At 59.0% G+C, this 57671-nt stretch carries 58 protein-coding genes (1 of these 58 running past the window's edge); 37 read left to right on the top strand and 21 right to left on the bottom strand.

Annotation, left to right across the window (positions count from 1 at the left end):
- The 32 genes from NFR19_RS05800 to hflX all read left to right on the top strand — a co-directional run.
- Positions 1 to 10, top strand: the end of a protein-coding gene (locus NFR19_RS05800; protein ID WP_251212845.1) for a hypothetical protein. It extends 173 nt beyond the left edge of the window; 10 of the gene's 183 nt are visible here — the last part of the coding sequence; its start codon lies beyond the left edge, outside the window; the stop codon is at positions 8 to 10.
- Positions 11 to 18: 8 nt separating this feature from the next.
- Positions 19 to 996: a tRNA dihydrouridine synthase DusB gene (dusB, locus tag NFR19_RS05795; protein WP_251212844.1), complete on the top strand. Its 978-nt coding sequence runs from the start codon at positions 19 to 21 to the stop codon at positions 994 to 996.
- Positions 986 to 2101, top strand: a complete 1116-nt coding sequence (gene hemW / locus NFR19_RS05790; RefSeq protein ID WP_251212843.1) for a radical SAM family heme chaperone HemW — start codon at positions 986 to 988, stop codon at positions 2099 to 2101. Before dusB ends, hemW begins: the two co-directional genes overlap by 11 nt.
- 66 nt (positions 2102 to 2167) lie before the next feature.
- On the top strand, positions 2168 to 2905 hold the full coding sequence (locus tag NFR19_RS05785) for an HrcA family transcriptional regulator (protein ID WP_251212842.1): 738 nt from the start codon (positions 2168 to 2170) through the stop codon (positions 2903 to 2905).
- A 3-nt stretch (positions 2906 to 2908) separates the two neighbouring features.
- Positions 2909 to 4030, top strand: a complete 1122-nt coding sequence (dnaJ, locus tag NFR19_RS05780; protein ID WP_251212841.1) for a molecular chaperone DnaJ — start codon at positions 2909 to 2911, stop codon at positions 4028 to 4030.
- A 4-nt stretch (positions 4031 to 4034) separates the two neighbouring features.
- Entirely contained in the window at positions 4035 to 4832 is a 798-nt protein-coding gene (locus tag NFR19_RS05775) for an RsmE family RNA methyltransferase (protein WP_251212840.1), read from the top strand.
- Positions 4829 to 6028, top strand: a complete 1200-nt coding sequence (gene mtaB / locus NFR19_RS05770; RefSeq protein WP_251212839.1) for a tRNA (N(6)-L-threonylcarbamoyladenosine(37)-C(2))-methylthiotransferase MtaB — start codon at positions 4829 to 4831, stop codon at positions 6026 to 6028. The genes NFR19_RS05775 and mtaB overlap by 4 nt, the downstream gene beginning before the upstream one ends.
- A gap of 4 nt (positions 6029 to 6032) precedes the next feature.
- A complete protein-coding gene (locus NFR19_RS05765; RefSeq protein WP_251212838.1) occupies positions 6033 to 6989 on the top strand; it encodes a PhoH family protein in 957 nt (318 codons plus the stop codon).
- Positions 6986 to 7462, top strand: coding sequence for an rRNA maturation RNase YbeY (gene ybeY, locus NFR19_RS05760; protein WP_251212837.1), 477 nt, complete (start codon positions 6986 to 6988; stop codon positions 7460 to 7462). Before NFR19_RS05765 ends, ybeY begins: the two co-directional genes overlap by 4 nt.
- A complete protein-coding gene (locus tag NFR19_RS05755) occupies positions 7459 to 7899 on the top strand; it encodes a diacylglycerol kinase (RefSeq protein ID WP_251212836.1) in 441 nt (146 codons plus the stop codon). Before ybeY ends, NFR19_RS05755 begins: the two co-directional genes overlap by 4 nt.
- A gap of 41 nt (positions 7900 to 7940) precedes the next feature.
- Positions 7941 to 8858, top strand: coding sequence for a GTPase Era (gene era / locus NFR19_RS05750; protein ID WP_251212853.1), 918 nt, complete (start codon positions 7941 to 7943; stop codon positions 8856 to 8858).
- 86 nt (positions 8859 to 8944) lie between these two features.
- Positions 8945 to 10387 (top strand): PASTA domain-containing protein, encoded by a 1443-nt coding sequence (locus NFR19_RS05745; protein ID WP_251212835.1) that lies wholly within the window; start codon positions 8945 to 8947, stop codon positions 10385 to 10387.
- Positions 10388 to 10391: 4 nt separating this feature from the next.
- Positions 10392 to 11165: a DNA repair protein RecO gene (gene recO / locus NFR19_RS05740; RefSeq protein ID WP_251212834.1), complete on the top strand. Its 774-nt coding sequence runs from the start codon at positions 10392 to 10394 to the stop codon at positions 11163 to 11165.
- 150 nt (positions 11166 to 11315) lie between these two features.
- On the top strand, positions 11316 to 11603 hold the full coding sequence (gene rpsO / locus NFR19_RS05735) for a 30S ribosomal protein S15 (protein ID WP_251212833.1): 288 nt from the start codon (positions 11316 to 11318) through the stop codon (positions 11601 to 11603).
- Between the two features lie 108 nt (positions 11604 to 11711).
- The gene (locus tag NFR19_RS05730; protein WP_251212832.1) at positions 11712 to 13910 is read left to right on the top strand and encodes a polyribonucleotide nucleotidyltransferase; all 2199 of its coding nucleotides are present in this window, start codon (positions 11712 to 11714) and stop codon (positions 13908 to 13910) included.
- Positions 13903 to 14676, top strand: a complete 774-nt coding sequence (dapB, locus tag NFR19_RS05725) for a 4-hydroxy-tetrahydrodipicolinate reductase (RefSeq protein ID WP_251212831.1) — start codon at positions 13903 to 13905, stop codon at positions 14674 to 14676. The genes NFR19_RS05730 and dapB overlap by 8 nt, the downstream gene beginning before the upstream one ends.
- 89 nt (positions 14677 to 14765) lie before the next feature.
- Positions 14766 to 15665 (top strand): 4-hydroxy-tetrahydrodipicolinate synthase, encoded by a 900-nt coding sequence (gene dapA / locus NFR19_RS05720; protein WP_251212830.1) that lies wholly within the window; start codon positions 14766 to 14768, stop codon positions 15663 to 15665.
- 44 nt (positions 15666 to 15709) lie between these two features.
- Positions 15710 to 17656, top strand: coding sequence for a ribonuclease J (locus NFR19_RS05715; RefSeq protein WP_251212829.1), 1947 nt, complete (start codon positions 15710 to 15712; stop codon positions 17654 to 17656).
- Position 17657: 1 nt separating this feature from the next.
- Positions 17658 to 20156, top strand: coding sequence for an FtsK/SpoIIIE family DNA translocase (locus NFR19_RS05710; protein ID WP_251212828.1), 2499 nt, complete (start codon positions 17658 to 17660; stop codon positions 20154 to 20156).
- 23 nt (positions 20157 to 20179) lie between these two features.
- On the top strand, positions 20180 to 21253 hold the full coding sequence (locus NFR19_RS05705; RefSeq protein WP_251212827.1) for a helix-turn-helix domain-containing protein: 1074 nt from the start codon (positions 20180 to 20182) through the stop codon (positions 21251 to 21253).
- 65 nt (positions 21254 to 21318) lie between these two features.
- Positions 21319 to 21816: a YajQ family cyclic di-GMP-binding protein gene (locus tag NFR19_RS05700; protein WP_251212826.1), complete on the top strand. Its 498-nt coding sequence runs from the start codon at positions 21319 to 21321 to the stop codon at positions 21814 to 21816.
- Positions 21817 to 21827: 11 nt separating this feature from the next.
- Positions 21828 to 23144, top strand: coding sequence for a 30S ribosomal protein S12 methylthiotransferase RimO (rimO, locus tag NFR19_RS05695; RefSeq protein ID WP_251212825.1), 1317 nt, complete (start codon positions 21828 to 21830; stop codon positions 23142 to 23144).
- A complete protein-coding gene (gene pgsA, locus NFR19_RS05690; protein ID WP_251212824.1) occupies positions 23131 to 24297 on the top strand; it encodes a CDP-diacylglycerol--glycerol-3-phosphate 3-phosphatidyltransferase in 1167 nt (388 codons plus the stop codon). Before rimO ends, pgsA begins: the two co-directional genes overlap by 14 nt.
- A 304-nt stretch (positions 24298 to 24601) precedes the next feature.
- Complete coding sequence (gene recA / locus NFR19_RS05685) at positions 24602 to 25651, top strand: recombinase RecA (protein WP_251212823.1); 1050 nt, start codon at positions 24602 to 24604, stop codon at positions 25649 to 25651.
- A gap of 2 nt (positions 25652 to 25653) precedes the next feature.
- On the top strand, positions 25654 to 26148 hold the full coding sequence (locus NFR19_RS05680; protein ID WP_251212822.1) for a regulatory protein RecX: 495 nt from the start codon (positions 25654 to 25656) through the stop codon (positions 26146 to 26148).
- A gap of 167 nt (positions 26149 to 26315) precedes the next feature.
- Positions 26316 to 27878 carry a ribonuclease Y gene (gene rny, locus NFR19_RS05675; protein WP_251212821.1) on the top strand — a complete coding sequence of 521 codons (1563 nt, stop codon included), beginning with the start codon at positions 26316 to 26318 and terminating at the stop codon, positions 27876 to 27878.
- Positions 27862 to 28971 (top strand): ATP-binding protein, encoded by a 1110-nt coding sequence (locus NFR19_RS05670; protein WP_251212820.1) that lies wholly within the window; start codon positions 27862 to 27864, stop codon positions 28969 to 28971. Before rny ends, NFR19_RS05670 begins: the two co-directional genes overlap by 17 nt.
- Before the next feature lie 122 nt (positions 28972 to 29093).
- The gene (locus tag NFR19_RS05665; RefSeq protein WP_285813459.1) at positions 29094 to 29423 is read left to right on the top strand and encodes a stage V sporulation protein S; all 330 of its coding nucleotides are present in this window, start codon (positions 29094 to 29096) and stop codon (positions 29421 to 29423) included.
- Positions 29424 to 29439: 16 nt separating this feature from the next.
- Complete coding sequence (gene miaB, locus NFR19_RS05660; protein ID WP_285813458.1) at positions 29440 to 30798, top strand: tRNA (N6-isopentenyl adenosine(37)-C2)-methylthiotransferase MiaB; 1359 nt, start codon at positions 29440 to 29442, stop codon at positions 30796 to 30798.
- Between the two features lie 4 nt (positions 30799 to 30802).
- The gene (gene miaA / locus NFR19_RS05655; protein WP_251212818.1) at positions 30803 to 31732 is read left to right on the top strand and encodes a tRNA (adenosine(37)-N6)-dimethylallyltransferase MiaA; all 930 of its coding nucleotides are present in this window, start codon (positions 30803 to 30805) and stop codon (positions 31730 to 31732) included.
- A gap of 24 nt (positions 31733 to 31756) precedes the next feature.
- The gene (gene dapF / locus NFR19_RS05650; RefSeq protein WP_251212817.1) at positions 31757 to 32689 is read left to right on the top strand and encodes a diaminopimelate epimerase; all 933 of its coding nucleotides are present in this window, start codon (positions 31757 to 31759) and stop codon (positions 32687 to 32689) included.
- Positions 32690 to 32693: 4 nt separating this feature from the next.
- A complete protein-coding gene (gene hflX, locus NFR19_RS05645) occupies positions 32694 to 33974 on the top strand; it encodes a GTPase HflX (protein WP_251212816.1) in 1281 nt (426 codons plus the stop codon).
- A 3-nt stretch (positions 33975 to 33977) separates the two neighbouring features.
- Here the strand turns inward: hflX and lexA are convergent, their stop codons facing one another.
- Positions 33978 to 34610: a transcriptional repressor LexA gene (gene lexA / locus NFR19_RS05640; protein WP_251212815.1), complete on the bottom strand. Its 633-nt coding sequence runs from the start codon at positions 34608 to 34610 to the stop codon at positions 33978 to 33980.
- Between the two features lie 128 nt (positions 34611 to 34738).
- Here lexA and nrdR point away from each other — a divergent pair, with 128 nt between their 5' ends.
- The 3 genes from nrdR to NFR19_RS05625 are packed head-to-tail and all read left to right on the top strand — an operon-like array spanning position 34739 to position 36071.
- The gene (gene nrdR / locus NFR19_RS05635) at positions 34739 to 35185 is read left to right on the top strand and encodes a transcriptional regulator NrdR (RefSeq protein WP_251212814.1); all 447 of its coding nucleotides are present in this window, start codon (positions 34739 to 34741) and stop codon (positions 35183 to 35185) included.
- A 4-nt stretch (positions 35186 to 35189) separates the two neighbouring features.
- Complete coding sequence (gene dut, locus NFR19_RS05630) at positions 35190 to 35636, top strand: dUTP diphosphatase (protein WP_251212813.1); 447 nt, start codon at positions 35190 to 35192, stop codon at positions 35634 to 35636.
- A gap of 9 nt (positions 35637 to 35645) precedes the next feature.
- On the top strand, positions 35646 to 36071 hold the full coding sequence (locus NFR19_RS05625) for a hypothetical protein (protein ID WP_251212812.1): 426 nt from the start codon (positions 35646 to 35648) through the stop codon (positions 36069 to 36071).
- 51 nt (positions 36072 to 36122) lie between these two features.
- Here the strand turns inward: NFR19_RS05625 and NFR19_RS05620 are convergent, their stop codons facing one another.
- Positions 36123 to 36515 (bottom strand): hypothetical protein, encoded by a 393-nt coding sequence (locus NFR19_RS05620; RefSeq protein WP_251212811.1) that lies wholly within the window; start codon positions 36513 to 36515, stop codon positions 36123 to 36125.
- Between the two features lie 106 nt (positions 36516 to 36621).
- Between NFR19_RS05620 and NFR19_RS05615 the strand changes: the two genes are divergently transcribed.
- Both NFR19_RS05615 and NFR19_RS05610 read left to right on the top strand, forming a co-directional pair.
- Positions 36622 to 37185 carry a hypothetical protein gene (locus NFR19_RS05615; protein ID WP_251212810.1) on the top strand — a complete coding sequence of 188 codons (564 nt, stop codon included), beginning with the start codon at positions 36622 to 36624 and terminating at the stop codon, positions 37183 to 37185.
- Between the two features lie 10 nt (positions 37186 to 37195).
- Entirely contained in the window at positions 37196 to 38128 is a 933-nt protein-coding gene (locus tag NFR19_RS05610; protein WP_251212809.1) for a prenyltransferase, read from the top strand.
- Positions 38129 to 38148: 20 nt separating this feature from the next.
- Here the strand turns inward: NFR19_RS05610 and gluQRS are convergent, their stop codons facing one another.
- From gluQRS to NFR19_RS05515, 19 genes are all read right to left on the bottom strand, one after another.
- Positions 38149 to 39090 carry a tRNA glutamyl-Q(34) synthetase GluQRS gene (gene gluQRS / locus NFR19_RS05605; protein ID WP_285813460.1) on the bottom strand — a complete coding sequence of 314 codons (942 nt, stop codon included), beginning with the start codon at positions 39088 to 39090 and terminating at the stop codon, positions 38149 to 38151.
- Positions 39090 to 40436 carry a phenylacetate--CoA ligase family protein gene (locus NFR19_RS05600; protein WP_251212807.1) on the bottom strand — a complete coding sequence of 449 codons (1347 nt, stop codon included), beginning with the start codon at positions 40434 to 40436 and terminating at the stop codon, positions 39090 to 39092. The genes gluQRS and NFR19_RS05600 overlap by 1 nt, the downstream gene beginning before the upstream one ends.
- Positions 40437 to 40511: 75 nt before the next feature.
- Positions 40512 to 40949, bottom strand: a complete 438-nt coding sequence (locus NFR19_RS05595) for an amino acid-binding protein (protein WP_251212806.1) — start codon at positions 40947 to 40949, stop codon at positions 40512 to 40514.
- Complete coding sequence (locus tag NFR19_RS05590; protein WP_251212805.1) at positions 40946 to 41533, bottom strand: indolepyruvate oxidoreductase subunit beta; 588 nt, start codon at positions 41531 to 41533, stop codon at positions 40946 to 40948. Before NFR19_RS05590 ends, NFR19_RS05595 begins: the two co-directional genes overlap by 4 nt.
- A gap of 8 nt (positions 41534 to 41541) precedes the next feature.
- Positions 41542 to 43302 (bottom strand): thiamine pyrophosphate-dependent enzyme, encoded by a 1761-nt coding sequence (locus NFR19_RS05585; RefSeq protein ID WP_251212804.1) that lies wholly within the window; start codon positions 43300 to 43302, stop codon positions 41542 to 41544.
- A complete protein-coding gene (locus NFR19_RS05580; RefSeq protein WP_251212803.1) occupies positions 43299 to 43733 on the bottom strand; it encodes an FHA domain-containing protein in 435 nt (144 codons plus the stop codon). Before NFR19_RS05580 ends, NFR19_RS05585 begins: the two co-directional genes overlap by 4 nt.
- A 48-nt stretch (positions 43734 to 43781) precedes the next feature.
- Positions 43782 to 45152, bottom strand: coding sequence for a D-alanyl-D-alanine carboxypeptidase family protein (locus NFR19_RS05575; protein WP_251212802.1), 1371 nt, complete (start codon positions 45150 to 45152; stop codon positions 43782 to 43784).
- Positions 45142 to 45564 carry an amino acid-binding protein gene (locus NFR19_RS05570; RefSeq protein ID WP_251212801.1) on the bottom strand — a complete coding sequence of 141 codons (423 nt, stop codon included), beginning with the start codon at positions 45562 to 45564 and terminating at the stop codon, positions 45142 to 45144. Before NFR19_RS05570 ends, NFR19_RS05575 begins: the two co-directional genes overlap by 11 nt.
- A 2-nt stretch (positions 45565 to 45566) precedes the next feature.
- Positions 45567 to 46844, bottom strand: a complete 1278-nt coding sequence (locus NFR19_RS05565) for a phenylacetate--CoA ligase family protein (RefSeq protein ID WP_251212851.1) — start codon at positions 46842 to 46844, stop codon at positions 45567 to 45569.
- Between the two features lie 50 nt (positions 46845 to 46894).
- Positions 46895 to 48886, bottom strand: a complete 1992-nt coding sequence (locus NFR19_RS05560) for a VanW family protein (RefSeq protein ID WP_251212800.1) — start codon at positions 48884 to 48886, stop codon at positions 46895 to 46897.
- 320 nt (positions 48887 to 49206) lie between these two features.
- Positions 49207 to 49833, bottom strand: coding sequence for a CDP-alcohol phosphatidyltransferase family protein (locus NFR19_RS05555; protein ID WP_251212799.1), 627 nt, complete (start codon positions 49831 to 49833; stop codon positions 49207 to 49209).
- Between the two features lie 81 nt (positions 49834 to 49914).
- Positions 49915 to 50277, bottom strand: coding sequence for a 4Fe-4S dicluster domain-containing protein (locus NFR19_RS05550; RefSeq protein ID WP_251212798.1), 363 nt, complete (start codon positions 50275 to 50277; stop codon positions 49915 to 49917).
- Positions 50278 to 50281: 4 nt separating this feature from the next.
- Positions 50282 to 51370: a hydrogenase large subunit gene (locus NFR19_RS05545; RefSeq protein WP_251212797.1), complete on the bottom strand. Its 1089-nt coding sequence runs from the start codon at positions 51368 to 51370 to the stop codon at positions 50282 to 50284.
- The gene (locus NFR19_RS05540; protein ID WP_251212796.1) at positions 51370 to 52014 is read right to left on the bottom strand and encodes an NADH-quinone oxidoreductase subunit C; all 645 of its coding nucleotides are present in this window, start codon (positions 52012 to 52014) and stop codon (positions 51370 to 51372) included. Before NFR19_RS05540 ends, NFR19_RS05545 begins: the two co-directional genes overlap by 1 nt.
- A gap of 6 nt (positions 52015 to 52020) precedes the next feature.
- The gene (locus tag NFR19_RS05535) at positions 52021 to 52464 is read right to left on the bottom strand and encodes an NADH-quinone oxidoreductase subunit B family protein (protein WP_251212795.1); all 444 of its coding nucleotides are present in this window, start codon (positions 52462 to 52464) and stop codon (positions 52021 to 52023) included.
- 9 nt (positions 52465 to 52473) lie between these two features.
- On the bottom strand, positions 52474 to 53379 hold the full coding sequence (locus NFR19_RS05530) for an NADH-quinone oxidoreductase subunit H (protein ID WP_251212794.1): 906 nt from the start codon (positions 53377 to 53379) through the stop codon (positions 52474 to 52476).
- An 11-nt stretch (positions 53380 to 53390) separates the two neighbouring features.
- Positions 53391 to 55322, bottom strand: a complete 1932-nt coding sequence (locus NFR19_RS05525) for an NADH-quinone oxidoreductase subunit 5 family protein (RefSeq protein WP_251212793.1) — start codon at positions 55320 to 55322, stop codon at positions 53391 to 53393.
- Between the two features lie 625 nt (positions 55323 to 55947).
- On the bottom strand, positions 55948 to 56679 hold the full coding sequence (locus tag NFR19_RS05520; protein WP_251212792.1) for an FxLYD domain-containing protein: 732 nt from the start codon (positions 56677 to 56679) through the stop codon (positions 55948 to 55950).
- 556 nt (positions 56680 to 57235) lie between these two features.
- Positions 57236 to 57481, bottom strand: a complete 246-nt coding sequence (locus NFR19_RS05515; RefSeq protein ID WP_251212791.1) for a hypothetical protein — start codon at positions 57479 to 57481, stop codon at positions 57236 to 57238.
- Positions 57482 to 57671 lie beyond the last annotated feature (190 nt).

Here is a 57671-nt window from a genome sequence, read left to right as displayed (position 1 = left end):
TCTGCTCTAGCGGTTCTCATGGAAGGTCTCTTCGGCAGATTCCAGCTGCTGCTGGCTCCCATGGCGGGGGTGAGCGATGTGGCTTTGCGCGCGCTCTGTTTGGAGCAGGGGGCTGATCTTGCGTATACCGAAATGGTGTCAGCGAAAGGGCTCTCGTATGCCAACGAAAAGACGCGGCACCTGTTAGCGCTTGCACCTGGAGAGGAACGGGTAGGGGTGCAGATATTTGGCCACGATCCGGATACGATGGCGAGCCAGGCCGTCTGGATCGAAGCGTCCTTGGGGGACGCGCTGGCGTGCCTTGACATCAATATGGGTTGTCCGGCGCGCAAGATCGTGTCGAAAGGCGACGGCTCGGCGCTCATGAAGGACCCCGACCTTGCTGTGCGCATCGTATCGGCGGTCAAGGCTGCGGTCAGCTGTCCGGTCACGGTTAAGATGCGGCGCGGGTGGAGCGAAGAGACCGGCGAGAGCGCCCCGTCGTTCGCGCGGCGCATGGAGCAGGCGGGAGCCGATGCCGTCTGCGTTCACGGGCGCTTCGCCACGCAACTGTATCGTGGCGTTGCGTTATGGGAGACCATCGCGCGGGTGAAAGATGCGGTGAGCATTCCCGTTATCGGCAACGGTGATATCGCGAGTGGAGCAGCTGCGGTGCGCATGCGCGATGAGACGGGCTGCGATGCGGTGATGATCGCACGGGGCGCTCAAGGAAATCCATGGATATTCGCGCAGGCGAAAGCCGCGCTCGCTGGCATGCCGGTACCGGAGACTCCTTCGGCTGTCGAGCGCATCGAGATGGCGCGGCGGCATGCTCGGTTGCTGTGCACGCATGAATCTCGCGCGGCGGTGCGCATGCGCAAGCATGCTATGTGGTATGTGTCCGGTCTTCCCGGTGCTGCAACAGCGCGTGGAAAGCTGAACCAGTGCAGCGCGCTTGAAGATTTTGATCGCGTGTTCGACGCATTGTTAGATAAGGTGGACCGTCATGCCGCATGATCCGTACCGCGCGCTCTACATCCACGTGCCCTTTTGCACCAGCCGTTGCGCGTATTGCGATTTCACCACGCAAGCCATCCCGGCAGGCGCGCCCGTTATCGATGGATACATCGAACAGCTCATCGAGCGCATCAGGCAGCTTTCGCGCGAAGGCGAGCTCGCAGCGCTGGAGACGGTCTATGTCGGCGGCGGCACGCCAACTCACGTGGGGTCGAAGAACCTCACGGCGCTGTTGTATGCGTTGGGTTTGAGCATGCATCTGACGCCCGAGGTCGAATGCACGATCGAGGCGAATCCCGAATCGCTCACCGAGCGCATGGTGGCCGATATCTGGGCGCTGGGCGCCAATCGTCTCTCGCTGGGCGTGCAGAGCTTCGACGACGACATCTGCGCGGTGCTGGGACGCGCGCACAACGGAGAGGCGGCGCGTCGTGCTCTTGCTGCGGCGCAGACGCGCTTTGAGAATGTGAGCATCGACTTGATGTGCGGCGTGCCCGGGCAGGATCGCGCGCGCTTCGCATCCGATGTGCGCGAAGCAGTGTCGCGGGGCGTTGCGCATGTGAGCATATATCCGCTGACGATCGAAGAGCGCACGCCCTTCGCGCGCATGGTGCGCGCGGGCATGATCGACCAGCCCGACGAAGATGCGCAGGCCGACATGATGGAGGACGCTGCTCGCATTCTGCGGGCGGCGGGATATGAGCGCTACGAGGTGGCGAGCTATGCGCGCCTCGGCTTTGAGAGTCGTCATAATAGCGCGTACTGGGCGGGGGTGCCCTACCTCGGCATCGGCACGTCGGCCACCACGATGACGCAGAATGCTCACCGACGCATGCGCGTGCAGGACGGGCAGGTGGTCGATGATCTCGATGCGGTCCAGATGGCAGCCGAGGATATGATGCTCGGCATGCGCCGCTCGTGCGGCGTCTCTCTTGAAGAGGTCGAGCGTGTGGCGCAGCTTCTTCCTGCGCTTCGTCAGGTGCTCTCCGATCTGGAGGCGCGTGGGCTCGTGGTGCGCGACGCAGGCCGCTATAAGCCCACCGAGCGCGGATGGCTCTGCGGTAACGAGCTGTATGGAGCGCTTTTGGATTCAGCGAGCCTCTGATTAGCACTCGCGCGCTGTGGCTGCTAGAATAGGCGGCACCGACACCGAGATGAGGAAGCGAGGCCTATGCTCTCTGACAGGCGCCAACTGGTGCTGCGCGCATTGATCGAAGAGTACATCGCGCATGCTCTGCCCGTGGGGTCGCGGACGATCGTGGAGAACTACCGGCTGGGTGTGAGCTCTGCCACCGTGCGCAACGATCTCTCGGCGCTCGAGGATGAAGGTTTCATCCAGCAACCGCACACCTCTGCCGGGCGCATTCCTACCGATGCGGGCTATCGCGCCTATGTGGAAGAGATCATCGCCTCTGGTTCGCTCGATGATGAGCATCCTTACGATCAACTGGTGGCTCAGCTGCGCGCGCATGCTGACGCACTCGATGATTTGATGGAGCGCACCTCCGCAGAGCTCGCGCGTCTGACCGATTGTCTGTCGCTCGTGCTGCCGCCCGATCAGGGCGAGACGCATTTGCGGCAGGTCTCGCGCATGGGGCTTTCCGCTCTCATGCGCAAGCCGGAGTTTCGCGACACTTCAGCGCTTTTGCCCCTGATGGAGATACTCGAGGATGAATCGGTGCTGCTCAGCGTATTCGACGGCACCGACCCTGAAGGCGGTAATATAGTGGTGCGCATCGGAAGCGAGAATCCCGCGCAGGGGCTTTCGGGCGTTTCGGTGGTAACAGGGATGTACGGGCGTGGGAGCGCCCAAGGCGTCGTGGCCGTTATCGGTCCGACGCGCATGGATTATACGAGCGTGATTCGCGCCGTGCGGGCGGCGCAAGATGCCATGGGGGAGTGCGAGTAGGGTATGCCAACTGCGACAAAAGACCTGTACGAAGTGCTCGGCGTCGGCCGAGACGCGAGCGATTCCGAAATCAAGAAAGCGTATCGTCGACGCGCGCGCGAGCTTCATCCCGACGTGAACAAATCGCCCCATGCCGAAGACGAGTTCAAAGAACTCAACGAAGCCTATGATGTGCTCTCTGATGCGCAAAAGCGGGCGCAGTACGACCGTTTCGGCACCATACCGGGCGCGGCGAGCGGCGGGAGCGGCTATGTTGACTTCGAGGATATCTTCGGGGGCGGCTTCGGTGGCATGGGCGATATCTTCTCGTCGTTTTTCAGCGGCTTTGGCGCCACGGCTCAAAAGCAGGTACGCAAAGAGGGCCGCGATATGGGCATCGGGTTGCGCGTGACGCTTGAGGAAGCGGCGCGCGGCACGAAGAAGGAACTGGTCTATGACCGCCTTGCTGCCTGCACCGAGTGTTCTGCGACAGGCATCGGACCGGACGGCACGAAGGTCGTATGCTCCGAATGCGGCGGGTCGGGGCGTGTTGTTACCGTGCAGCGAACGTTTTTGGGCGATATGCAGTCCGCGCAAACATGCGCCGTGTGCAATGGTACGGGCGAGCGCGTTGAGGGGGCTTGCGAGGAATGCGGCGGTCAGGGGCGGGTGCCCGATCGTCAGCGCGTGTCGGTGGAGATACCGCCCGGCATCCATGACGGTCAGCAGCTGCGGGTGGCTGAGTTCGGCGAGGCGGGCTTGCAGGGCGCGCGCGCAGGGGATCTGATCGTGACGATCCGGTTGCAGCCGCATGATCACTTCGAGCGCGATGGGGATGACCTGCATGCGAGCGTTGATATTCCCATGACCACAGCAGCGCTGGGCGGCGAGATACGCATCGCAGGCATTCTGCCTGACGAGCAGGTGCGGGTGAAGATCCCGCGCGGAACCCAGTCAGGCGAGGTGCTTCGCGTGAAAGGCTTTGGCATGCCGCGCGTGCGCAGCGATAAACGGGGCGATATGCAGGTGCATGTGAATGTGAATATCCCGAAGAAGCTCTCCAAGAAAGAACGGGAGCTGGTGCAGAAGCTGGCAGATGAGATGGGCATCGACGATGCCGATATACCGCTGAACAAGCTGCGTTGATCCCATGTCGCTGCACAGATTCTTTCTTGAAGAGCAGGTGATCGCGAACGAGCGGGCGGATGCGTTCGCATTGCGGCTCGCATCTGATGATAGGCAGCATGTTCGAGCGCTGCGCCTTGCTCCGGGCGAGCATATTGCGGTCGTGGATGCCGCCGCGGATTATTTTGAATGCGAGGTGCTCAGCGTTGGCGCGGACGTGATGGTGCGCGTGTGCCGACGAGCCGAGATGCCCGATATCGCAGATGTCATGCTCGTCGCAGGGCTTGCGAAAGCTGACAAGATGGATACTGTGGTGCGCGCCGGTACAGAGTTGGGGGTGAGCACGTTCGTGCCGTTTGCCTCCGCGCGCTCGGTGGTGCGTTTGGATGCGGCTAAGGAAGCGAAGCGGCTTGCGCGCTGGCGCACTATCGCCAAGAGCGCAGCTATGCAGTCTGGTCAACCACGCATTCCGCGTGTTGAGCCGGTGGGTGATATATCTCGCATCTGCGCTTTGCTGCGCGAGGTCGCAGGCGTGCTCATCTGCTGGGAAGAAGCTGAGGACGAGATGGGTGTCGGGCGTGCGCTCGCGCGCATGCGCGCGCAAGCTGATACCGCCCCTTTTGAGGGCTCGCTCGCGGTCGTGGTTGGTCCCGAGGGCGGTTTTACGCATGATGAGGTGGATGCAATGCGCGCCTGCAATGATCGTGCTTGCGTGGTGAGCCTAGGGCATACCATCTTGCGTGCGGAGACAGCAGGGGTGGTCGCCTGTGCGCTCGCCCTGTACGAACTCGGTGCGCTTGGCGGCGTGGGCGGCACAGCGTGAGGGCGTGCGTCGTCAATCTGGGTTGCAAGGTCAACCGCGTTGAGTCAGATGGTTTCGAGGCTCTGCTGGCTGCGGCGGGGTGTGATCTGGGAAGTCCGCAGGAAAGCGATCTCATCATCGTCAACACATGCACGGTAACCGGAGAGGCTGAAAAGAAGACGCGCAAAGCGGTGCGCAAGGCGCTGCGTCAGAGCGCGGATGCGCCGGTGCTGGTGACCGGCTGCGCGGCGGTTATCGACCCAGATGAGTTTGCGGATATGGACGGGCGCGTGGTGGTGGTGCCGAAGCATCAAATGGTGAACGCGATTCAGGCGTACGTGGATTTCGATCTGGCGGATACCTCTCGAACTTTGGCGATTCCCAGTCGAGTTCGCGTTGGCCTGAAGGCGCAAGATGGATGCGATAACGCATGCACGTTCTGCATCGTACACATCGCACGCGGACCGGCCCGCAGCGTTGACGCCTCTTCCCTGATCAAGCGCGCATGCCAGCTTGCCGCAGAGGGGGTAAGCGAGATCGTGCTGACCGGCATCAATCTGGGCTCATATCGCGCATCTGATGGCGCCGATCTTGCGTTGTTGCTCGAACGGTTGCTTGCTGCGACAGCATCCTTTCAGGTGCGCTTTCGCATTTCGAGCATCGAGCCGCAGGATGTCAGCGATGATCTCATAGCGCTTCTCGCAGACGCACGGGGCCGTGTTTGTCGGCATCTGCATCTGCCCTTGCAAGCGGGAAGCGACCGCGTGTTGTGGGAAATGGCGCGCCACTACCGTGCGGCGGACTACGAGGCGCTGGTCGATCGTATTCGCACACGTGTTCCCGCGCTCAGTTTGACCACCGATGTCATCGCGGGTTTTCCCGGAGAGACCGAAGAGGACTTCCAGCAAACCCTTGCGCTGGCACAGCGCTGCGCATTCTCGAAGATGCACGTCTTTCCATATTCTGTCCGTACGGGCACCCCAGCTGCTACCCGACGCGATCAGGTTCCACCCGACATGCGCATCGCGCGCGCTCGTGCGCTCAGGCAGCTCTCTGATGAGTTGCGCCGTGCGGATCGCGCGCGGCGCGCCGGCACGCACGAGATGGTTGTGGTGGAAGAGCTGGGGCACGGTTGCACCGAGAGTTACCACGAGGTCGCGATCGACCCTCGCATACCGGTGGGTTCTATGGTCGAGTACTGTTTCGGGGTACAATAGGCCTATGCCGGAAACCACGCTGACAACCCTGCATATACCCGCCACGATCGATCCCGTGGCTATCACTGGTCCTTCCGATGAGTTCCTGCGCATCATCGAAGACTCCTTTGACGCGCGCATCACCGTGCGCGGCGATGCCATCAGCATCGAAGGCGATCCGGTGGAGGTCTCATCGCTCACCACGCTGTTTGACGACCTGATGGAACGTGCGCGCATGGGCGAGCCAGCTGATGCCCAGCAGCTCAGACGCGCTCTTGAGATGCTGCGCACCGATGAGTTCAGCCCGCGTCATCTGCGCGATGATGTGGTGCTCGCCTTCAAGGGGCGTGCGATCCGCCCGAAAACAGCAGGGCAGAAGCGGTACGTGGACGCCATTCGTGCTCATACCATCACCTTCGGTCTCGGACCGGCGGGAACGGGCAAAACCTATCTTGCCATGGCCATGGCGCTCTCGGCGCTCGAGCGGGGAGAGCAAAGTCGTCTCGTCCTTTCGCGTCCTATCGTGGAGGCTGGTGAGAACCTTGGCTTTCTACCGGGGACGCTGACCGAGAAGGTGGATCCCTACATCCGTCCGCTCTACGATGCTCTTTTTGACATGATGGAGCCTGAGCGGGCAACCAGTTTGCTCGAGGCTGGCGTCATCGAGATCGCGCCCCTTGCGTTCATGCGCGGACGCACGCTCAACGATAGCTTTGTCATCTTAGATGAAGCGCAAAACGCCACGCCCGAGCAGATGAAGATGTTTTTAACGCGCTTGGGCTTCGGCTCGAAGATGATCATCACCGGTGATGGTTCGCAAACCGACCTGCCGCGAGGCGCGACCGGTCTTGAACAGGCATGCGCGGTGCTTGACGGTATAGACGACATCGCTTTTTGCCGCTTTTCAGGTAAGGATGTGATACGTCATCGCCTCGTGGCTGCTATCGTGGCTGCCTATGATCGGGCAGGAGGCGTCTTGTGAATATCTTGATCTCCTACGACCATCGTAGAGAGGAACTTGAGCGTCTGCCGCTTGCCGTGCTCGCCGAGCGCGTGCTCGCCGCAGAGGGTGCGCCGTGCACCACAGAGGTTTCGCTGAGCTTCATCGATGATGCGGTCATGGCGCAGCTTAATGAGCGCTACCGCGGCAAGACGGGCCCGACCGATGTGCTGTCGTTTGAGTGCGATGCGATACCGCAGGATGTTCCCGCCGATCAGATAGGTGCGCAGGTGCCTGTGTGCGAGCTGGGCGATGTGATCATCGCCCCCGATGTGGCCGAGCGCCAAGCGGCGGAATATGGGCAGACCTTCGCTCAAGAGATCGAGCTGCTGTTGGTTCATGGTTTGCTGCATCTGTGCGGATACGATCATCTGGTCGAGGACGAAGCCCGCATCATGGAAGCGCGCGAGGAAGCGCTGCTTGCGGATTGGCGCGCGGGAGAGGGGCGGTCATGATGGGCGATCGCGAGGATCGCGGCTGCGATATCGGCTCGCTGGTCCGCCATGCGGGCGATCCGTCACCGTTTCCGCTGGTATGTGCGTTTCGTTGCGCAGGCAACGGTATCCGCTACGCCTTCGCTACTCAGCGCAATCTCAAGATACACGCGGCATGCGCGGTTGTGGCGGTGGTGCTGGGATTCGCTTTGCGCGTCTCGGAGGCAGCGTGGCTTGCTATCGTGGGATGCATCATGGTGGTCATGGCGTTAGAGGTGGTGAACACCGCTATCGAATCGGTGGTCGATATGGTCTCTCCCGAATGGAGCGCGCTCGCCATGCGCGCGAAGGATTGCGCTGCAGGAGCTGTCTATATCGCCGCGATCGGCTCGCTCGTCGTGGCGGCCATCATCTATCTTCCGCGCATCGTTGACCTTGTCGTCTCGTTGATAGGATAGTTTGGCTCATGGATCTGGATGCTTTTTTCGCTGAGAACCCCATGGGTGGTGTCGGCGCCGTATCGCCTCAGGGCTTCAAGTCTGGCTTCGTGGCTCTCGTTGGACGTCCAAATGCGGGCAAATCAACGCTGCTCAATGCCATGATGGGCAAGAAGATTGCCATCACCTCCAACACGGCGCAGACCACGCGTCATCGTTTTCGCGCCGCGCTCACCACGGAAGACTTCCAGTTGGTCATCGTTGATACGCCGGGCATTCATAAACCCCATGATGCGCTCGGCGAGGAATTGAATGTTTCAGCGGAAAACGCCATCGGGGACGTGGATGTCGTGGCCCTGCTCGTGGATACGACCAAGCCCATCGGGCGCGGTGATGAATGGGTAGCAGCGCGCGTGCGCGAGGCGCGTGGCGCGAAGGTGTGCGTGCTGACCAAGACCGACCGAGCAACTCCGGAACAGGTGCGCCATCAGCTGGAAGCGGCTCGCTCGCTCGCCGATTGGGATGCCATCACCTCGCTGTCCGCGCAAGAAGGAACGGGCGTCGCCGCCTTCATCGATCTGGTGGCAGGGCATCTTCCTGCTGGTCCGAAGTGGTTTCCCGATGATATGGATACCGACCTTTCCGAGGAAGTGATGGTGGCGGAGTTCATTCGCGAGAAGGTGCTTCTGAACTATCGTGATGAGGTGCCGCATGCCATCGGGGTGGGCGTGGAGCAGATGGAGTACGTGCGCAAGAAAGACCTCATGCGCATCTTCGCCGTTATCTACGTTGAGCGTGAGAGCCAGAAAGGCATCATCATCGGGCAGGGCGGCCGAGCTGTTCGTCAGGTGGGCATCGAGGCGCGCTGCGACCTCGAGCAGCTTTTAGGATGCCGGGTATTCCTCGATCTTTCCGTGAAATGCAAGAAAGATTGGCGACGCGATGCCAATCAGATTCGACGATTCGGTTATGGAGAGTGATCGCGCTGGTCGAGAGGTGCGCGCTCGTATAGAATGAACCCGGTTCAACCCATTGCGCGAATACACGATATATGGAGCATGCGTAGATGATCTGTCCGAATTGCCAAACCCCCAATCGGGAGAGCGCCCGTTTTTGCGACGGTTGTGGCTACGAATTGCCCACCGTCGATCCGGTGGTGGGCATGCGCGCGCCTGTTCGCGAGGTGTTGGCGCCTGAGCCGTTCGATCCGGTGCCCGATCCATTCGAGGAAGAGGATGACGAGATCGACCTGGGGCTTTTGCGCCCGGTCACGGTAAGTAGCGCACCTACGATCGAGCTGCCCGATGCAGACGATGACGAGGATGAAGCTGCGGCTTCTGCCGTCGTCAAAGAGCCGGTCTATCTTCCGGTCATTGATGAGGCGGGGCGCAATACCGCCGATGTGGTCACCGAGCCGCTCGAGGTGCTCGAGCAGAAGGATGAGGCTGCTGAGGCAGTGCCAGTCGAAGCAATGCCCGTCGAGCAGGAGCATGCGGGCGGTTACCGCGTAGCGGATGAGAGCGCCCTTGCAACCCATCATGCCAAACGTCGACGCTTCTCAAAGCGCAAAGCGATCATATTCGCGCTCATCGCATGCCTGATCGCCGCCATCATCATCGCTATCACGGCAGGAGCGCATGTTCTGGGTGGTCGATCCGTACCCAACGTCATCGGCATGTCGCAGATGGATGCTACCTACATGATCCAGGAGGCGGGGTTTCGCGTGAAGGTGGAAGAGGTGGTCTCCGATGAAGTGGAGGGCATCGTGCTCTCCACCGATCCCGCCGCAGGGTCGCGCATGGCAGAAGGCGCTACGGTGACGGTGCGCATCTCCATCGCGCGCGTGATCCCAGAGGTGGTGGGCAAGCCGCTCGAAGAGGCCCAAGGGCTTCTCGGGGAGAATGGATTCACCAACATTGAGGTGACGCGCGCCAAATCGAACGAACCGGCCGATACGGTGCTTACGGTGACCCCGGCGGCGCTCACACGCTCACGTGCCGATGCGCTCATAACGCTTGAGGTAGCAGAACCGTTTCGCGTGCCTGATGTAACCGGAAAGAGCCAAGAGGAAGCAGTCGATGCGCTCGAGGCTGAAGGGTATTCGGTCAATGTGCAGCGCTACAACACCGAAGACGCTCCTGAAGGCACGGCGGTCAAGACCGATCCAGCTGCGGGCACGGTGTTGGCTTCCGGGTCAACGGTAGCGCTCTCCATCGCGCACAACCGCTCCGTTGAACTGGTTGAGCTGACGCGCCAGTTCTTCGCCGACTCGCCCACGCTCACCATGGACGGTCAACTCTACGAGATGAGCAAGGTGGGAGAGGTCGCCTACGAGGGCGGCAATAGCTGCGCGTTCTCCATCACAGTGCGCCCCATTCAAACCGTCACGTGGTTCGGCACGCAGACCGAGACCCGTTACGGCAACTATCAAACCGTCAACGGAACCATGACCTGGACGGAGAGCAACCAGATCGCTTCGGTAGAGCCTCCGCTCAAGCAGGGCGGATAGCACCGTGGCACATCCCACCTACCGTGCGCGCGGCATCGTAGTGCGCAAGACCAAGCTTGGGGAGATGGACCTCATCGTGACCTTCCTGGCTTCCGATGGCAGTCAGATGCGCGCGGTGGCGAAGGGTGCTCGCAAGCCGGGGGGCGCTCTGGCTGGCAAGATCGAGATCGCCAATACGGTGGATGTGCTGTGCTCGGTCGGTCGCAATCTTGACACTGTGAAGGAAGCGCGTCTCTCTGCGTCGTATCCCTCGTTTCGCAGCGACGTGGAAAAAGCGGCATGCGCAGCATGCATCGCAGAGCTCTGTGAGCGTGTGACGCAGGTCGATCTGCCGCATGCGCGCCTCTTCGACATGATCGAGGCGGCCTTTCGGACGCTCGATCGAGCGCAGGGAGCCGTCGTGTTCTCGTGCACGGCAGCAGTGCTTTTGAAGCTCTTCGCCTTCACTGGTGTAGCACCACAGCTTTCGCACTGTGCGGTTTGCGGAGGCCCCCTCAACGCTGATGCGTCTCGAACGCCTTTTTCGGTTGAAGAGGGAGGCTCGGTTTGCGTGTCGTGCGCTGATACGGTAAGCGCATGGCCTGTTGATACGGCAACGGTGCAGGTAGCATCAGCGCTTTTACGAGCGACCTTCGATGCGATTGTCGCGGCGGGAGATCAGGGGATGCGTGCCCGGGCTGTGCTCGAGCTCTGCCGCGATTGGAGCCGATTCCATGTAGGGTCGCGCATTCGCTCGCTCGATTTTCTCTTGGATGGCAATGCGGGCATCGCATGGTGATCATTGTATCGGCAGGGTAGATGCGCTATCATTGACAGGCTGTGTATTCACAGTGCATTCGTCCCTTGGCTTTCATGCGACCACCGCTTGTCCGCCCAGAGACGAACGGGGAAGAGTTGCCGCTACGGCATGAGATGAAAGGTGGACAGGATGTCTAATAAGTTCAGCATCAGCAAGGACAAGACCGCAGAGTTGATCAAGGAGTTCGGAAAGGGCGAAGCTGATTCTGGCAGCGCCGAGGTGCAGGTCGCGATCCTGACGGAGCGCATTCGCAACCTCACCGAGCATCTGAAGGTGCACAAGAAGGACAATCATACGCGTCGCGGCCTCATGCAGCTGATCGGTAAACGGCGTGGCCTTCTGAAGTACATCAAGAGCCGCGATATCGACGAGTACCGCGCCTTGATCAAGAAGCTCGGCATCCGCGATAACATCTAGCAGGATCGGGACCCGCAGGTGCGGGTCCCGTTGCAATAGCGGCAGGTATGCCATATGAGGTGAAGGCGGCAATGGGGCCGCTGAGGTAACAGAAGGAACGAAGAGAAGATGACGAAGATCGTAGAAGAGTTTGAACTGTACGGAAAGCAGTACCGCTTGGAGACCGGGGAGTTGGCCAAGCAGGCAACCGGCGCGGTGCTGGCCACCTGCGGAGAGACCAGCGTGTTGGTGACCGCTGTGGTCTCCAAGCAGCAGAAAGACTATGATTTCTTTCCGCTGACGGTCGATTTCATGGAGAAGATGTATGCGGTCGGCCGCATTCCGGGTGGCTACCTCAAACGTGAGGCGAAACCCTCTGACAAGGGTACGCTGATCGCGCGCATGATCGATCGTCCGATCCGCCCGGGTTTCCCGGATGGTTATAAGAACGAGGTGCACATCGTTGCCACGACGTTCGTGGTGGACGGGGAAAACCCGCCCGACTGCATCTCGGTCGGTGGTGCGAGCGCGGCGCTGTTGGTGGGAGGCGCTCCCTTCGATGGTCCTGCCGCTGCCGTGCGCATCGGGCGCGATCGCGATACGGGCGAGTTCATCGTGAACCCAACGTACGCTGAAATGGAGAACAGCGACCTGGAGTTGACGGTGGCCGGTACCGCCGATTACATCTCCATGGTGGAGGCTGGCGCCGATGAGATATCCGAAGAGGACATGCTCAAGGCCATGACGTTTGCGCAGGAAGCCATCGGCAAGTTCTGCGAGCGGCAAGCCGCCTTCATCGCTCGGGCGAACCCCGTACCGATGGAATACACCATCCACGAGCCTGACCCGGTCATCGCTGAGCGCGTATCGGCATATGGCGCGGAGATGGAGGCGTGCCTGAAAGACGCTGATAAGCAGGCGCGCATGGCCAAAGTCGAGCTTTTGAAGGAAACGATCAAGGAAGAGAGCTTCTCCGAGGAAGAGCGTCTTGCGTGGGCAAGCGATATTGCCGCGGCTCTGAAATCGCTCGAAAAACATGCCATGCGTACGATGATCATCGAGACCGGGGAGCGCGCCGATGGTCGTGCGGCCGACGAGATCCGTCCGCTTCACATCGTGCCGGGGTATTTGCCTCGCGTGCATGGCTCGGGATTGTTCCAGCGCGGTCAGACCCAGGCTTTGTCGGTCTGTACGCTCGGCATGCTCAACGAATGGCAGCGGCTTGACACCATCGACCCGGCCGACCATAAGCGCTACATGCATCAGTACAATTTCCCGCCGTATTCCACCGGCGAGACGGGACGCATGGGCGCTCCGAAGCGCCGCGAGATCGGCCATGGTGCGCTTGCCGAGCGCGCGCTTTTGCCGGTGCTTCCCAACGAAGAAGAGTTCCCCTACGCCATTCGCGTCGTCTCGGAGATCCTGGAATCGAACGGATCGTCGTCCATGGCATCCACCTGTGGTTCTACGCTCGCGCTGATGGATGCGGGCGTGCCCATCAAAGCACCTGTTTCAGGCGTTGCCATGGGGCTCATCAAGGAGGGCGACCAAACGGTCATCCTGACCGATATCCAAGGGCTTGAGGACTTCTTGGGCGATATGGACTTCAAGGTGTGCGGAACCGAGCGCGGTATCACGGCGCTGCAAATGGACAACAAGGCCAAAGGTCTTTCCGTGGACATCCTCTCGCGCGCGCTCACGCAGGCTCGCGAGGGCCGCGCCTTCATCTTGGATGCCATGCTCCAGACGATCTCCGAGCCGCGCCAGGAAGTGCGCGACACGGTGCCGCGCATCGAGACCATCGTGATCCCCGTGGATAAGATCCGCGACGTTATCGGCAGCGGCGGCAAGGTCGTGCGCGGTATTCAGGATGAAACGGGCGCTTCCATCGATATCCAAGAGGACGGCACCATTCATATCGGTGCGGTCGATCGTGCGGCAGGGGATACCGCGAAGGCTATGATCCTCGATATCGTGAAAGAGCCTGAAGCAGGCGAGATCTACGATGGCGAGGTTGTGGGCATCAAAGATTTCGGCGCCTTCGTGAAGCTGACGGCGAGCAAGGATGGCTTGCTGCATATCTCGCGTGTGGCGAATGGGCGTGTGGCACATGTGGAAGATGTGCTCTCCTTGGGTGACACGGTGAAGGTGCAGGTGCTCGAGGTTGACCCGAAGACGGGCAAGATATCGCTCGATCGTCTGGATAAGCCGGATGCGCCAGCGGGTGCGGGCAAAAACGGCGGTGAGCGCACTCGTGCAAACGATGCCAAGCCTCGTCCTGGTCAAGGCAGCCGCACGCCGCGGCGGAGTCACCGCTCAAATGATTAGCGTAGCGATAGCCGGTTGCTGCGGCCGCATGGGTACCGCGGTCGTTGATGCGGTCACGGCCTCTGATGACATGATGGTGGCATGTGGGATCGACCCCCATGCCACCTCTTCGGGGGATTTCCCGATATATGCGAGGATCGAAGAAGCGCTTGCGGCTGCCGACTTTGACGTTCTGGTCGATTTCACGCAGCCTGCGGTGGTGGAGGGCAATGTTCGCGCAGCACTGCGAGCGGGCATTGATTGCGTGGTGGGCACAACGGGTCTTTCGCGTGAGACGCTCGAAGATGCAGCGGCGGAGGCCACGGATGGAGCATGTCTGTTCTTCGCTCCGAACTTCACCACCGGCGCAGTGCTCATGATGCAGTTCGCGAAGGCGGCAGCTCCGTTCTTTCCAGAGGCCGAGGTGGTGGAATACCATCACTGCAACAAGAAGGATGCGCCTTCGGGCACCGCGATGCTCACCGCGAAGCTGATCGCGCAAGGTCGTGGCGAGCACACCTCTCATGCGCCAGGACGCGAAACCGAGCTTGAGGGCGCGCACGGTGCACGCGGTGCGCTCGTTGAAGGGGTGCCGGTGCACGCGGTGCGCTCGAATGGGTTCGTTGCGAGCCAAGAGGTCATCTTCGGTTCGATGGGCCAAACGCTGACCATTCGCCACGATTCGTGGGATCGCACCTCGTATATGCCCGGCGTTCTGCTCGGCATCCGCTCGGTCGGGCGGCTTCATGGCCTTGTTATCGGGCTTGAGCGTTTGATGGATGCCTGAGGGGCGCCCGAAGGCGGTTACGCTACGGTGGGCTATAATTCGCTTATATCGGGCGATGGGATCGTCCGCATGCGCATAGGAGACAGAACATGACACAATCGCAACCCCGTTTCGGACGCATGATTCCGGCTATGGTGACACCGTTCGACCAGGCTGGAGAGCTTGATCTTGCTCGGGTCGAGCAGTTGGTCGACCGCCTGATCGTAGGTGGCAGCGATGCGCTGGTCATCAATGGCACTACCGGCGAGAGCCCTACGGTGTTCTATCCGCAAAAGATCGAGCTGTTTCGCACGGCGGTGGACGCAGCGGGCGGCCGTGTGCCCATCATCGCCAACGTTGGCGACAACTGCACTGCTGATACCGTCTCGTTCGCGCGCGACGCAGCTGCATGCGGCGTCGATGCCTTCATGTGCGTGGTGCCTTACTACAACAAGCCACCTCAAGAAGGGCTCTACGCTCATTTCAAGACGATCGCCGATGCGGTCGAGTTGCCCATCGTGCTCTATAACATTCCCGGCCGATGCGTCATCAACATGACCGCAGAGACCACGTTGCGGCTTGCTCACGACTGCGACAGCATCGTCGCCATCAAAGAAGCCTCGGGGAACATGGATCAGATCCAGGCCATCATCGATGGGATGCCTGCGGACTTCGACGTGTATTCAGGCGACGATGCGGCAACGTATGAGATCATGCGTCGGGGAGGCTCGGGCGTGATATCCACCCTGGGCAATGTGGCTCCTGAACGCATGCACGAGCTGTGCGAACTCTGCGCTGCGCACGACTGGGATGCGGCACGCGCGGCAAGCGAGGCGCTCATGCCGATCATGGAAGGCTTGTTCGCGACCGCAAACCCGATCCTCGTGAAAGAAGCGCTTGCGCTTGCAGGATTTCCCGTAGGCGGCGTGCGCCTGCCGCTCGTTGACGCAACGCCCGAGCAGTCTGCAACGCTGCAGGCGATCATGCGCGCGTGCGCCCTTATCGATTGAACCGCATGCCCTGATGCAAGGGCATGCTCATTTCAAGGAGAACCATGACAGAGATTCATCGGAAGGAACCGGCTGCGCACAACGCGGAGCAACGTCCGAAGACACGAAGCAATCGCACTCGCGCTCGGAATGCTTCCAAACAAAGCGAACGCAGCGGTACCACGAAAAAGCAAGGGGGCAGCAAAGCCTCAGCACCGAAAAAGGATACGAGCTCATATAAGCATGTCAGCATCGAGCATAAGCGTCCGCACTTGAGCCGTGACGGCAAACAGGCGAAACGGCGTCGCGATGATCGCGGAAAGCGCGAGTTCAAGCGCGGCCGCGGTGCGGCGGATGCGCAGCTCAAGATCATACCGTTGGGCGGCTTGGATGCCATCGGCAAGAACATGACCGTTTTTGAATGCGGCAACGATATGATCCTCGACGATGCGGGACTGATGTTTCCCGACGACGATCATCCCGGCATCGACCTGATCCTTCCCGATTACACCTATGTGCTCGAGAATGCGGATAAGCTACGAGGCATTGTGGTGACCCATGGGCACGAGGACCATACCGGTTCGCTGCCGTATTTGTTGAAGGATCTGGACCGCACGGTGCCCATCTATGCGACCAAACTGACCTTAGGGCTGATCGAAGGGAAGTTCGCCGAGCATAAGATCAAAAACGCGAAGCTCGTTGAGATCAAACCGGGTCAGCAGATCAAGTTGGGGTGCATGACCGTTGATTTCTTCGCGGTGAACCATTCCATCCCCGGTGCGGTGGGCCTGTTCATCCAAAGTCCCGCCGGAAACGTCCTGCATATGGGCGACTTCAAGCTGGATCAAACGCCCATCGACGGGGTCACCACCGATTTCGCAGCCCTTGCGCGCTTCGGCGAGCAGGGCGTGGATCTGATGCTTTCGGATTCCACCAACGCGCTGAACCCCAATTTCACGCCATCCGAGGCTGAGGTTGGCAAGACGTTGGCCCAGATCATCTCCCAAGCGACCGGACGTGTCATCATCGCGTCGTTCGCAAGCCACATTCATCGCATGCAACAGATCTGTGATGCGGCGGTGGCGAATGGCCGCAAGGTGGTCGTGACCGGCCGCTCGATGATCCAGAACACCGATATTGCGCGTCGATTGGGATATCTGCATATCGCTGATGAGGATCTCATCGATGCGTATGAGATCAGCGATATTCCTCCAGAGCGCGTGGTCATCATGTGCACGGGAAGCCAGGGCGAACCGCTCTCGGCGCTCGCGCGCATCGCGAACGGCGAGCACAAGACCATCGATATCGAACGTGGGGACACCGTGATCATCTCGGCTACGCCGGTTTCCGGCAACGAGAAGGCGGTCACGCGCGTGGTCAATTCTCTGGCGAAGATCGGCGCGGACGTCTATGACAAATCGCGCGCACGAGTGCATGTGTCGGGTCATGCTGGCGCCGAGGAACTCAAGATCGTACTGTCCATGGTGAAGCCGACCGCGTTTCTGCCGGTTCACGGCGAGGCATCGCATCTGCGCGCGCATGCGCGGCTCGCAGCAGCCACTGGTGTGCCAGAAGAGAACATTTACATACTAGAGAACGGCGATGCGCTCACGTTGACACCGGCAGGGGTCGAGCGTGGCGAGGGTGTGCAATCTGGCATCGTGTACGTTGACGGTCTTTCGGTCGGTGATACTTCGCAAGATGTGCTCGATGAGCGCAATGAGCTTGGCAACCAAGGGTTTGCGAGCGTGGCTTGCGCCCTCGACATGAAAGCGCGCAAGCTCGTGGGCGCGCCGCTTCTGGAGATGCACGGCATCACCGGTGGGGATGACGATTATCTTGTCGAAGAAGTGACCGATTCGGTGGTAAGCGCCATCAAGCGCGTTCTCGGCAAGAAGGATGCTTCGCTCAAAGAGGTGCGCAAAGCGGTGCGCGATCGGGTCATGTCGCTTTTGTGGGAGCGGACGAAGCAGCGCCCCATGGTGGTGGTCAATCTCTTGGAGGTTCGCTGATTTGGCTCGTAAGCGGGCATCGTCGACGCCGAAGGGGAGCGGCTCTCAAAAGAGGTTGCCGCTCGATGAACGCACGCCTCAGGCCGGTTTCCTCGACGAATATGCCAAGCGCGACATAGCCGGGGTTGTGTTCATCATCGCAGCGATCATCTTCATGTTGATGGCTGCGATGCCCGATAACGACGCTGTGGTAACCGGAGCGCTCTCGGCGGCGGTGCATCTGGCGCTGGGCGTTGGATCGTACGTGCTGCCGTTCATCTTGGCGATCATCGGCATCACCTTTCTCTATCGCAAGGGTCGCGAGCGCCTTTCCCTGCGGGCTGCGGTCGGCATGGCAGTGCTCTACATCGCGCTCCTGGGCTTCATCGCGCTCTTCACGCCCATCTCATCGCTTGGTGTCGATGACCCCGATCTGCTCTTCTCGCCGAGCATGGTAGAGCGCTACGGCGGCTACATCGGTGCTGGCATCGCTTGGGTTGGCATCGTGGCGCTCGGACGGGTTATCACGGGAGTCATCCTCGTAGGCGTCATGATCATCGGCCTGGTCATTGTGGGCTTTTCCATCTCCCGGCTGCTCGAAAAAGCGCGTCGCAAGGCGCACGATCTGGCAAGCAAGCGTTTCGACAGCGCTTCGAGTTCGCTGTTCGCTGCGCCTCCTGCGCGCATCAGGCGCAGCAGGACCGACCAGGGCGCTCCTGCCCAACCTGGCGTCGATATACCGGTTGCGGCGGATGCTCACGCGAGCGCGCATGATGCGTTCGTGACGCGCCAGCTTCCTGCGCAAGGACAGAAGAAGCGCAAGCTGAAACCTGACGCAGCGCGCATTCCTGCGGTGGTTCCGGCAGCGGATCCCAATCTGACCGTATCGCTGAATGATGTGGTCGTCGTGGATGCGCAGCAGACCAAACCCATGACGCGCAAGCTCGGCCAGACGTCTGTGGAGGACGATCGTCCATCTCAGACGAAGTCAAAAGCGAAGGCGCGAGCGAACGAAACGCCGGCTCCCGCTCCCCAAGATGGCTTTCAGTTGCCGCCGATGTCGCTTCTGGATAAGCCCGCGCGTTCAAGGAAGAGCGGTGCGACGCAAGCGGAGCTTAAGCAGACCGCATTGCGCCTTCAGCAAACGCTCGAGGATTTCGGCGTGATGGCTCAGGTGGTAGGATGGGTGGCCGGTCCTACCGTGACGCTATTCAAGGTCGATCTGCCCTCCGGGGTGCGCGTGAGCCGCATCACGGTGCTGAGCACCGATATCGCGCTCGCACTGGCCACCTCATCGGTTCGCATCTTCGCGCCGATCCCTGGTACGAACTACGTGGGCATCGAGGTTCCCAACGCGCATCGTGAGACGGTGTACCTCTCAGAAGTGCTCGCCGACGCACCTGCCGGGCCGCTCCAGATCGCTATCGGCAAAGATGTCGAGGGCGAATCCATTGTCTCCGATCTGGCCAAAATGCCTCACCTGCTCATCGGCGGTACCACCGGTTCGGGCAAGTCGGTATCGGTCAACGCCATGATCATGTCCATCCTGATGCGCGCCACGCCTGCCGAGGTGCGCTTCATCATGATCGATCCGAAGCGCGTCGAATTCACTCCCTATAACGGCATTCCGCATCTCTACGCTCCCGTGGTGACCGAACCGCGCGAAGCAGCGGGCGCGCTGGCGTGGGGCGTGGCTGAGATGGAGCGCCGCTTGAAGGTGATGAGCGCCGCAGGCGTTCGCAATATCGGGCAGTACAACCAAAAGGTCGCATCTGGAACGCTCGCTGTTGATGAGGATGCTGAGGCGCCAGAGCAGATGCCCTATATCGTGATCATCATCGACGAGCTCGCCGACCTCATGATGGCCGTTGGCAAAGAAGTTGAGTTCTCCATCTGTCGCATCGCTCAGCTCGCGCGCGCAGCTGGCATCCATCTGATCGTGGCTACGCAGCGCCCTTCCACCAATGTCGTTACGGGTCTCATCAAGTCGAACATCACCAATCGCATCGCTTTCAACGTTGCCTCAGGCATTGATTCGCGCGTCATCATCGACACCACGGGTGCCGAGGATCTGATCGGGCTGGGCGATCTCTTGCTCTCAAAGCCCGAGTACGGCAAGCCGGTGCGCATTCAGGGTTGCTTCGTCTCAGAGGATGAGATCGAAGCGGTGGTGGCCAAGGTGAAGGAGCAGGGCGAGCCTGATTATCATCACGAGATACTCCAAACCAATATCCAGACCATCGGCGCTACTGACCCTCATGGGGGTTCGTCGTCATCGGATGACGATCCGCTCGTCTGGGAAGCAGCTGAGATCGTGGCGTCTACCGGTATGGGGTCGACATCGAACATTCAACGCCGTTTGAAGGTCGGCTATGCACGCGCAGGACGTATAATGGATCAGTTAGAAGAGAAGGGGATCGTTGGTCCTGCTAACGGATCAAAGCCTCGCGAGGTTCTTGTCGATGAGCTGGAATTGGAAACGTTGAAGGCGTTCGAGGGTCAGGACGCAGCAGGCGCATAGCCATCCGGAAAAGGAGGCAGGCTTTGCCCAGGCAGGATTCATACGGACGCATGTTGAGGGACGCTCGCGAGCGCGAGGGCTACGATCTCACCACCATGGCTCGCAGGCTCCATATTCGTCCTGATATCCTTCGTGCGATCGAAGAGAGCGATTTCGATCGCATGCCTGCCCAAGGATATACGCGCAATATGATCCGGGCGTATGCGCGCGCCGTCGGACTCGATCAGAACCGCATCTCGGGCATGTATCAAGATGCCGTGCATCTTCACGAGACAGGGCGCAGCCGGGCAGGAAGCTATGATGACGCCCCACGACGCGCTCGCAGCTCGACTGCGCCGCGTTCGGAGCGCGACCGTCGGCGTCCATCAGGCACCCAGCGCAGCAGTCGTTCCGCCCGTGAGCGAACAACGCGCAGCTCGCGCCGTTCGGGCGGCTACGGGTTTGTCGGAGAGTCGCGAGCGACCGCCCGAGCGGCAACGCCGGGTGGGTATCCCAGCATTTATAGCGATCCACGCGGTGCGGGGCGCTCGCTTCCGAGCTTGCCCGTATGGATCATCATCGCGGTGGTGCTCGTTGCCATCATCATCGTGCTGATCGTGCTCTTCAATAGCAACAAGCAGGCTGTCGAAGATGTACCCGATATCCCCATCTCGGGCTTTTCCGACACTTCAAATCCTGAAGGGGAGGGCAGCACCGACGTGGCCGACCAACCGCCGACGAGCGCTCTGCTTTCGTTCAGCGTTGAGGCTGGTGGCAGGTCATGGGTGGAGATCACGCAAGACGATAAAACGGTGCTCTCCGAGGTGATCAGCGGCCCTTACGACGAAGAGTTTGAGGTCACGGGCACCTTGACCGTTCGTACCGCCAATCCCGATCCAGTCAAGCTTGCCGTTGATGGCGTCGACGTGCAGCTCGCGCGTCAAAGCGGCTCGGAATACTACGCCTACACGGTCGATTTCAGCCAGATACTCCGCGCGTGGCAAGATGAGCATGGCGATTCATCGAGTTCGTCTGCATCCTCGGCATCGTCGCAATCGTCATCTTCTTCAAGCTCCGCTCAGTCTCCTTCGTCGTCCTCTTCGCAAGAGAGCTCGTAACGCAAGGAATACAGAATACAGCGCCGCCACAGCGCATGATGTGGCTTCAGTCACAAGGAGAGAACATGGCCAAAGAGAACAGCTTCGATATCGTCAGCCAGGTTGACATGCAAGAGGTCGACAACGCATTTCAGCAAACGCGCAAAGAGCTGACGCAGCGATACGATCTGAAGGATTCCGGCGCTCGGGTCGAGCTCGACAAGCAGAAGCACGAAATGACGGTGGAGGCACCGTCTGATTTCGTGGCTGGACAGGTCATCGACATCGTCTCATCGAAGCTCGTGCGCCGCGGTATCGAGCTGGGGGCGGTGCAATGGGGCGAGCCTCAAAGCATCTCGGGCGGCAACGTTCGGCGCGAAGGCCATATCATCAGCGGCATCGATAAGGACACCCTCACGGCGATCAACAAAGATCTCAAAGCTTTGAAGCTCAAGATCAAAACGCAGATCGAAGGCGATAAGATTCGCGTTTCCTCAGCCTCGCGCGATACTCTGCAAGATGTCATCGCACATCTGCGCGAAGCTGATTTCGGCCAACCGCTCCAGTTCGTCAACTACCGATAAGGAAACGGGCTTTGGCTGGGAATGGCCGCGGGGTCGTCTGCCTGTGCACGCTCGGGTGCGCGAAGAACGAGGTGGATTCCGAGAAGATGCGACGTCGTTTGAGTGCGGCGGGCTATACGTTTTGCGATGATGCGGCAGCTGCGGATGTGGTCGTTGTCAACACCTGCTCGTTTATCCAGGCTGCCACCGAAGAGAGCATTCAGGCAGTTCTCGAAGCTTTTGAGCTGCCTCAGGTGGTCGAGGGGCGCGGCGCTGTCGTGGTCGCTGGGTGCATGCCGGCACGATACGGTGCTGAGCTTGAACGGGAACTGCCCGAGGCGGCCGCCTTCGTGCCCTGCGCTGATGAGTCTCGCATCGTTGAGGCGGTGGATCGGGCAATGCCCGCAGCGCCATGTGAGCAGGTACGTGCCGTTGCTGCGGCGGCGGACGCACCGGTGTTTTCCTACGTGAAGATATCCGATGGGTGCGATCGGCGCTGCGCGTATTGCACCATTCCCGATATTCGAGGTGCGTACCACAGCTTTCCCTTCGACGACATCGCGGCTGATGTGCGCGCTGCGATCGAGGCGGGGGCCCGTGAGGTGGTCCTCGTGGCGCAGGATACCGGTCGTTGGGGCGCCGATCTGGGGGAGAGGCATGATATCGCGTGGCTCTTAGCTACGCTTGCCGATGCGCATCCTGAGACGTTGTTCCGCATCATGTACGTGCAGCCAGATGGGGTCACCGATCGCCTCTTGGAGACCATCGCCACGCATGAGAACATCGCATCATATCTGGACGTGCCCATCCAGCATGTGGACGCTTCTCTGCTGCGTGCCATGCGTCGCGGTGGAGACCGCCAGCGCTTCGAGCAGCTTGCTGACCATATTCGCACGCAGGTGCCCAACGTTACGCTGCGCACGACGCTGATCGCCGGGTTTCCCGGTGAAACCGAAGCGCAGTTCGATGAACTGCTCGATTTCGCTGCATCAGGGTGTTTCGATTATGTCGGCGTTTTTCCGTATTCGCGTGAAGAGGGCACTGAGGCGTTCCACCTTGAGGGCCAGCTCAGCGAGGATGAGAAGGAAAGGCGCGCGCAGGTGCTTCGCGACACAGCCGATGCAGCCAGCGCGCATGCCGTCTCGCAACGTTGCGGGCATGTCGAGCGCGTCTTGATCGAAGGGGTCGAAGAGGATGGCCAGCTGTTCGGCCGCACGCAACAGCAGGCGCCCGAGGTGGACGGCGTCACCTACGTAGATGCCGGTGATGTGGGTTCCTTTGTCAAAGTGATGATAGAAGATACGCTACTCTACGATATGGAGGGCTCGGTGCGCCATGAATCGAGCTAACTCCCAGAAAAGCCAGCTGCTCATGCCAGCCAACATGGTGACGCTCGCGCGGATCTGCTTGGTTCCCGTGTTCGTGGTGGCGCTGCTCAGCCCCTGGCCCGATTGGCTCGGGCTGCGCGCAGTGATCAACGATGACGTCAAATCGCTTGTTGCTGCGGCGGTGTTCGTGTTCATATCGTGCACCGATTGGCTCGATGGCTACTTGGCGCGGAAGCGCAACGAGGTGACCGATTTTGGCAAATTCGTGGACCCGCTTGCCGATAAGATCTTGGTAGCGGCGGCGTTGCTTGCATTGGTGCAGTTGCAAGTGTTGCCATCGTGGCCCGTCTTGATCATCTTGACGCGCGAGTTCATCGTTGCCGGTGTCCGGATGATAGCGGCGAGCAAGCACGAAGTGATCGCAGCGAGTTGGTACGGCAAGGCGAAGACGGTTGCGCAGATTGTGGCCATCGTGCTGTTCTTGGTGAAGGATAGCATCTCGTTTCCCAACGCCGATGACGCCCTTCATGATCCGCTCTACCTGACCTCATGGCTGGTGATGCTGATCGCGCTGGCGCTCACCATCATCTCTATGCTCGATTACATCGCTCAAGCGCGCCATCTGCTCGGATTTGGCGCGGCGGCGTTTTCCGATGAGGGGGCGCGCGCGGGAACGGATGATATTCGAGAGGATGAGGTGAGCGATCTTGCTTGCGCGCTCATTCGCGATGCGCGCGAGCGCAAGGTGAGCCTTGCTACTGCGGAGAGCTTGACCGGCGGTATGATATCGTGCGCGCTCACGAGCGTACCGGGGAGCTCGGCCGTGTTTCAAGGTGGGGTGGCCAGCTACGCGATTCAGGCGAAGGAGCGCGTGCTTGGCGTTGATGCGCGCACGCTTTCCACTGAAGGCGTCGTGAGCATCCCGGTAGCGGTGCAGATGGCTCAGGGCGCGCGTTCGTTGCTGACCGCTGATCTGGCTGTGGCGGTGACCGGCATCGCTGGGCCTGGTGGGGCCGAACCGAGCAAACCGGTGGGCACGGTGTGCCTTGCGGTCTGCGGCGCTGAGCATACCGTGGCTCACGAGCTTCATCTCGAGGGCGACCGCGATCACGTTCGCCTTGCGACCACCTATCATGCCCTCCGCGCTCTCCATGATGCTCTTCTTGAGCGCTGAGGTATGAGCGGCGCTCGATGTAGATAAGAGCGAGATCAGATGCGCGTTGGTTCGCATGGGTGATACGAATGCGGTCGTGTCGGTGTTGCGTTCGAGTGCATGAGCGAGCAAGCCAGCGATGCAGTGCAATTCTCAGAGGATCGAGCAGGCAGATCGTGAGGCGGATGCGCCAGAACGGAGCGCTACGATGGGTCAAGGGGCATCGTCTAGCAATCAGACCGATTCCTCTTGACGGTCAAACAAATGTTCGTGTACCATACGTACGCGAACGCACCGGAAACGTACGAGATGCAAGGAGCGCACCATGGGTCAATCAAAAGAAGAGTTGCTCAAGAGCACTACCGACCAAATCGAAAAGAAATTCGGCCGCGGTTCCATCATGAAGCTAGGGGAGGGCGGAGCCGATCTCTCGCTCGGCGTCATTCCCACCGGCGCGCTGCCGCTCGATGTCGCGCTCGGCATCGGTGGCGTTCCTCGCGGGCGCATCATCGAGGTATACGGCCCCGAATCAAGCGGCAAGACCACTCTCGCACTCCAAATCCTTGCTGAGGCTCAGGCATTAGGGGGCATCGTTGCGTTCATCGATGCAGAGCATGCGCTCGATCCTGTGTACGCTGCACGATTGGGCGTTGATATCGACGAGGTGCTGATCTCTCAGCCCGATACTGGCGAACAGGCGCTTGAAATATGCGATATGCTCGTTCGCTCGGGTGCGGTCGATTGCGTTGTGGTTGACTCGGTGGCGGCATTGGTGCCCCGCGCGGAAATAGAAGGCGAGATGGGTGATACTACCGTTGGCCTTCAAGCACGTCTCATGTCTCAGGCGCTCCGCAAGCTGGCAGGTTCGCTTTCCAAATCGAATACCACGTGCATCTTCATCAATCAGCTTCGCGAGAAGATCGGTGTCATGTTCGGCAACCCGGAGACCACAACCGGCGGCCGCGCGCTCAAGTTCTTCTCAAGCGTGCGCATCGATATTCGTCGTATCGAATCGATCAAGGTTGGTGGAGAGGCGGTCGGCAATCGCGTGCGCGCGAAGATCGTGAAGAACAAGGTAGCGCCGCCATTTCGTCAAGCTGAGTTCGATCTCATGTATGGTGAGGGTATCTCCCGTGAGGGCTGCATCATCGATATGGCCGTCGATTGCGGCGTGGCGAAAAAGAGCGGTTCGTGGTACACCTATGGCGAAGAACGTCTTGGGCAGGGAAGGGAAGCGGCTAAGCAAACGCTCCACGATAACCCTGAATTGCGCAACGAAATAGAGGCTAAGGTGCGGGAGAGTTTCGATGTTCCCCTCATCGAAACCGATCTGGCAGGGGATTCGGCACAACCTGCTCCTAAAGACGGAAAGTAGCCATGGAGGTAGATATCGAGACGCTCGGCGCAACCGAGCAGCAAGATGCCGCGTTCGCCAAGGTGCTGCGGTGCGCGAGCGCGGCGGAGCAATCATCGTTGAAGATGCGCAAGAAGCTCTCCGACGCCGGGTTTTCTTCCGACGCCATTGAGTTTGCTCTCCAGAAAGCGCAGCGGGTTGGCGCTATCGATGATGTGCGGTACGCCGAGTGTCTCGTGCGCTCTCATGCCCTTGCTGGAAAGGGGATGGAATTCGCGAAGCGAGAAGTCGCGGCGCTTGGTTTAGACATCGATGACCTTGAAGCATATCAGGCATACCAGGATGCAGGAGAGCATGCGCACATCGAGGCGGCGTACGATATCCTCTCGCGTCACCCGATCCGCGCTCGGGATGCGCGCGCTGCAGCGTTTCGCAAGCTCCTTGCAAAGGGCTATCGTGGAGATATCGCATCCAAAGCGGTATCCCTCTGGATGGAACAGCGTGATAATGGGGTATAATCAAACAAGATTTGAGCAAATGTGCGCCGCGTGCGCTTGATATAGAGACAATCAAACAGTGTCGTACGCTTGCGCTTGCGTGCTTTTGCTCATGTCGGCTTTAGCCGACTTTTTGTTTATATACCAAGCGCACCTCCGAAGGGACGTGCAAGAAGGGAGAGCATACCGTGGAGATCCTACTCATAGCGATCGCGGCGGTTATCGGAATCGCTCTCGGCATCGTCATCGCGCGCATTGTCACTAGGTCCGCAGCTTCTCGGGCGGCAGACGAAGCGCAATCCGTGAAGAAAAAGGCGGAGAGCGACGCGCATGAGATGATCGAGAACGCGAAGAGCCGTGTTGAAAACATGCGTCGCGAAGCAGAATTGGAAGCGAAAGATCAAGCCCTGCGCTACAAGCAGGAAGTCGATGCTGACAACAAGGAGCGGCTCAATGAGATACGCGCTGCTGAGAACCGCGTGACGCAGCGTGAAGAGTCTCTTGATCGCCGGAGCGAGTCGCTCGATTCTCGCGAGCATCAGATCTCATCGCTTCAAGGTCAAGTAGAGAGCCGCGAACGCAAGGTTGCCGAAGCCGAAGCTGATGTGAACCAGAAGCTCGAGCGGGTCGCAGGCATGTCGCCCGAAGAAGCGAAGATGGAGCTGCTCGATACCATTCGCGACGAGGTGACCCATGAGTCGGCAGCCATCATCCGTGAGGCTGAAACGCGCACGAAGGCCGAAGCTGACAAGAAAGCTCGCATGATCCTCAGCCTTGCCATTCAGCGTGTTGCAGCCGATCATACGGCTGAGTCCACGGTAACGACCATCCATATCCCCTCCGATGACCTCAAGGGCCGCATCATCGGTCGCGAGGGACGCAATATCCGCTCGTTCGAGCAGCTTACCGGCACCAATCTCATCATCGACGACACACCGGAGTGCGTGACCATCTCATGCTTCGACCCGGTTCGTCGTGAGATCGGGCGCGTTACCATGGAGAACCTGATCGCTGACGGGCGCATCCATCCCGCACGCATCGAGGAGATGTACGATAAAGCGGTGAAGCTGGTGAGCCAGCGCGTACACGAGGCGGGCGAGCAGGCTGCTTTCGATACTGGCGTGCATGACCTCAATCCCGAACTGGTGAACACGTTGGGACGGTTGCTCTATCGCACTTCATATGGGCAAAACGTCCTCAATCACTCGCTTGAGGTCGCCTATCTTGCGGGCGTGATGGCCTCCGAGCTCGGCCTTGATCCTGTATCGGCAAAACGCGCTGGTCTTCTCCACGATCTGGGCAAAGCGGTCGACCATGAGGTGGACGGCAGCCATGCGGTACTCGGTGCCGATCTGGCGCGTCGTTATGGCGAGAAGCCGGAAATCGTGCATGCTATCGAGGCACATCATGAGGATGTTGAACCCAACACCGTGCTCGATGTGCTCGTTCAGGCCGCTGATGCCATATCCGCCGCGCGTCCCGGCGCGCGCAAGGAGACGCTCGATGCCTATATCAAGCGCTTGGAGAAGCTCGAAGAGATTGCAAACAGCTATGAGGGCGTAGAGCGCACGTTCGCTATCCAAGCGGGTCGGGAAGTGCGCGTGATGGTTGAGCCTGAGGTGGTTGATGAAGCGCAAGCGGTGGTTCTCGCGCATGATATCGCCCATCAGATCGAGACCGAGACGCAGTACCCTGGCCAGGTGAAGGTTGTCGTCATCCGCGAGAGCCGCGCCATTGACTACGCGAAATAACGACGCATCCGCACAGCTCGCTTCGTTCATTGAGGATGCGATCGGAGACGATAACCTTCGCATAGACTGCGAGTTCGGCCACGGTTTTGTGCGACTGAAAACCAGCGAAGCCGAGAAGCGTCAGGCCGCTCAGGATATTCGTTCGTCGGAGGATATCGTCATCGAATTGCTCCGCAACGCGCGCGATGCGGGTGCCAGTCACGTTTTTCTGGCAACGCAGCGAAGCGAGCAGGTGCGCTCCATCATCGTCATCGATGATGGATGCGGCATTCCTGACGATATGCGCGATCGCATCTTCGAGCCGCGTGTCACCTCGAAGCTCGATACCGCCAATATGGATCGCTGGGGCCTGCATGGCCGTGGCATGGCGCTCTATTCCATTCGGGTGAATGCACAGGAAGCTTGTGTCGTCGATACCGTTTTGGGAGGCGGAACCGCCATCTCTGTGAGCGCGGATATGCACCACCTCACAGAGAAGAGGGATCAATCGACGTTTCCTGCGTTCGAGGTGGTTGATAACGCTCTGGTGATGCGCGGACCTAAGAATATCGTGCGCACGACAACCGAGTTCGCCCTCGAGCACAAGGACACGGTGCAGGTGCATTATGGGAGCGTTACCGAGATCGCTGCCGCTCTCGCTGCATTCGGAGCGGCTACCATAAGCCCAGTGGCGCGCGCATTCGGACGAAACGGGGCCGAATGCAAGCTCGTGCAGCGCCTTGCGCTTGCCACCGACCCCGAAGAGTTCGCACAGCTGGCATCAGGGCTAGGTCTTCTTCTCTCAGCGCGGTCAGCTCGGCGCATCATGGATGGCCAGATCGCGCCTCCGGAAACGCTGTTCGAGCGCATCAGCGCAGAAGCGCTCCCGCAATCGAAGCGCGACGCTCCGACGAAGCGTCGGCTCAAGTCGGGAAAGCCAACGCTTTCCACCCGCAAGCTTGCCGGAGAGGATCTGACCGTGTTCGCCGATCAGGTGAGCGCTGCGTTCGATGAGATGGCTTCAAAGTACTTCCTCAGATCGGATGTGCCGGTGACCGCTCACGTGGTCGATGGGGTGCTTCGCGTTGATATCCCGCTCGTTGAAGAGGACTAACGGCGCTTTATTTGCGAAACCGCCTGTTGAACGGTAGAATTGACGTTCCGACGGCATGCGCGGCATGCGCGCAGAGAGTATGAACGCACAAGAAATGCTCACGAAACGGACAAGGAACGCACGTGGCTAACGACCAGAAACCTGAGATCGGCTGCCTTAAGGTATCCTCGAAATCATCCCCTGCCTCCGTTGCTGGCGCCATTGCCGGCATGATCAAAGATGGCTCTCCTGTTGAGATCCAGGCGGTGGGCGCCGGAGCGGTCAACCAAGCGGTGAAGGCTATTGCCATATCGCGTGGCTTCCTCTCCCCGGTCGGCATTGAGATCGCCTGCGTGCCCTCCTTTGCCGACATCGTTATCGATGGGGAATACCGCACCGCCATCCGGTTCGCGGTCGAGCGTAAAGCCACTACAGCGGCTGCTCCCATCTCCGATCAGGAATCTAATTCCTAACGACGCACGGCGCTCAATGACGGTGAGTCTCAACGATTGTACCTATTGCGTTCTGACGTTCGGATGTCAGATGAACAAGCATGATGCCGAACGCGTGAGCGGCATGCTCGAAGCGCTTGGCGCTGTTCATGTACCGACTCTCGAAGAGGCGGATATTGCCGTTTTCATGACGTGCTGCGTGCGGGAGGCCGCAGAAGTGCGTCTTTTCGGTCAGATCGCGTCATGCAAGAATGTGCCCGTGCGCACCGGCTCGCCTCTTGCCCAGCGCATCATCGCGATAGGAGGCTGCATCGGGGAGCGCGATGGCGACGAGCTCTTGACGCGCTTTCCTCATGTGAGCGTCGTCTTCGGCACGCACAGCCTCGCATCCCTTCCAGGCATGCTCAAGCGATGCCTTTCCGATCGCGTCCGGCAAAGCGACACCTCTGATACGGCGGATGCGTTCTCGACCGATCTCCCGACAAAGCGAGAGCATGCTTGGGCGGCATGGCTTCCCATCATGACGGGATGCGATAACTTCTGCTCCTACTGCATCGTGCCATATGTTCGCGGGCGTGAACGGTCGCGAACGATCGAGGATGTGGTGACCGAGGCGCAGCGCTACGTCGATGCAGGCGTGAAGGAGATCACCTTGCTCGGGCAGAATGTGAATTCGTTCGGGCGCGACCGTTATGGGGCACCCCGTTTCGCCGAACTGCTGCAGCGCATCGACGCGACCGGCATCGAGCGCTTGCGCTTCGTCACCAGCCATCCGAAAGATCTCAGCGATGAGGTCATTGCCGCCTTCGCCGATCTGCGCTCGTTGATGCCAGCATTGCATCTTCCGTTCCAGTCGGGATCCGATCGCATCCTGCAAGCCATGAACCGCTCTTATACGCGCGCGCACTATCTCTCGCTGATAGCGAAGCTCAAACAGGCTTGTCCATCTCTTGCGCTTTCGACCGATATCATCGTCGGGTTCCCGGGCGAAACCGAAGAGGATTTCGGAGCTACTTGCGAGATGGTGTGTCAGGTAGGTTTTTCTCAGGCTTTCACGTTCATCTACTCGCCACGCAGCGGAACGCCAGCGGCGCAGATGAGAGATACGCTGCCGCGCGAAATCGTGCAAGAGCGTTTCGATCGGCTGGTCGCGCTCGTTCAAGAAGAGGCGTATCGCTTCAACAGAGCAGCTCAGGGACGCACCCTTGCGGTACTCGTGGAAGGCGTCTCGAAACGCGATGCGCGCGTCTTGGCGGGGAAAAGCCCCCAGAATCAGACCGTGCATGCCGCATTGCCGGATGATCTGGATATCGAGCAGCTCATCGGCACCATCGTGCCCGTGCGGATCGACGAGACGAAGACCTGGTACCTTTCTGGCGAGGTCATGCGTGGATGATCCTATGCGCCCGATAGCATGCATCGTCGGGTCGACCGCTTCGGGAAAGTCTGACTTAGCGCAAGCGGTGGCACTTGCGCTGGATGGCGAGGTGGTCAGCGCTGACTCCATGCAGGTGTACAAGCGCATGGACATCGGGACCGGCAAAGTGCTTCCAGAACAGCGCCTCGTGCCCCATCATGGAATCGATCTGGTCGAGCCGAACGAACCGTATTCTGCGGCGCTGTTCCAACGCTATGCGCGTCGCACCTTCATGTTGCTAGCAGATGCGGGGAAACGCGCGGTTTTAGCTGGCGGCACGGGGTTTTACGTGCGCGCTGCGCTTGATGGGTATGAGTTTCCTGCGGGAGAGCAGGCGGACAATCCGCAGCGGGAGGCTTACCAGGCGTTTCTCGAAACGCACGGTCCGCATGCTCTCTGGGAGCGCTTGCGTCAACTTGATCCACGCAGTGCTGATGCGATCCACCCGCATAACGCCAAGCGGGTGATCCGTGCGCTTGAGATGGCTCATGAAGGCGTGAGCTACGCGGATCAGGTGAGCAGGCTCAAGAGCATCCCCCAAGTCGTGCCAGCGCGCATCGTGGGGCTTGCCGTCGATCCCGCTGTTCTCAACGAGCGGATAGAGCGCCGAGTCGATCGCATGCGGGAAGCGGGGCTCGTTGGAGAGGTGGAAGACCTTCTCCATCATGGTTTTCGCGACAGCTTGACCGCGCCTGCTGCGATAGGCTATAAGGAGATCGTCTCTGCCCTTGAGGGAACGATCAGCCTTGATGAGGCATTCGACGACGTGAAGCGCGCTACCAGGCGTTATGCGAAACGGCAACGTACCTGGTTCAGGCGCGATGAGCGCATCCACTGGATCGAGGGAACGGAGAACGACCAGCAGCGCATGCTCGATGAAGCGCTGCGCGTTTTTGCAGATGAAGCGAGCTGACACGACAAGCAAGGAGCTCTAGAGATGACCGCTTTTTCAAAAATGAACGGACTGGGCAACGATTTCGTGATGTTCGATGGCATGAAAAGCGACGTTTCGCTCACTGAGCGGCACGTTGCGCGTCTCTGCGATCGACATTTCGGCATTGGGGCGGATGGCGTCATCGTTGTGCAGCCGTCCCCGCGCGCGGAATGCGCGGGCTACATGCACTACATCAATGCGGACGGAACGCTCGCGCAGATGTGCGGCAATGGCGTGCGGTGCTTCGCCAAGTTTCTGGTGGATCATGGATACCTTGATGAGCAGGCCGATGAATTCATCGCCGATACCATGGCCGGACCGCGCCGTATCCGTTTCACGCGCGATGCAGCCGGGAAGCTCGCACAGGCGAGCGTGAGGATGGGCGTGCCCATTCTTGAGCCTGCCGAGATTCCGGTGGCAAGCGCTGCGAGCGCGGTCGCTCCTGATGGGCGCTCCTACGTGCGTGAGATGCCCCTTGATTCCCCGTGGGGGACGTTTGCGTTCACATGCGTATCCATGGGAAATCCCCATGCGGTCTGCTTCATCGACTCCTTTGATGATATGCCCGCAGATGCGTTTGTCGACCCTACCTCACGATGCCTTGCAAGCCTTGACGTTGCCAAGATCGGCGCCTTCTTCGAATCGCACCCAGCATTCCCGGAGAAAGCGAACATCGAATTCGCTGAGATGACCGATACCGGTATTGCGATGCGCGTGTTTGAACGAGGATGCGCGGAAACGCTCGCATGCGGAACGGGCGCCTGCGCCGTTCAGGTTGCTGCGGTTCTGACACAGGGGACGAGCAAGCAAAACGAGGTGCATCTGCTGGGTGGCACCTTGCGCATAGCGTGGCTTGATGATGGCGAGGTGGAAATGACCGGTCCGGCGGCCTGTGCGTATACCGGTACCGTCGATCTGAGCGCTTATGACAAATGAACCCATGCATCCGATATCTCATCAGCAGCGCGAACGCGCTGTTCTTGTCGGCATCGAGCAGGCGGCAAGCGCCTATCCGGTCGAGACGTCGCTTGCGGAATTAGCGCGATTGGCGGATACCGCGGGCGCCGATACGGTAGGCACGACAGCGCAGCGCATGACCTCGCCTCATCCGAAAACGTTTGTCGGCAGCGGCAAGGCAGCGCAGATAGCCGAGATGGCGGAGACCTTGCACGCTGATGTGGTCATCTTCGATGACGAGCTGACCCCTTCGCAGCAGTCGAACCTGGAGCGCATCGTGGGGCGCGATGTGAAGGTGATGGATCGCACGGCGCTCATCCTTGATATCTTCGCGTTACATGCCAAGACGCGTGAAGGGCGCCTTCAGGTGAAGTTGGCGCAAAACGAATACCTCTATCCTCGGCTGCGCGGTATGTGGGCGCATCTCGCATCGAACCGTATGGGCGGCGGCGTGGGATCGCGGTTTGGAGAAGGGGAGAGCCAGCTTGAGGTTGATCGCCGTATGGTGCGCAAGCGCATCACCTCCATCAAGCGAGAGCTCGCGCATCTCGAGCGCATTCGTTCTGTGCAGCGAGAAGGCCGCTACGAGAGCGGCATTTTCAAGGTAGCGCTGGCGGGATATACCAATGCTGGCAAGTCAAGCCTGCTGAATCGGCTTTGCGCTGCTGAGGTGTACGCAGACGATAAACTGTTCGCCACGCTCGACTCCACCACGCGCCGTCTCGTTCTTCCCGAGGGCAGAGAGATCACGATCAGCGATACTGTTGGTTTCATTCAGAAGCTGCCGACCACGCTCGTAGAAGCCTTCAAGTCGACTCTTGAAGAGATCACGCACGCCGATATGATCCTGCATGTCATCGACGCCTCGTCAGAAGATCATCTCATGCAAGTCGAAGCGGTCGACGAGATACTCGGCCAGATTGGTGCTGAAACGATACCGCGGATCGAGGTGTTCAATAAGAGCGATCTGCTCAGTGCTCAACAGCGTGAGGTCATCGCGCTGAGGCATCCACATGCGGTACAGGTGTCGGCTGCGACCGGAATCGGGTGCGAAGCCTTGATCGGCCGCGTTGCAGCGGCTGCTGCGGCTGCGGACACCGTTATGCAAGTGCTAATCCCGTACACAAGGGGAGAGGTGGTCTCGCTTGCCCATAAACGCTGCCGCATACTCTCAGAAGAGCACACCGTAGAGGGAACGGTTCTCGAAGTGCGCGTACCAGCAGGGCTGATGCCCGCTTTCAGCCCTTACGAAAGAGCGAACTGAAGTTTAGATGCGTCGAAACACAGCCACCACTTTGCCTGCGATGAGGCAATCGTCAACGAAAATGGGCTCCATGGATGAGTTTTCCGGTTGAAGGCGAATGCGATTCTTCTCCTTGTAGAAGCGCTTGACCGTAGCGCCATCACCGATGAGAGCGACGACGATCTCGCCGTTGTCGGCCGTGGGTTGCTCGCGCACTACCACGTAATCGCCGTCGTTGATACCGGCTTCAACCATGGAATCACCGTGCACCGAAAGCGCAAACGAGGGCGCATCACCGACGATATCGGTCGGCAGAGCTATTTGGTCGGTGATGTTCTCTTCGGCAAGAATAGGCATGCCGGCTGCCACGTCCCCCACAAGAGGAACGCTGACCACCTTGCCGAACTCCGGCGTCAGGATGGTGGCAGGAGCATCGTTGAGCGCATACGTGAGCGATATGGAACGCGATTTCAGCGGATCTCGTTTGATATAGCCCTTCTCTTCGAGGGCCTTGAGATGGACATGCACCGTGGAAGGCGAGGACAGACCGAGATCTTGGCACACCTCGCGGACGGTAGGCCCGAACCCCTTCTCGCGGATATGCTTCTCGATATTGTCGAGCACCGCTTGCTGCCGCTTCGTGATCTTCGCGCTCACAGGAGCCTCCTTGATCCTTGGCCCACGTAAAGAACCTTTGTTCGGAATTATAACCGCGAACATTGGTTCTAGCAAGAAAAAAATGCGCAATCCGCTATCATGGAAACAAGGGAAGAGAGGAACATGATATGCGTTGTCCGGAATGTGGGTATGAGGAATCGAAGGTCATAGATTCGCGCTCTGCAGACGAAGGCAGCGCGATCAGACGTCGGCGCGAGTGCTTGCGCTGCCAAAACCGCTTCACAACGTATGAGCGCCTTGGCGAGCGTCCTCTGATTGTTCTCAAATCGGACGGTTCGCACGAAGCGTTCGATCGTCAGAAGCTCTTCCGTGGTCTTTTGATCGCTTGCGCGAAACGTCCCGTCGACCCTGACCGCATCGATGCCATCATCACCGATATCGAAAGCTCGTTGCGCATGTCGGGAACTGCTGAGGTGCATTCCAAGGATCTCGGCGAGATGGTGCTCGCGCGCTTGGCTGGCATTGATGATGTTGCCTACATCCGCTTCGCAAGCGTGTACAAAGACTTCAAAGACGCCGAGGAATTCAGCTCTGCACTGAAAGGTCTGGAATAGTCCCATGACTTCATCCATCACGGTGCCCATCAAGCGCCTGCGCGACGATATCGCGTTGCCCGCCTATGCCCATGCTGGGGATGCTGGACTTGACTTGCGGGCTGCCGAAACATGTCTTCTTGAGCCCCATGGGCGCGCCATCGTGCCCTGCGGGTTCTCGTTGGCCATCCCTGAAGGCTATGCGGGGCTGGTGCTGCCCCGCAGTGGCCTTGCGAGCAAGCACGGCATCACGTTGCCGAATAGTCCGGGGCTGATCGATAGCGGTTACCGCGGCGAGATGATGGTATCGCTTCAAAACACCGACGCGCATGAGGCGTTCCTCGTTGAGCGCGGCATGCGCATCGCACAGCTTGTTATCATGCCCGTTCCTCTCGTTGCGCTCACGGTGGTCGACCAGCTTGATGAGACCGACCGCGGACACGGCGGATTCGGCAGCAGCGGGATTGAGTAGGAGCCTTCCATGCCCGACGAACAACAGACACCCACACCAACCGAAGAGGAAAAGGCTCAGATAGCCAGTCGCAACCTTGCGTCTGCGCAAACGCTGACCACCATCGCGTTGATCGCGTCTCCTGTGTCGCTCATCATCGGGGGCGTCCTTTTGAGCGGTGCTGCTCTCATTTGCGCGCTCGTCGCACAATCGAAGGTGCGGATGGCGCTTTTGCTCATGGATGAGCCGACCTTCATGGCAAGCCGTCTGCGCACGCAAACGCGCATCGCGGTCTTCGTGAGCCTTGGCGCGATGGTCGCTAACGTGGTGTATCTCATACTCATGTTTCCGATCATGATGGACGTCATCCAAAGCGGTGATATACAGCAGCTGACCGAGCGCTTCGGCGCAGCGCAGCAGGGTTCATCGTCAGCATCAAGTTCGGTATGGGGTTAGCGCCGTGCGGCTGCAGTTCCATAAAAAGCTGATAATAGATGTTATGTAAAGTTAGACTTCCTCGCGAAACGGATGCCTCGCCTTCATGCCGCGACGCGCTGGTACGATGCGCAACTCTTCGCTTTCAATGCCGAGCTGACGAAGCTTCAGGTGCAAAAGCTCCCGATGCGTATCAAGCTCCGAGCGGATGAGCGCATCAGACGCGCAGACGACGCAGACCATATACGGCGTGTCCTTGTCAGGCCCCTTGCGCGGCGCAGTGTCCTCGCGGACATAGAACCCGTTCGTCCCCTCAAGGATCAAGCGCGCAGCTGCGGCGTCCGGCCATATCGCATGCACTGCTTCCCGGTAACGTTCGTTGTTCAGCGCTATCGACATGAACTTCGCCGCATCGCCATCGAGCCTGTTGATGATCCGCGAGAGTTCGGCGCCTAGCTTCATCATGGTGCACCTCCTTCGGTGCGATTATACCCGCTTGCGCGGTGTCGGTTGGACAGTAGTGCGCACTTCGCGTATCGTGCTGTGTGACAAAGCTATCAAGGAGCATGGTATGACGGTACCGGGAAAGCGAATACGGTTCTTCGGGCTCTGTGCGCTTGCTCTGTGCATAGTGCTCAGTGGCTGTTCGCATCAGACTGACGAAGAGGCTATCGAGAGCTCGATCGCGAAGCGCCTCGATGGCTATAAGAATCCCGACAGTTCCGAGACGGCCAATTTCGCGGCTCGGATGGACATCGACTCGCTCTCGCAATACGGCGTTTCCATGGCCGATTTCATGAAGGCGTATCTTGATGGATTCGATTATGAGATCACCAGCGTGGAGGTTGACGAAGATACCGCTGTGGCCACTGTCGTGATGCGGTGCAAGAGCTTCTCGGGATACGAGGCCGCTCTTGCAGCGCAGGCCGAGGCGCTTGGCTCCGATCAGCAGATCGCGACCATGACAACCGATGAGCTGGACCAAGCGTTCGGAGAGGCTATCCTCACTTCGCTCGAGGGCGTGGATGTGCGCGATACCGACCCCATCACCATCACGTTCGAGAAGACCGACAACGTGTGGATGCCGGTGTCGGATGCCTCTGACGACATCGCAGCGGCTCTGCTGTCGAATTGAGCGGCGCTACATGAGCAGCGAACGCGCTCGGGCGCATCTGACGCCACGGTTGATGATCCAGCTTGCAGCGCCTCATACGTGGCCTGCATCTCTGATGCCGGTGTTGGCAGCGGTTGCATTCGCTGCACGGACCAACTCCGCGCTCTCAGCGCTCTCTGCATGCGTTCTGCTCGCCATTGCGGTGCTCGCGCAATCGGCGGTCAATGCGCTCAACGACTACTTCGATTTCATCAAGGGTGCGGATAGCGCTGACGATAACGTGGAGGAAAGCGATGCGGTGCTCGTGTACCACAACGTATGCCCCGCTCATGTGCTCGCATTTGCTCTGGCGTGCATGATGGTGGCGCTTGCGCTCGGCGTGTACTGCATCATGCTCGCAGGATGGATCCCACTCTGCATCGCTTTTGTGGGAGCGCTCGCGATCGTTTTCTATTCAGGAGGGCGCACACCGCTCTCATACGCACCGGTTGGCGAAGCGGTGAGCGGCGTCGTCATGGGTGGTTTGCTCCCCTTGGCATGCTATCAGGTCCTCACCGGGGTGCTCGAGCCCCTCGTGCTCGTCTGGTCCATCCCCCTCATCATCGGCATCGCGCTCATCATGTTGACGAACAATACCTGCGATATCGAGAAGGATCGCATGGCCGGCAGGCGCACATTGCCCGTGCTCCTTAACCGTCAGCGCTCACGTGTGCTCTATCGCAGCTTATTGATCATATGGCTCGCGAGCATTACCGTCATCGTGGCTCTCTGGTATACCCCCGGCATCATCGTCGTGCCCTTCCTGCTCCTTGCCGCTCATGCGCCGTTCAACGCGCTTTGGGCCAATCCGTGCACGCCCGCCGTGCGCGTGCAGGCCATGGGGCAAATCTGCTCTGCCAACCTCTTGTTCGGTGCATTCTTCGCGGCGGCTGTTTTCGCGAGCGGTATCACGCTCACCCTTTAGGGTATGAAGGTCAGGCAACACTACAGCATCGCGAAGGTGATCGCGTGCTGGTTTCGATAGCGCTTTCGCAGTGTTGCTGGGTCATATACCTTCACCAGCTCATCGGGCATCGCGGGAACGTCTTCGTCGAGGATGCCCGCCCTGAATGCAAGGTGCCCCATCAGCGCAGCAGGCGTGCGATACGTTCGCATCATCTCGTCGAAAGCGGCATCATGGTCGCGCTTGGCAAGGCGGCGCCCATCGTCAGCAACGAAGAGCGGGATATGACCATAGGTGGGAGTAGGCGTGCCGAGAAGATGATGGAGATGTATCTGCTTTGCTGTCGATGGCAATAGATCGCATCCGCGCACCACCGAATCGATGCCCTCATCAGCATCGTCGACAACAACGGCAAGCTGATAGGCAAAGCCGCCATCTGCCCGTCGCACGATGAAGTCATCAGCACCCGCATGCATATCAATGACCTGCTCTCCCTGGAAGAGATCATCGAAACGCATGCAGCCATCCTCCATGGCAAGGCGAAACGAGGATGCACGCCCGCAAGCAGCGAGCGCCTCGCGCCGCACGCGCCGCTCACGTATGCTGAGCGTACGGCATGCTCCGGTGTACGAGCTTCCCTCGCCGCGATGAGGCGCTGCTTGCGCGTTCGCTTCGGCACGCGTGCAGAAGCACGGATAGAGGTGCCCTGCTCGCGAAAGGCGAGAAAACGCCTCTTGATAGGCCTCCGTGCGCTGGCTTTGATAGATCGGTCCCCTCTCCCACGTCAGGCCAACCTGCTCAAGGTCGCGCATCAACTGATCGGCGAAGGCGGGTTTCGAGCGCTGCGCATCAAGATCCTCGATGCGCAGCACGATCAGACCTCCCGTTGACTTCGCGTCCAGCCATGCCATCAGATAGGCGAAGAGATTACCTGCATGCAATCGCCCCGTTGGTGAAGGCGCGAATCTTCCTCGTTTCGGCATCATGCGTCGCAGTGACGCCGATCGTCGATATGCTTCGCTTTTCCTGCGGTGCGCTCGATCCCTCCGGGTTCAACCAAACGCACATCCACTCCTACGAGCAAGGTGCTCTTGAGCTTGTCGGCGATAGCGCGGCGCATCTGCTCCATCTGTGCGAAGGAATCGGACATCTTCTCGGGTCGCAGTTCCGTCTCGATCGTGAGCGCATCCATGCCACCGCGCGTTTCCACGATGATGCGGTAATGCGGCGTTACCTCATCGATACCGGCGAGCACATCCTCGATTTGGCTGGGGAACACGTTCGTGCCTCGTATGATGAGCATATCGTCGCAACGACTGCGCACCTTGTCCATGCGCGCATGAGTGCGCCCGCACGCGCAGGACTCAGTGGTGACGCGCGTCAGGTCGTGCGTGCGATAGCGCAGCACCGGGATGCCTTGCTTATCGAGCGGGGTGAGCACCAGCTCTCCCAGCTCCCCTTCTGCGACCGGTGCACCCGTTTCAGGATCCACCACCTCGAACAGGAAATGGTCCTCGGCGATATGCTGCTGGAATCGATGCGCCAAGCACTCGCCCGAGACCCCTGGTCCCATCACTTCGGTGAGTCCATAATTGTCGGTACAGACGATGTGCATGCGCGCTTCCAGCTCGGCTTTGAGCGCAGGCGGGCATGGCTCGCCGCCGAAGAGGCCCACGCGCAAGCTCGAGCGCTCCCAATCGTATCCGAGACGCTCCCCTACCTCGCAGATATGCATCGCGTACGAGGGCGTGGCGATGAGCACCGTGGTGCCATAATCCTCGATCATCTTGATATGGCGCTCGGTGTTGCCCGACCCCGCCGGGATCATGGCGCACCCCAGTTTCTGCAAACCGTAGTGCAGACCGAACCCGCCGGTGAACATGCCATAGCCGAACGCCATCTGCGCGATATCTCCGGGCACGACCCCGGCCATCTGCACCAAACGCGCGATGCAGTCGCTCCAAACTTCCATATCGGCCCGCGTGTAGCCAACGACGATGGGCGTGCCGGTCGTTCCTGACGAAGCATGCAGTTCGATGATATCGTCAAGATCGACCGCGAACATGCCGTATGGATACGTATCGCGCAACGCATTCTTATCAGTGAACGGAAGTTTGCGTATATCTTCCAAGGTGCGGATGTCCTCCGGGGTCACGCCCATCTGATCCATGCGATGACGGTAGTACGCCACGTTTTGATAGGTGTAGGCCACCTGCTCTTTGAGCTTGGCAAGCTGCAATGCTCTCAGCTGCGCGCGCGGCATCGTCTCAACGGCAGGATCGAATAGAGGCAGCTCGTCGAAGCGACCCGCCTCAGCGGCAGCCACCATGGCTCCTTTTCGGAGCAGTTCAGTCGAGCAGGCTCGTCGTTGCGTATCGTTTGCCATAGGTATCCCATCTGTTCCTTAGGCGCAAGGTTGCTCGGCGCAGGCTCGCGCGATGTCCTCCTGTGTCACCATGACGAATCCGGCATCAGCCAAGAGCTGCTTCGCATGCGCTGGGTCATCGGTACCGATGATGATGTAGGTTGATATCATCGAATAACTGTAGGAGATGTTGAGCGCGGCCTGCGCGAGCACCTGCGCTGCACGGGCAAGCTCTCCTGGCACGTCATCGAGCTTCATGCAGATCACGGGCGATTCGATGAAGGCGCAACCCTCTTGAGAAAGAGCGGTTGCGGCCGCATCGGTCCGATCCACGATGAAACGCGTGATACCGTATTCGCCGGTATCAGCCAGCGCGTATCCGCGCACGTTCACCTGCGCACGCTCGAAGGCGGCCAGAACACGCGCAAGATGTCCCGGTTTGCTCTCTGCGAAGATGCTCAACTGGGAAACGGTCATAAGGCTGCCCCCTTCTCGATCAAGAATGCGCGACCAGCACGGAAGGCGTCGATGTTAGCCTCTCTGGTTCTCTCGGGAACGAATGCGCAGACGGTCTCTTCCCAAGCAGGCATTTCAAACGAAAGGAGCGCCGAGAGTGCTCCGAGCATCACCATGTTGGAAGCTTTCGCAGTGCCAGCTTCAACAGCGGTCGAGCGCGCCGGTACGATGACGGCCCCGACATCCTGCAGGCGCCCAACCACATCGCGCGGCACAGCCTGTCTGCCGGTGAGCACCGAAGCTGGTTTGATCAGCTCATCGCTCGCGATGAGACGTCCCTGATCGCGCATGAGGGGAAGATTGCGCAGGGCTTCGATCAACTCGAACGAAACGACGATATCAGCCGTGCCCGGTCCGCAGACCATGGACTCCACGTTCTCTCCGAACGCCACATCGGTTGTGACGGCACCGCCACGTTGAGCCATGCCATGGATCTCGGAGACCTTCACCTGCTGGCCGCAACGGAGCGCTGTCTGCGCAAGCACATGGGCTGCGAGGATAGTGCCCTGTCCGCCAACGCCGCACAGAAGAACCTTCACTGACATATCCGCTCCTATTCCGCGACTTCGATTGCATTGAAGCGGCAGTATTGGGCGCATTGGCCACAACCAATGCACAGGTCCATATCGATATAGGAAAGGCCCGTATCGGCATGCTTTCCGATCGCGGGGCACCCTAAGGTCAGGCATACGCCACAGCCGGTGCACGAGGTGATCAGATAGGGCTTTTCGCGCACGCGCTCAAGTAGCACGCAGGGGCGCCGGAAGACGATGACCGACAACGTGTCGGCATTTGCGGTGGCGGCCTTCAGAGCCGAGCGCACTGCCTGCATATCGTTAGGGTCGACGATGGTTATCTCTTCGATGCCAAGCGATGCCACCACGCCTTCGATATCCATCTCGCGACTGGCTCGTCCTTGTAGGGTCGTGCCATTGAACGGATTGCCTTGACGACCGGTCATGGCGGTCGTGCGGTTATCCAGAATGCAGATGGTACCTGCTCCATTGTTGTAAGCTGTTGACACGAGCGAGCTCAGACCGGAGTGAGCGAACGTGGAGTCGCCGATGACCCCGACCACCGGTCGATGATCGGTAGCGCCGAGAGCCAGTTCAAAGCCATGCGCCATGCTGATCGATGCGCCCATGCACACGCAGGTGTCCATGCACGACAGTGGCGGCAAAGCACCCAGCGTATAGCAGCCGATATCGCCGCACACGATCGCCTTCAAGCGCGCAAGCTCCTTGAAGACGAGGCGATGCGGGCAGCCCGGACACAGCGCTGGTGGACGCGCGGGAACATCTTCAGCCGCATCGTGATGCGCTGGCTGCTCCTCGCCGAAGGCGGCGCGGATGAGCGAAGGCGTCAGCTCGCCGGCACCTGGCAGCGGCGAGAGTGTGTCATGCACGGTGATGCCTGCTGCCGCTACGGCATCGCGCAGATACGTGGAAGCCTCTTCGATCACGTAGAGCGCATCGACCGTATCCGCAAAAGCACGCAGGCGCTGCGCAGGTAGTGGCCACGTCACGCCTAGCTTGAAAACGCTTGCGGTGGGAAGCGCCTCGCGCACATGCTGGAACACCGCTCCTGCGCAGACGATGCCGACACGACGCTCGCCCTCGATGATGCGGTTGTAAGGGCACTCTTCCACCCATGCTTTCAGGGCCGAGACGCGTTCGAGCTGCACGACCCTACGCGGTTTGGCGAAGGCTGGCATCATGACCCACTTCGCAGGATCGCTCTCGAAGGGATGCTCGGGGGCCTCGGTGCGCATCTTGGGTTCAACCGGTGTGCGCGTATGGGAGATGCGCACCGTTGAGCGGATGAGGAACGGAACATCGAAGCGCTCTGAGAGCTCATAGGCATCCCTGGTCATATCCTGCGCTTCTTGCGAATCGGCAGGATCCATCATGGGCAGCTGCGCTGCCGCTGCATAGTAGTGGGAATCTTGCTCGTTTTGAGAGCTGTACATACCTGGATCATCGGCAACCAGCATTGCCAGGCCGCCACCCACGCCCGTGTAGGCGGCCGTGAACAATGGGTCGGCAGCAACATTGAGGCCTACGTGCTTGCACGTGGCGAACGCGCGGGCACCTGCCGCCGATGCGCCAAGCGCCACCTCGAGCGCAACCTTCTCGTTGGTGCACCATTCCGCATATACCTCAGGCAACGCCGCGAAAGCCTCCATTGCCTCTGTTGATGGCGTGCCTGGATATGCCGCCCCGATGCGAGCGCCCGCCGCCCAGGCCCCGCGGGCTATCGCCTCATTGCCGGAAAGCAACTCCATGTGATCCTCGCTCTCGATCGCGCGTCTCATGCTTCATAGATAAAGGCGAAGGCGCCGATCTGGATGATATCCCCATCGGTGAGCGCTTTCGCATTCACGTTTTGATTGTTGACCCACACTCCGTTGAACGAGTGCTCGTCGCGAAGCACATGGCAGCCACCTTCAAAGCAGACGGTAGCGTGCTCGCGCGATACGGTCATATCGTTCAGGAAGATGTTGCAGCTTGGATTGCGCCCGATGGTCGTGCAGCCATCCCCGAGCGCATAGTCAACGCCCACGCGCGGACCGCGGATGGTCCGCAGCACTGCGCTGCTTGCCTGTTTCGCTGGCGGCAGATCCTCAAGCGTTTCGCGCACCGGGGTGAAACCGCGCGTTGTGCCTACCAATTTGAATCCGCAGACGCTGCATTGACCGTCTGACGGATCAACTGCCGAGCGACATACCGGGCATCTCTCAGTCATCTTCGCTCCGTTCCCTCACGTTGTGCATCCTCTTCCGGCAGACGAGCGCTAAAGCACGGCCGGAGTATGGTTCAAGACTACCGATTCGGAGACCTCGTGTTGTCCCATAAAAAGGCCACAGAAGCCGCTCCAGACGTGTTGTATGGATTCCCAGAGCGTCGGCGCGCTGATGGCCTCGCAGGCGACGATGTCTTGCTCGGCGATCTGCTCGTTTCGCTGATAGAAGGTCGCGTGTCCGATAACCTCACCGACCTCGACCGCGCCCGAAACCTCGTAGAACTCGAAGCTTTGGCTCACATTCCCATCGAGCGTGAAGATATCCACCGTCGCATCCGGATCGGCGAAGGTAGCCTTAACGGTCTTGTCCACCTGATCGGTCAGCGCCACCTCCGCCACCACGGGCACTTCCCGTGTGCTGCCGTTCAGATCAGCGGTCACCATCTCATCGTCGTTGGCCAATGCGTAGGCCATCTGATGACCGTAGTACCAATCGAACAGCGTCATGGTGTCGGTGAATCGCTGAGCTTCGCTGGGCGCATCGAGCACGATGGAGTACACCATATCCCCGTTGCGCTCGCAGGCGCCAGCGAAACAAGCGCCGGCAAGGTCGGTGAACCCGGTTTTCACTCCGCAAGCACCCTCGTACGTACCGAGCATCTCGTCAGTCGTGGAAACGCGCACGGTCGTCGTCATCCCTTCACGTTGCACGCTGAGATCAGCTTGCCGCGTCTCGACGATCGATCGGAACAGCTCGTTTTCCATAGCGCACGCAACGATCTTGCATGTCTCAGCCGCTGTGCTGTGCAGGTTCCCAGCATAGGTGCCATAGTCGAGTCCGTGGGCGTTCTCGAAAACGGTATCCTGGCAACCAAGCTCTGCCGCCTTCTCGTTCATGGCGGCGATAAACGCCTGGTTTCCCGCGGTATCGTCGCTCACGCCTGCCATGGTCTTGCCCAACGTCTCAGCGATGGCAATGGCCGCATCGTTGCCTGAGGGGATCATCAGCGCCTTCAAAGCGTTCTCAAGGGTCAGCACATCCCCCGCCTTCAAACCAGCAGTGGATTCCCCCACCGAGGCCGCAACCGCAGAGACCGTGATCGGCGTGTCGAGGGGAGCTTCCTGTAGGGCCACCACCGCCGTCATGACCTTCGTGATGGAGGCGATATTGGCAGGAGAGGATGCATCGCGCGCGAAGAACACCTCGCCATCAGCATCGACCAAGATGGCATGCTGCGCCTCGATCGAGGGGCACAGCGATGCGCTCAGCGCGCGCGATTCAACCGTACCGCCGGTGACCTCATCGGTTTTACGCACATCAGCAAGCGCTTCGCCAGGCAGCGCGAGAAGCGAGGCGGCGAGCATCGACGCGAGCACCGAACGCGCTACGACAGCGCGGGTGATCCTCTCCCTAGAGCGCATCGATTTCCTCGGGAGTGACGATGTGAAAACCAGCATCCAAGAGCTTACGTTCGCTGTCATCGCCTTCTATCTTGAGCACATCCACCGCCGAATTATCCTTGACGGCGAAACAATAGGCGTACTCGATGTTCATATCGCCCTCGTCGCAGAATCTGAGCAAGCGCGCCAGACCACCGGGTTCATCGGGAATGCGCACCGCGATGACCGGCGTGACGGCAGCACGAAAACCGGCATCGGTCAAAAGCGAGGCTGCCTTTTCAGGCGTTTCGCAGAAAATGCGCGCAACGCCGAAGTCTTTCGTATCGGCAACGTAGAGCGCATGCATGTTGATCTCAGCATCAGCGAGCGCAGACACTGCGCGCGAGAGATGGCCCTTCTCGTTTTGCAGGAATACGGTCAGTTGGGAAATCATGGTTACTCCGTCTCTCTCAGGTCTATCACGCGCTTGGCCTTGCCCATCGAACGCTCGATGGTCTTCGGTTCTACGATCTTCACATCCACGTTCACCTGCAAATTGCCCTTCAGTTCAGCTTGCAAGCGCCGCTTGAGGTCTTCGAGCACTCGTACGGTATCGATCTGGAAATCCGGCTCGGTCTCCACCTGAAGCTCGACCGCATCAAGCGCTCCCTTGCGCGTGAGAACGATCTGATATTGCGAAGCGATCTCGGGGAAGCCGGTGATCACCTGCTCGATCTGGCTGGGGAACACGTTGACGCCCCGGATGATCAGCATGTCGTCGGTGCGGCCGCGCAAACGATCGATCTTGCGGTGCGTGCGTCCGCAGGCGCACTCATCGCTCACGATGCGCGTGACGTCGCGGGTGCGATAGCGAATCATGGGCGAACATTCGCGCGTCAGGGTCGTGATGACGAGCTCGCCCCATTCGCCCTCGGGCAACACCTCGCCGGTATCGGGATCGATGATTTCGCAATAGAACTGATCCTCTGCGATATGCAGCCCTCCCCGCTCGACGCACTCCATGGCAACGCCAGGCCCCATGATCTCGGAGAGCCCGTACACGTCGCAGTATTGAATGCCCAGCTTATCGGCGATCTCTTGGCGCATGTTCTCCGAACAAGGTTCGGCGCCGAAGATGCCTCCCGAGATGGCGAAGTCGCGCGCTGGGTCATAGCCCATCTCAATGGCGGTGTCGGCTATCAAGAGCGCATAGGAGGGCGTGCATGCGAGAATGTCGGTGCCGCAATCGCGCAGCATCTGCACCTGTCGCTTCGTGTTGCCCGATGAGGTGGGAATGACCGTGCATCCCATGGCCTCTCCGCCATCGTGGGCGCCGAGCCCGCCAGTGAACAGGCCATATCCGTACGAAACCTGGATGGTTGACGCCGCCGATCCGCCCACCATGGCGATGCCGCGAGCAAAACAGTCGCCCCAATTGTCAAGGTCGCGCCGTGAATGCCCCACGACCGTCGCCTGTCCCGTGGTGCCCGACGATGCGTGAATGCGAGCGACCTCTTCTTTGGGAAGGGCGAACATGCCGAACGGGTAAGCATCGCGCATGTCCTGCTTCACGCAAAACGGCAGCTTGCTGATGTCTTCCAGCGAGGTGATATCGTCAGGGCTCACGCCCGCCTCATCGAAACGCTGACGGTATAAGGCAACGTTATCGTAGGCATGCCTGACGCTCCACTTTAGCGATTCCAGCTGTTGGGCGCGCAACTCATCGCGTGGCATCGTTTCGATCTCTGGTTGGAAATAGTTCCCCACGGTGCATCTCCTTCGCGTCAGTCCGTCTCATCGTCGGTGGTCTCTTCGAGTTCCACCGGCGTGTTGGGTCCGGTGAGGATCACCTTGTCCACAGGAGAGTATACGGAATCGAAGCGATCTTGGCGTATGATCTGCTCGTTCTTGTCGGTTACCGTTCTGATCACGTAGATCTCCATACCATCGGTGCCCACCGTCTTCACGCTTTGGTAGCCCTCGGGCTTTTCCTCGTCGACCTCGACCCTCGTTTTGTACTTCTTGCCCTCTTCCCAGTCGCCCGTTTGCGTTTTCACGCTATACCCGGGTGATATGCCGTAGAGCGACACGGTTATGGATGTATCGCTGTAACCAGTGCGCACGAGAATGTCGCTTTGCGTGTCGTTGCCCCAACGTAGATCCATCTGAGGATATGCGATGGCAGCGTCGCGCCCATCGGGATAGCTGCTCATATGCAGCGTATGATTGTGGCGCTCCAAAATGGGCAGCCCCGAGTTGTAGACCGCGTTGAACACGGTCGTGGCAACCTGGCAGATACCGCCGCCCGCCTCGGCGACCACCTCGCCATCCATGATCGCGTTGGCATCCTTATATCCCGCCGCCGCATCGCAGCTGCCAACCGTATCGTTGAACGACCAGGTGCCGCCCTCGCGGCTGACCACAGAATTGTTCATGGCATCGGCCGCGCGATGAATGTTGAACGTGCGATTCTGCGTGGAAGCCGTGTCGTTGTACGTGGTGGTGTACATAGCGATGCGCGTGATGAGCCCGTTCGCTACCGCCTCATCGAAGGTGAACGGGCCACGCGTGGTCTCGGTCTGTATGGGAATGCCGAAGCGCACATCCCCCTGAATGTAGGTGCCGGTATCACGAAAGGCGCCGAACAGGCTCTCGTCGAGCTGCGAGATCGCCGCATCCGTTGAGGGCAGCACAACAGCAGCATCAGGCGTCACGATCACCTCATCGCCCTGTACGGTGAAATGCACCGAGATATCCGATCCGCTCATCCCTTCCGTGAGCGAGGTGGCTATGGAGCGCGATGCTGCGAGGTGATCGAACGACGGAGCGAGCTGCCAAGCACCGTCGCGTTCAACCGCTTCGGTAACAACCCAATCCCCAAGCATGCTTCGGTCAGCATCGAGGGCCTTTCCGTCATACATGAACGAGGCGCCCTGTTCGATCGCTGCGTTCACCGCATCGCAGGTGGTCTGCGCATGCTGCTGATCGATACGGATGGGCGCATGCTCGATCTGCGCAACCAACTTGACGCGCTCGGCATCGTCGGCAAGAAGGCTGGCGGTCAATTCGGTCACGAACGCATCGGGGTCGATCATGTCGCCGTCGTGCCCCTCGGTCACCTGCGCCTGACCATCCTCAACGCGAACACCCCAATCCAAGCGCACCGTACCGAGCGCTGAATCAATGTCGTTGATCAGCAGCTCCAGCTTGTCCTCATCGAAGTCGACGACGACCGGTACGGCCTGACCGCTAAACGCTGCGGCGAAGCGGTCGAGAATCCGCCCATCGCGCCCGACCTCCAAGGCATCCGTTGCCAGACGATGTGTCGGCACTACCGCATCCAGCGTTTCGGCGTTGGCCATCCACATGGTTTGCGTTGCCTTTGCCTCCGAAACCGATATCTGCTCGGCCACCGCGTCCATTTCGTGTATGAGCTGATCGATGTCAGCCGCATCTGCGGTTGAGGGACTGTCGAAGATGAAGGCGGTCGTAGCCGCAAGATGCGTTCCATAGCGGTCCTGGACTGCCGCTGCGGCCTCATCGACCGTCATGCCCGACACGTCAATATCGCCGATATGGACGCCTGGATAGATACGGCCATGGTTCACTAAAGCATCTACGCCGATGCCCAAGCAAAGCGCGATCACCACCACCGCAGCTACGCAGAGCGCTTTACTGGCATGCCAAAGGCGTGCGACGAGCGGTTCTGGCGGCGCAGAGCGCGCACTTGAGCGAGAAGACGACGCGCTGCGCGTATCTTGTCTTGTGTTGGGCATACGCCCGGAGGCACCTGATGCAGGTGGGCGGCGCTGAGCGGCGCGCATGCTGTCCGGCGCTGAGCGATTCGATTCGCGAAGGGGACGCGATGGCTGATGCGGTCCAGACTGAGCTGCTCGTGACGTACGGGATGCGAGCGGCACGGCGCCTGATGACCTGCGATTCGTGCTATCTGAGATCGCCTGTGAACGTCGGGGCGAACCTGAGGGCGCCGAATGCGCCGCGGACCGATTCCGCTGCTGTGGTCTTGCAGCGTTCCGCGTCGCTGCGTTCCTTCTCCGCTCGGGGCTGCTTCCTCCACGCCCGCGTGCGCCGCCCGTCACGAAACCGCCTTCGCGCGCGCATCGAGCACGGCACGCAGTGCGCGCGCTGCCACGACGCAGTAGTAGATCGTCACGCCGATTTGCAACACGAGTCCCAGATAGACCGACCAGATGCCCCACGATACCCACGCAGCGTTGAAGCCGGGCAACCAAGCAACATCACACCACGCAAGACCAGCCACGAGCGGTTCGCCCAAAAGCAGCCCTGCAATGCCGAAGAACAGGAACGTGGTGGCGAATTTCCCCGGATAGATGACGGGCACGTGAATATCGAAGCGGCGTAGCAGCACCGCCCCGCCCACCAAAAGAAAGAGCTCACGGGCGAAAATGAGGACCATGATCCACAGCGGAAGAGCGCCGATCGCGCAGGCGCCGATCACACCGGAGACCATGAGGGCGGTGTCAACCGCCGGGTCGAGCAACTTGCCAAGATCGGATACCTGATGGGTGCGCCGCGCCACCTGCCCATCCACGAAATCGGTAGCAGCAGCGAAGGCGAACACGATGGTAGCGGCGATATTCTGCCCGTTTGCGAGCAACACCGCATAAACCGGCACAAGACAAAGCCGTGCCAGCGATATCAGATTGGGAACGGTGCATACTTTGCTGCTGGATTCTTCCATATCGCATATGTTACCAGTTGAGACGCCCTGTTTGAAAGAGCGGGGACGTCTTCAGCACAACATCACAAGCAAAAGCGCGCCTTAGGCTTCGGAAGCTGCTTTCTTATCGGGCACCACAAGATCGATCACGTGCTTGCGGGCAGCAACCGCAGTAGAGGCAGGCTCCATAAGCAAGCATGTGGTCGGACATGAGCGCACGCAGCTGCCGCACAGGATGCATGAGAACGGATCGATCTCCCAGGTGTGCGCCTTCTTGTCCACCGTGATGCAGTGGCAGGGGCATACGCGAGCGCACATACCGCACAAGATGCATTCGTCAACCTTATTGGCGATGTGACCCTTCTGATGGGGATACGGCGTTTTAACCTGCGCGGGATACAGCAGCGTCTCCGGCTTTTTGAACAGGCTGCCGAACGTCATGCCGCCTAGTTTGAAGCTTCCCATGGCCCTACCTTTCCGTGCAGCTGATGCAGGGATCGATCGTCAGGATGATCATGTTCACGTCGGCCAAATCGCATCCTTTGAGCGCAACGGTCATCCCTGCGAGATTTTGCGAAGTCGGGGTGCGCATGCGCATGCGCTCAAGATACTTCGAGCCATTCCCGCGTGCGTAGTAATAACACTCGCCCCGGGGCTGCTCGAGCACGCTCGATGCCTGTGCCCCCGCAACAGGACTGCCCTTCACCTTCACAGCAATGTCCCCCTCGGGTATCTTAGAGGCCAGCTCCTTGATGATCTCGATCGACTGCACGACCTCAAGACAACGCACCTTCACGCGCGCATAGCAATCGCCTTGCGCATCTACGATCGGCTGGAAATCGGCAAGGTCGCCATAGGCGCCCCGCCCGAACATGCGCACATCGTACGCAACGTCTGACGCGCGCGCGAACGGGCCTACCATAGAAAGCTCAATGGCCTTCTCGCGCGATATCGCACCGACGCCCACCGTACGATTCTTGATGGACGTGTCGGTGAGCAGCGTTTTCACGATGGCATCATAGTCGCTTTTGATGCCATCGAGCACGTCGCAGATCCACGTGAGCGTGGCGCGGTCCATATCGCGCACCACGCCTCCCACCGACACCACCGACAAGATCACACGACCCCCGGTCGTCTTCTCGAAGATATCGAGCACGCGCTCGCGCAGGCGCCAACAATGCATGAACATGCTCTCGAACCCGAAGGCATCGGCAGCAAGCCCGAGCCACAGCAGATGCGAATGGATACGCGAGAGCTCATGCCAGATTACGCGCAGGTATTCAGCGCGCCGGGGAACCTCCACCCCCATCAGCTCCTCGACCGTTTCGGCATAGCCTAAGCTGTGACCCATGGCGCAGATGCCGCAGATGCGCTCAGCCACGTAGATGAACTGGTTGTAGTCGCGCGTCTCGACGAGCTTTTCGAGCCCTCGATGTACGAACCCGATCTGCGGAATGCAATCGATGACGGTTTCGTCTTCGACCACCAAATCAAGATGAAGGGGTTCGGGCAGCACGGGGTGCTGCGGGCCGAATGGAATGATCGTCGCCTTACCCATTACCGTACCTCCTTCTCTGCCTTCGCAGCCTTGGCCTCCATGGCAGCACGCACTTTAGCTGCTTTCTCAGGGTCCATGCCTGCAAGCTTCGCCTCAAGGTCGGCTTCGGCCTGTTTCTTCTCCTTCGCAGCTTTCGCCTCCATAGCAGCGCGCACTTTCGCTGCCTTTTCGGGATCCATGGCCGCCAATTTTGCTTCCATGTCCTCGGCGTTTTGCTCTTGCGTCTGTGCGGCTGCCTTCGCGGCGGCCGCAGCTTTCGCCTTCGCTTCCTTCTCGCGACGGGCAAGCTGCTCAGGCGAGATGATGGTCATGGGCTTTTCGGTTGAAAGGCGATAGAAGTTTCCCAAGAAATCGATGGCGAGGCCGGAGAACCCTATTCCGAACAGGTCGTGTATCTCGTTCTCGCACACGAACGATTCCAGGTATACGTCGCTGATGGACTCGAGTTTGCCATCATGGGGCACCGCTTCGACCACGAGATTCTCAAGCGCGCCATCCTTCATGTAAGAATAGATGACATCAACGCCCTCATCGCGATTGACCGCGAGCATTTGCACGTAGCGCCAACCATCTGCACGTCTGCGCTGCGCTTCCTCATGCACCTGAGCATCTTCAAGCGGCGCGAATCCCTGCGTGAATTCCATGAGCGCCTACCTCGCCTTCTCTGCCGATTTCATCTGCGCCGCTTTTTCGTCCAACACAGCAACGCCCTCAACGATCGCATCGATCAGTGTTTCGGGACGCACCGCACAACCCGGCGCGTACACATCGACCGGAATCGCCTTGTCCACGCCGCCGAGCACGTTATAGCAATCTTGGAAGATGCCCCCTGAGCAAGCGCAAATACCGCACGCGACAACCACTTTCGGTTCGATCATCTGATCGTAGATCTCACGCACGACGTCGATGTTTTGCGCATTGACCGAACCGGTCACCAAGAAGATATCGGCGTGCTTGGGATTTCCCGTGTTCACCACGCCGAAGCGCTCGCCGTCGAAGCCCGGGCACAGCGTAGCAAGTACCTCGATGTCGCACCCGTTGCAGCTTGACCCATCATAGTGGATCACCCACGGGGATTTCGATGCGTATCCCATGCGAACTCCTTATACGAAAGCCAGAACAGCGATGTTGATGCCACCGCCAACGAGCGCGACCGCCCATGCGCTCTTCAGCATGAATTGCCATTTCACGCGCGCGAAGTTGTTGTCGATCAGTATCTCGAGGAAGTACACCGCAAGCGCCACCACGATGGCGATCAATACCGACCACCACGCGCCCCACACGAAGAAGATGCTGACCCAGCCCAGGAACAGCACGTTCTCGCACCAATGCAGCACTTCCACCAACGCCAGCGTCGAGCCGCTCATTTCCGTGGTGATGCCGCGCACGATCTCTTGATGCGCGTGGTGCGACATGGACAGGTCGAACGGCGATTTGCGCAGTTTGATGGTCAGAATGAACAGCAGCCCCAGAAAGACCGGCCAGATATAGGCGATGACCGGGAAGTCGAGCGAGAATGCTGCCCCCACATTGAACGATCCGATGCCCTCGGTGGGCAAGATCAGCGCGGTTGCCATGTAGAACGCCACGGCGAACAGCAGCACCATCGGCTCATAGGACATCACCTGCATGGTTTCGCGCGCAGCACCCACCTCCGCATAGGGAGAGCGCGTCGACCAGGCTGCCATGATAAGGAAGAGGCTTGAGAGCGTGATGATGAACACGCACATGAGCAAGTTGCCGCCACTGAAGAAGATACCGCCAGCAAGACAAGCGAAGATGAACGCGCAGACCACATAGGCGCCCTGCACCGTGTTCACGTCAACGCGTTCCTTGCCCATCAGCTTGCGCACATCGTAGTACGGCTGCAGAAGCGGCGGTCCTACCCTACCCTGCATGCGCGCCGAGAGAATACGGTCAACACCGGCCAGCAGACAGCCCACCACCGGTGCCACTACAGCAAAGACCAAGCTGGCAAGGATCGGTATGATAAGTTCCATCAGTGACATGCCAATTCCCCCTATGCCAACGTTATGCCGACAAGCGCCAACACCACCGCGCACAGCATGACCACGCTATTGAACACCACACCCACCGGTGCGATGCGCGCCTCGCCGAACACATCTTCCATATACCAGTTGCGCGCCGTCGCCACCGTCTGGCCCGAAAGGGAGTTCTGGAACGCACGCGCATCATCGTCGCGGCTGACTCCCGCGAGATATACATCAACCTGCCGCTTCTTCGAGCGACCCAAACCGCAGAACAGCGCGATGACCACGATGCACACGCTGATGCTTGCCAGGTAGAGGTTGTCGAAGGAGATATCCTGAACCAGGAAGGCAACGGGCGCGAATTGGTAGGCACTGACGACATAGGGCTCAACCAGGTACGCCGATATGGCCGGAAGGGCGATGCAAGCGAATACGAGCAGCATGACCATGAGCAGAATGGACACCCATTCGCTCTTATGCACGGAAAGCTCAACGTTGGGCGGCTGTCCGGCGATGCCCGCCAGCTTGCCGAGCCACTTCGCCCAGAACATGAACGTGGCAGCAGAGCCGAATGCCAGAATCAAGATGAGCGCGATCTGATCCATGTTGGCGAAGGACACCAACGCGCCCCACTTTGCGATGAGCATGCCGAAGGGCGCGATGAACATGCACATGATGCCCAGCATCATGAAGCGAGCCAAACGCGGCATACGCTCGAACAGCAAGTCCATATCCTCGATGTCGCGGCTGCCAATATGATGTTCGGCCGTGCCCACGCACAGGAACAGCAGGCTCTTCGCGATAGCATGGAAGATGATCAAGAAGATCGCGGCCCACACCGCCTCAGGGGTGCCCACCCCAGCGCACATCGTGATCAGCCCCAGATTCGCGATGGTGGAGTAAGCCAGCACGCGCTTGGCATTGGTCTGCGAGATGGCCATGAAGGAGCAGAGCAGGAAGGTAATGCCGCCAACCAGCATCACCATGACCGAGGGGATCGTGTTCAGCAAGAACAGCGGCGCGAGCTTCACCAGCAAGAAGACGCCCGCCTTCACCATGGTTGAGGAATGGAGCAAAGCGCTGGTCGGCGTTGGAGCGACCATGGCCCCTAGAAGCCACGTTTGAAACGGCATCTGAGCTGCCTTGGTGATGCCCGCAAAGGCGAGGAACGTGATGGGCACCGCCACGATAGCGGGGTTGGCGATGCCGGCCTGAAGAAACTCTATGAGCGAGAGCGTGCCCACGTCGGTGATGGCGAACCACAGCGCCACGATGAAGGCGATGCCGCCCGCCAAGTTCATGATGATCTGACGGAAGGCATTGCGGATGGCCTCGTCGGTTTTGGTGTATCCGATCAACAAGAACGAGCACAGCGTGGTCACCTCCCACGCGGTGAACATCCACGACATGTTGTTGGAGAGCACGATGGCGAACATGGCTGAGAGGAAGATGAACATCAGCGCGAAGAAGGTCGGGCGCCTATCGCGCGCAGCGGCATCTTGGTGAGCTTGGAAGTCTTCCATATATCCCAAGGCATAGATGCAAATGCCCGATCCGATGATGCCGATGATGAGCACCATGATGATGGAGAGCAGATCGGTGTAGAGGCCGATCTCGACCTCCATCTGGCTTGCGAAGCCGAACTCGACCACCATCACGACGATGATCTGGATGATGGCCAGCAGCGCCGCCCAGATGTTTTTGTACTTCGCTGAAAAAGCCAGGATGACAACGACGCACAGGCCGCTGATGGCGGTGCAAGCGTGATCGATCAGAGGATGGTTGAAGTCGAAAAACACCGGCCCTGCGGCGAGATACGTGCCCGCAAAAACCACCGAAGCAAGGGCGATCAAGGTGCCGAATGCGCATACGATGATCGTGCGCGCGGTGTTCTGCCGGATGATAAGGAGCAGGATCGCTGCAATCAACGGCAGGAGTATCAAAGTGGCGATCAGTTGCATCTCCGCTTTCCCCTTCTCGTTTACCTCGTGGGAATGAGACAGCGGAACGGCGATCGGCGTGCCGCTGTGCGTTCCGCATCGCATTGACTTTACTAAGAGCCTCTCGCTGTGCGGCCGTCACGCCGATTCACGCGACCATCTGTTCGGTGAGGGGTGGCTCAGGTGCAGAGGCTGCTGCATGAGCGGCACCATAACAAGCGCGAACGGCGCAGGGACACTCAAGGAATACGGATTGAAGATCGTCTGGAGCGAGTTTCACATGCCAACTGAGTACAGGCAATAAATAAATTTAGATAATGCACTCTTTGAAACATAACTCAAACATGATCCAATTATTTGCGTGATTTGTATATGCCGTCCAGATATGCAACAGGCGGACGGCATATCAACCATCTGACCTGTCGTGATGTCTGGTTAGGACGGCAGAATTTGAACCTGCAAACCCTTGACTCTCAACTATAAGAGCTGGCTGATAAGTATGTAAATTTACGTGTAATTATTGATGGTATTTGCGTGTCCTTGAAATCTCTATATGAGTGTAGCGATGTACGTTTACGGTTGATTTACGTATACGTATGCTAGCCATAAAACCCGCACCATTAGAGGTGCGGGTTTTTTAACAGCACTAAGAAATGAGGCTACCACAGTTAAGGTATATCTCAACTTTTGCATGTGATGGCACACCGTCAATGCTTGTAATTGAGAACGGCAGTGTACTATCAGGTGTCATAGTATCAAGATATGTATATGCTCCCCCTAGAACATTTCCTGCTTCATCTCGAAATACTGCGTTTGCGGTGGATAGGGCAATCTCTGCGTCCATTTGATTAGTTGCTTGACCTGATACTGTAGTGTCACCAAAAGAATTTGTTGTCTCATTTATAGCGTCAACAAAGAAAAGCTGATCGAGTTGGGCTTGTTGAATATCTATCTCTGTCCACATTTTCTTCGAGTTTATTAACTGAAATTCGAGTGTGGAAGCTCCTTCAAATAATGTTTCGCCGCATAACGCCGTCTTGCCATTCGGGAAGATCAGAGAGAGCTTATTTGTGTCGCTGCCAACAATCTGCCCCGCATCGTCTTTACCCGTCACTTTGACTTGCACATTTTCAGCGGCCCAGTTCATGTTCCCATTTTGAATAATAACAGCATAATTGCCATCATTATATTCATCGAACCAATACCCTGATTCAACTATCTCTAGGTCTTGCGGTTCATCAGTTTCTTTAGAAGCAACATTTGCCGTTGCTGGTTCACTCTGTTCAATGGGCTCTACATTCTTTGAGCAACCCATTGCACCGCACGCCAATATGACGCAAAGAAGAACGGAACTTACCTGAACAATCAATTTCTTCATAACAGTCCTTTCTCTTCTCTCCCAATCATGGTGCAGAATGGACTGCGCGACAGACAGGAGAGCATCCGTATCGGTCGCCACAACCACAAGCAAGGCGTCGCCATATAGCAAATAGCCCTGAAAGACAGATGCTCTCCCAGCTGACTATTCGCTAAACATATGAAGCCCTAATAAGGCTTGTGATTGTGGCAGAAACAAGGTTAACAGAGCAGAGCAAAAAGCTGCCACAAAAGGTTTCTCTTTCCTTCTTGTTTATTTATTTCTTCAAGTGTGACAAGATCGATTCAATAGCTTTTGGCAGTTCGCATATATTGGTGATAACGAACTATCCAATATGATCCGCAGGCTCTCATATACTCTCTGTGCTCTGTTATAACCTCGACTGATTCGTCGGCACGTCTCGTATCTAGTTCGGTTTCTAGGTGCTCTAGAAACAGCAGCGTGAGCCGTCAATGTGATTGATAGCTCGTGTAGAAATGCTTAAAGAATTTTTCGATCCAACAGTTTCGAAATTATTCAACAACTTCCAGCACTTTCAAGTTTTCTCTACATTGTTTCATTTCTTCTTTACTTTTTCAAAATATTGATCCAAGCTAGCCGACATCTTATTCATTACAGCAGTCTCATCAAAGAGCAGATTGGATATATTCATAATCGCGTAGAAAGCGGCCTCATCACGTTGCATCGCGCTTTCAAGCGTGCCTTTAACCAGTGTAAGTTTGAAGATCGCATGCGGCGACACATTCAACTGCTCATAGGCACCATCGTTTATCTCAGCATCGAGAAAGGAATAAAGAATCACCCTCAGTATCTATGCTCCAACATAACCGAGACTGTGCCGCAACGATGCAGACGATAACCCAAAGCAGACACAAACAAAACGTTGTGGAAATGCCGGAAAGAATCGAATTATCTGGGTTAAGGCTCAAAAAGTGTGCTCTTTTTGATGAACAATCGCGAGGTCAGAACTGATAGATCGATGCTTCAAGTTG

The sequence above is a fragment of the Adlercreutzia murintestinalis genome (genome assembly GCF_943192905.1).
GTDB classification, from domain to species: Bacteria; Actinomycetota; Coriobacteriia; order Coriobacteriales; family Eggerthellaceae; genus Adlercreutzia_A; species Adlercreutzia_A murintestinalis.
The sequence above is the reverse complement of the archived record's forward strand: the minus strand, read 5'-3'. Positions and strand labels throughout refer to the sequence as shown.

Bases quoted from the DNA above. Each gene is read 5' to 3' on its own strand.
- NFR19_RS05625 (WP_251212812.1), top strand. From the start codon at position 35,646: ATGCCCGACGAACAACAGACACCCACACCAACCGAAGAGGAAAAGGCT.
- NFR19_RS05745 (WP_251212835.1), top strand. From the start codon at position 8,945: ATGATCTGTCCGAATTGCCAAACCCCCAATCGGGAGAGCGCCCGTTTT.
- dapF (WP_251212817.1), top strand. From the start codon at position 31,757: ATGACCGCTTTTTCAAAAATGAACGGACTGGGCAACGATTTCGTGATG.
- NFR19_RS05615 (WP_251212810.1), top strand. From the start codon at position 36,622: ATGACGGTACCGGGAAAGCGAATACGGTTCTTCGGGCTCTGTGCGCTT.
- NFR19_RS05755 (WP_251212836.1), top strand. From the start codon at position 7,459: ATGATGGGCGATCGCGAGGATCGCGGCTGCGATATCGGCTCGCTGGTC.
- NFR19_RS05765 (WP_251212838.1), top strand. From the start codon at position 6,033: ATGCCGGAAACCACGCTGACAACCCTGCATATACCCGCCACGATCGAT.
- NFR19_RS05600 (WP_251212807.1), bottom strand. From the start codon at position 40,436: ATGGTGGCTGCCGCTGAGGCGGGTCGCTTCGACGAGCTGCCTCTATTC.
- NFR19_RS05535 (WP_251212795.1), bottom strand. From the start codon at position 52,464: ATGGGATACGCATCGAAATCCCCGTGGGTGATCCACTATGATGGGTCA.
- rpsO (WP_251212833.1), top strand. From the start codon at position 11,316: ATGTCTAATAAGTTCAGCATCAGCAAGGACAAGACCGCAGAGTTGATC.
- NFR19_RS05730 (WP_251212832.1), top strand. From the start codon at position 11,712: ATGACGAAGATCGTAGAAGAGTTTGAACTGTACGGAAAGCAGTACCGC.
- NFR19_RS05620 (WP_251212811.1), bottom strand. From the start codon at position 36,515: ATGATGAAGCTAGGCGCCGAACTCTCGCGGATCATCAACAGGCTCGAT.
- gluQRS (WP_285813460.1), bottom strand. From the start codon at position 39,090: ATGCCGAAACGAGGAAGATTCGCGCCTTCACCAACGGGGCGATTGCAT.
- pgsA (WP_251212824.1), top strand. From the start codon at position 23,131: ATGAATCGAGCTAACTCCCAGAAAAGCCAGCTGCTCATGCCAGCCAAC.
- recA (WP_251212823.1), top strand. From the start codon at position 24,602: ATGGGTCAATCAAAAGAAGAGTTGCTCAAGAGCACTACCGACCAAATC.
- NFR19_RS05530 (WP_251212794.1), bottom strand. From the start codon at position 53,379: ATGTCACTGATGGAACTTATCATACCGATCCTTGCCAGCTTGGTCTTT.
- NFR19_RS05525 (WP_251212793.1), bottom strand. From the start codon at position 55,322: ATGCAACTGATCGCCACTTTGATACTCCTGCCGTTGATTGCAGCGATC.
- NFR19_RS05595 (WP_251212806.1), bottom strand. From the start codon at position 40,949: ATGACCGTTTCCCAGTTGAGCATCTTCGCAGAGAGCAAACCGGGACAT.
- NFR19_RS05555 (WP_251212799.1), bottom strand. From the start codon at position 49,833: ATGGAAGAATCCAGCAGCAAAGTATGCACCGTTCCCAATCTGATATCG.
- hemW (WP_251212843.1), top strand. From the start codon at position 986: ATGCCGCATGATCCGTACCGCGCGCTCTACATCCACGTGCCCTTTTGC.
- NFR19_RS05785 (WP_251212842.1), top strand. From the start codon at position 2,168: ATGCTCTCTGACAGGCGCCAACTGGTGCTGCGCGCATTGATCGAAGAG.
- dapB (WP_251212831.1), top strand. From the start codon at position 13,903: ATGATTAGCGTAGCGATAGCCGGTTGCTGCGGCCGCATGGGTACCGCG.
- miaB (WP_285813458.1), top strand. From the start codon at position 29,440: ATGACGGTGAGTCTCAACGATTGTACCTATTGCGTTCTGACGTTCGGA.
- NFR19_RS05540 (WP_251212796.1), bottom strand. From the start codon at position 52,014: ATGGAATTCACGCAGGGATTCGCGCCGCTTGAAGATGCTCAGGTGCAT.
- NFR19_RS05560 (WP_251212800.1), bottom strand. From the start codon at position 48,886: ATGCCCAACACAAGACAAGATACGCGCAGCGCGTCGTCTTCTCGCTCA.
- NFR19_RS05575 (WP_251212802.1), bottom strand. From the start codon at position 45,152: ATGCGCTCTAGGGAGAGGATCACCCGCGCTGTCGTAGCGCGTTCGGTG.
- dapA (WP_251212830.1), top strand. From the start codon at position 14,766: ATGACACAATCGCAACCCCGTTTCGGACGCATGATTCCGGCTATGGTG.
- NFR19_RS05580 (WP_251212803.1), bottom strand. From the start codon at position 43,733: ATGACTGAGAGATGCCCGGTATGTCGCTCGGCAGTTGATCCGTCAGAC.
- miaA (WP_251212818.1), top strand. From the start codon at position 30,803: ATGCGCCCGATAGCATGCATCGTCGGGTCGACCGCTTCGGGAAAGTCT.
- NFR19_RS05550 (WP_251212798.1), bottom strand. From the start codon at position 50,277: ATGGGAAGCTTCAAACTAGGCGGCATGACGTTCGGCAGCCTGTTCAAA.
- NFR19_RS05570 (WP_251212801.1), bottom strand. From the start codon at position 45,564: ATGATTTCCCAACTGACCGTATTCCTGCAAAACGAGAAGGGCCATCTC.
- dut (WP_251212813.1), top strand. From the start codon at position 35,190: ATGACTTCATCCATCACGGTGCCCATCAAGCGCCTGCGCGACGATATC.
- NFR19_RS05715 (WP_251212829.1), top strand. From the start codon at position 15,710: ATGACAGAGATTCATCGGAAGGAACCGGCTGCGCACAACGCGGAGCAA.
- NFR19_RS05585 (WP_251212804.1), bottom strand. From the start codon at position 43,302: ATGAGACGCGCGATCGAGAGCGAGGATCACATGGAGTTGCTTTCCGGC.
- NFR19_RS05565 (WP_251212851.1), bottom strand. From the start codon at position 46,844: ATGCCACGCGATGAGTTGCGCGCCCAACAGCTGGAATCGCTAAAGTGG.
- dusB (WP_251212844.1), top strand. From the start codon at position 19: ATGGAAGGTCTCTTCGGCAGATTCCAGCTGCTGCTGGCTCCCATGGCG.
- NFR19_RS05520 (WP_251212792.1), bottom strand. From the start codon at position 56,679: ATGAAGAAATTGATTGTTCAGGTAAGTTCCGTTCTTCTTTGCGTCATA.
- hflX (WP_251212816.1), top strand. From the start codon at position 32,694: ATGCATCCGATATCTCATCAGCAGCGCGAACGCGCTGTTCTTGTCGGC.
- dnaJ (WP_251212841.1), top strand. From the start codon at position 2,909: ATGCCAACTGCGACAAAAGACCTGTACGAAGTGCTCGGCGTCGGCCGA.
- NFR19_RS05700 (WP_251212826.1), top strand. From the start codon at position 21,319: ATGGCCAAAGAGAACAGCTTCGATATCGTCAGCCAGGTTGACATGCAA.
- era (WP_251212853.1), top strand. From the start codon at position 7,941: ATGGGTGGTGTCGGCGCCGTATCGCCTCAGGGCTTCAAGTCTGGCTTC.
- NFR19_RS05680 (WP_251212822.1), top strand. From the start codon at position 25,654: ATGGAGGTAGATATCGAGACGCTCGGCGCAACCGAGCAGCAAGATGCC.
- NFR19_RS05545 (WP_251212797.1), bottom strand. From the start codon at position 51,370: ATGGGTAAGGCGACGATCATTCCATTCGGCCCGCAGCACCCCGTGCTG.
- nrdR (WP_251212814.1), top strand. From the start codon at position 34,739: ATGCGTTGTCCGGAATGTGGGTATGAGGAATCGAAGGTCATAGATTCG.
- NFR19_RS05775 (WP_251212840.1), top strand. From the start codon at position 4,035: ATGTCGCTGCACAGATTCTTTCTTGAAGAGCAGGTGATCGCGAACGAG.
- NFR19_RS05610 (WP_251212809.1), top strand. From the start codon at position 37,196: ATGAGCAGCGAACGCGCTCGGGCGCATCTGACGCCACGGTTGATGATC.
- NFR19_RS05590 (WP_251212805.1), bottom strand. From the start codon at position 41,533: ATGTCAGTGAAGGTTCTTCTGTGCGGCGTTGGCGGACAGGGCACTATC.